This window comes from Nocardia sp. CWNU-33 (assembly GCF_046764895.1).
GTDB lineage: Bacteria > Actinomycetota > Actinomycetes > Mycobacteriales > Mycobacteriaceae > Nocardia.
The window spans coordinates 1-47,559 of record NZ_JBKOQN010000044.1; the positions used below are offsets into that span (position 1 = coordinate 1).

At 67.4% G+C, this 47,559-nt stretch carries 46 protein-coding genes and 2 pseudogenes; 11 read left to right on the forward strand and 37 right to left on the reverse strand.

Features of this window, described 5'->3' with window-relative positions:
- Window positions 1-135: 135 nt before the first annotated feature.
- Window positions 136-672, forward strand: a complete 537-nt coding sequence (locus tag ACLMAL_RS34885; RefSeq protein WP_412002971.1) for a nuclear transport factor 2 family protein — start codon at window positions 136-138, stop codon at window positions 670-672.
- Between the two features lie 200 nt (window positions 673-872).
- Here the strand turns inward: ACLMAL_RS34885 and hisH are convergent, their stop codons facing one another.
- From hisH to ACLMAL_RS34915, 6 genes are all read right to left on the reverse strand, one after another.
- Complete coding sequence (hisH, locus tag ACLMAL_RS34890) at window positions 873-1,508, reverse strand: imidazole glycerol phosphate synthase subunit HisH (RefSeq protein ID WP_412002972.1); 636 nt, start codon at window positions 1,506-1,508, stop codon at window positions 873-875.
- A complete protein-coding gene (gene hisB / locus ACLMAL_RS34895; RefSeq protein ID WP_406238014.1) occupies window positions 1,505-2,137 on the reverse strand; it encodes an imidazoleglycerol-phosphate dehydratase HisB in 633 nt (210 codons plus the stop codon). Before hisB ends, hisH begins: the two co-directional genes overlap by 4 nt.
- A 28-nt stretch (window positions 2,138-2,165) precedes the next feature.
- Window positions 2,166-3,299, reverse strand: coding sequence for a histidinol-phosphate transaminase (locus tag ACLMAL_RS34900; protein ID WP_412002973.1), 1,134 nt, complete (start codon window positions 3,297-3,299; stop codon window positions 2,166-2,168).
- Window positions 3,296-4,633 (reverse strand): histidinol dehydrogenase, encoded by a 1,338-nt coding sequence (gene hisD / locus ACLMAL_RS34905; RefSeq protein ID WP_412002974.1) that lies wholly within the window; start codon window positions 4,631-4,633, stop codon window positions 3,296-3,298. Before hisD ends, ACLMAL_RS34900 begins: the two co-directional genes overlap by 4 nt.
- 295 nt (window positions 4,634-4,928) lie before the next feature.
- The gene (locus ACLMAL_RS34910; protein WP_412002975.1) at window positions 4,929-5,216 is read right to left on the reverse strand and encodes a putative quinol monooxygenase; all 288 of its coding nucleotides are present in this window, start codon (window positions 5,214-5,216) and stop codon (window positions 4,929-4,931) included.
- 40 nt (window positions 5,217-5,256) lie between these two features.
- Window positions 5,257-6,297, reverse strand: a complete 1,041-nt coding sequence (locus ACLMAL_RS34915; RefSeq protein ID WP_412002976.1) for an aldo/keto reductase — start codon at window positions 6,295-6,297, stop codon at window positions 5,257-5,259.
- A gap of 141 nt (window positions 6,298-6,438) precedes the next feature.
- Between ACLMAL_RS34915 and ACLMAL_RS34920 the strand changes: the two genes are divergently transcribed.
- The gene (locus ACLMAL_RS34920) at window positions 6,439-7,293 is read left to right on the forward strand and encodes a helix-turn-helix transcriptional regulator (protein ID WP_412002977.1); all 855 of its coding nucleotides are present in this window, start codon (window positions 6,439-6,441) and stop codon (window positions 7,291-7,293) included.
- A 5-nt stretch (window positions 7,294-7,298) separates the two neighbouring features.
- Here ACLMAL_RS34920 and ACLMAL_RS34925 read toward each other — a convergent pair whose 3' ends face one another.
- The 5 genes from ACLMAL_RS34925 to ACLMAL_RS34945 form a co-directional block, all read right to left on the reverse strand.
- Entirely contained in the window at window positions 7,299-8,891 is a 1,593-nt protein-coding gene (locus ACLMAL_RS34925; protein ID WP_412002978.1) for a protein kinase domain-containing protein, read from the reverse strand.
- A gap of 153 nt (window positions 8,892-9,044) precedes the next feature.
- On the reverse strand, window positions 9,045-10,796 hold the full coding sequence (locus tag ACLMAL_RS34930) for a penicillin-binding transpeptidase domain-containing protein (RefSeq protein ID WP_412002979.1): 1,752 nt from the start codon (window positions 10,794-10,796) through the stop codon (window positions 9,045-9,047).
- A gap of 72 nt (window positions 10,797-10,868) precedes the next feature.
- On the reverse strand, window positions 10,869-11,735 hold the full coding sequence (locus ACLMAL_RS34935; protein WP_412002980.1) for an arylamine N-acetyltransferase family protein: 867 nt from the start codon (window positions 11,733-11,735) through the stop codon (window positions 10,869-10,871).
- Between the two features lie 83 nt (window positions 11,736-11,818).
- A complete protein-coding gene (locus tag ACLMAL_RS34940) occupies window positions 11,819-12,820 on the reverse strand; it encodes an alpha/beta hydrolase family protein (RefSeq protein WP_412002981.1) in 1,002 nt (333 codons plus the stop codon).
- Window positions 12,821-12,840: 20 nt separating this feature from the next.
- Window positions 12,841-14,055 (reverse strand): MFS transporter, encoded by a 1,215-nt coding sequence (locus ACLMAL_RS34945; RefSeq protein ID WP_412002982.1) that lies wholly within the window; start codon window positions 14,053-14,055, stop codon window positions 12,841-12,843.
- Window positions 14,056-14,159: 104 nt separating this feature from the next.
- Between ACLMAL_RS34945 and ACLMAL_RS34950 the strand changes: the two genes are divergently transcribed.
- Together ACLMAL_RS34950 and ACLMAL_RS34955 are read left to right on the forward strand one after the other, a co-directional pair.
- Window positions 14,160-14,510, forward strand: coding sequence for an ArsR/SmtB family transcription factor (locus tag ACLMAL_RS34950; protein ID WP_412002983.1), 351 nt, complete (start codon window positions 14,160-14,162; stop codon window positions 14,508-14,510).
- Window positions 14,511-14,606: 96 nt separating this feature from the next.
- A complete protein-coding gene (locus ACLMAL_RS34955) occupies window positions 14,607-15,785 on the forward strand; it encodes a winged helix DNA-binding domain-containing protein (protein ID WP_412002984.1) in 1,179 nt (392 codons plus the stop codon).
- Window positions 15,786-15,848: 63 nt separating this feature from the next.
- On the opposite strand, the gene nadC is transcribed toward ACLMAL_RS34955, so the two are convergent.
- The 3 genes from nadC to nadA form a co-directional block, all read right to left on the reverse strand.
- Complete coding sequence (gene nadC / locus ACLMAL_RS34960) at window positions 15,849-16,709, reverse strand: carboxylating nicotinate-nucleotide diphosphorylase (RefSeq protein ID WP_412002985.1); 861 nt, start codon at window positions 16,707-16,709, stop codon at window positions 15,849-15,851.
- 127 nt (window positions 16,710-16,836) lie between these two features.
- Window positions 16,837-18,693: an L-aspartate oxidase gene (locus ACLMAL_RS34965; RefSeq protein ID WP_412002986.1), complete on the reverse strand. Its 1,857-nt coding sequence runs from the start codon at window positions 18,691-18,693 to the stop codon at window positions 16,837-16,839.
- A gap of 109 nt (window positions 18,694-18,802) precedes the next feature.
- The gene (gene nadA / locus ACLMAL_RS34970; RefSeq protein ID WP_406237989.1) at window positions 18,803-19,858 is read right to left on the reverse strand and encodes a quinolinate synthase NadA; all 1,056 of its coding nucleotides are present in this window, start codon (window positions 19,856-19,858) and stop codon (window positions 18,803-18,805) included.
- A gap of 77 nt (window positions 19,859-19,935) precedes the next feature.
- Here nadA and ACLMAL_RS34975 point away from each other — a divergent pair, with 77 nt between their 5' ends.
- Window positions 19,936-20,694, forward strand: coding sequence for an NUDIX hydrolase (locus ACLMAL_RS34975; protein WP_412002987.1), 759 nt, complete (start codon window positions 19,936-19,938; stop codon window positions 20,692-20,694).
- Window positions 20,695-21,388: 694 nt separating this feature from the next.
- Here the strand turns inward: ACLMAL_RS34975 and ACLMAL_RS34980 are convergent.
- The 10 genes and pseudogenes from ACLMAL_RS34980 to bioB all read right to left on the reverse strand — a co-directional run bounded on the left by ACLMAL_RS34980 (window position 21,389) and on the right by bioB (window position 27,154).
- Window positions 21,389-21,823, reverse strand: coding sequence for a hypothetical protein (locus ACLMAL_RS34980; protein WP_412002988.1), 435 nt, complete (start codon window positions 21,821-21,823; stop codon window positions 21,389-21,391).
- Entirely contained in the window at window positions 21,820-22,215 is a 396-nt protein-coding gene (locus ACLMAL_RS34985; RefSeq protein WP_412002989.1) for a hypothetical protein, read from the reverse strand. The genes ACLMAL_RS34980 and ACLMAL_RS34985 overlap by 4 nt, the downstream gene beginning before the upstream one ends.
- Window positions 22,216-22,530: 315 nt before the next feature.
- Window positions 22,531-22,716: a hypothetical protein gene (locus tag ACLMAL_RS34990; protein ID WP_412002990.1), complete on the reverse strand. Its 186-nt coding sequence runs from the start codon at window positions 22,714-22,716 to the stop codon at window positions 22,531-22,533.
- 192 nt (window positions 22,717-22,908) lie between these two features.
- A pseudogene (locus ACLMAL_RS34995) lies at window positions 22,909-23,127 on the reverse strand (hypothetical protein); the annotation flags it as partial.
- Between the two features lie 97 nt (window positions 23,128-23,224).
- Window positions 23,225-23,869, reverse strand: a pseudogene (locus ACLMAL_RS35000) (hypothetical protein); the annotation flags it as partial.
- Complete coding sequence (locus tag ACLMAL_RS35005; RefSeq protein ID WP_412002991.1) at window positions 23,869-24,237, reverse strand: hypothetical protein; 369 nt, start codon at window positions 24,235-24,237, stop codon at window positions 23,869-23,871. The gene ACLMAL_RS35005 and the pseudogene ACLMAL_RS35000, both read right to left, overlap by 1 nt.
- A 325-nt stretch (window positions 24,238-24,562) precedes the next feature.
- Entirely contained in the window at window positions 24,563-25,099 is a 537-nt protein-coding gene (locus ACLMAL_RS35010; RefSeq protein ID WP_412002992.1) for a DUF1353 domain-containing protein, read from the reverse strand.
- Between the two features lie 94 nt (window positions 25,100-25,193).
- A complete protein-coding gene (locus ACLMAL_RS35015) occupies window positions 25,194-25,877 on the reverse strand; it encodes a DUF2567 domain-containing protein (RefSeq protein ID WP_412002993.1) in 684 nt (227 codons plus the stop codon).
- 2 nt (window positions 25,878-25,879) lie between these two features.
- On the reverse strand, window positions 25,880-26,107 hold the full coding sequence (locus ACLMAL_RS35020) for a hypothetical protein (RefSeq protein WP_328411524.1): 228 nt from the start codon (window positions 26,105-26,107) through the stop codon (window positions 25,880-25,882).
- 33 nt (window positions 26,108-26,140) lie between these two features.
- Window positions 26,141-27,154: a biotin synthase BioB gene (gene bioB / locus ACLMAL_RS35025; protein WP_328411522.1), complete on the reverse strand. Its 1,014-nt coding sequence runs from the start codon at window positions 27,152-27,154 to the stop codon at window positions 26,141-26,143.
- Window positions 27,155-27,289: 135 nt separating this feature from the next.
- Here bioB and ACLMAL_RS35030 point away from each other — a divergent pair, with 135 nt between their 5' ends.
- The gene (locus ACLMAL_RS35030) at window positions 27,290-27,874 is read left to right on the forward strand and encodes a TetR/AcrR family transcriptional regulator C-terminal domain-containing protein (RefSeq protein WP_412002994.1); all 585 of its coding nucleotides are present in this window, start codon (window positions 27,290-27,292) and stop codon (window positions 27,872-27,874) included.
- Between the two features lie 226 nt (window positions 27,875-28,100).
- Here ACLMAL_RS35030 and ACLMAL_RS35035 read toward each other — a convergent pair whose 3' ends face one another.
- The 7 genes from ACLMAL_RS35035 to ACLMAL_RS35065 form a co-directional block, all read right to left on the reverse strand.
- On the reverse strand, window positions 28,101-29,450 hold the full coding sequence (locus ACLMAL_RS35035) for an LLM class flavin-dependent oxidoreductase (RefSeq protein ID WP_412002995.1): 1,350 nt from the start codon (window positions 29,448-29,450) through the stop codon (window positions 28,101-28,103).
- Complete coding sequence (locus tag ACLMAL_RS35040; RefSeq protein WP_328411517.1) at window positions 29,447-30,202, reverse strand: ABC transporter ATP-binding protein; 756 nt, start codon at window positions 30,200-30,202, stop codon at window positions 29,447-29,449. The genes ACLMAL_RS35035 and ACLMAL_RS35040 overlap by 4 nt, the downstream gene beginning before the upstream one ends.
- A complete protein-coding gene (locus ACLMAL_RS35045) occupies window positions 30,178-31,041 on the reverse strand; it encodes an ABC transporter permease (protein WP_412002996.1) in 864 nt (287 codons plus the stop codon). The genes ACLMAL_RS35040 and ACLMAL_RS35045 overlap by 25 nt, the downstream gene beginning before the upstream one ends.
- Complete coding sequence (locus tag ACLMAL_RS35050; protein WP_412002997.1) at window positions 31,041-32,135, reverse strand: ABC transporter substrate-binding protein; 1,095 nt, start codon at window positions 32,133-32,135, stop codon at window positions 31,041-31,043. The genes ACLMAL_RS35045 and ACLMAL_RS35050 overlap by 1 nt, the downstream gene beginning before the upstream one ends.
- A 75-nt stretch (window positions 32,136-32,210) precedes the next feature.
- Window positions 32,211-33,377 carry an alpha/beta fold hydrolase gene (locus tag ACLMAL_RS35055; RefSeq protein WP_412002998.1) on the reverse strand — a complete coding sequence of 389 codons (1,167 nt, stop codon included), beginning with the start codon at window positions 33,375-33,377 and terminating at the stop codon, window positions 32,211-32,213.
- Between the two features lie 215 nt (window positions 33,378-33,592).
- A complete protein-coding gene (locus ACLMAL_RS35060) occupies window positions 33,593-33,790 on the reverse strand; it encodes a hypothetical protein (protein ID WP_412002999.1) in 198 nt (65 codons plus the stop codon).
- Window positions 33,791-33,966: 176 nt separating this feature from the next.
- Window positions 33,967-35,388: a DHA2 family efflux MFS transporter permease subunit gene (locus tag ACLMAL_RS35065; RefSeq protein WP_412003000.1), complete on the reverse strand. Its 1,422-nt coding sequence runs from the start codon at window positions 35,386-35,388 to the stop codon at window positions 33,967-33,969.
- 183 nt (window positions 35,389-35,571) lie between these two features.
- On the opposite strand from ACLMAL_RS35065, the gene ACLMAL_RS35070 reads away from it, so the two are divergent.
- The gene (locus ACLMAL_RS35070) at window positions 35,572-36,522 is read left to right on the forward strand and encodes a sigma-70 family RNA polymerase sigma factor (RefSeq protein ID WP_412003001.1); all 951 of its coding nucleotides are present in this window, start codon (window positions 35,572-35,574) and stop codon (window positions 36,520-36,522) included.
- Complete coding sequence (locus ACLMAL_RS35075; RefSeq protein WP_412003002.1) at window positions 36,519-37,106, forward strand: maleylpyruvate isomerase family mycothiol-dependent enzyme; 588 nt, start codon at window positions 36,519-36,521, stop codon at window positions 37,104-37,106. Before ACLMAL_RS35070 ends, ACLMAL_RS35075 begins: the two co-directional genes overlap by 4 nt.
- Before the next feature lie 375 nt (window positions 37,107-37,481).
- Here the strand turns inward: ACLMAL_RS35075 and bioD are convergent, their stop codons facing one another.
- The 4 genes from bioD to ACLMAL_RS35095 all read right to left on the reverse strand — a co-directional run bounded on the left by bioD (window position 37,482) and on the right by ACLMAL_RS35095 (window position 40,946).
- The gene (bioD, locus tag ACLMAL_RS35080; RefSeq protein ID WP_412003003.1) at window positions 37,482-38,144 is read right to left on the reverse strand and encodes a dethiobiotin synthase; all 663 of its coding nucleotides are present in this window, start codon (window positions 38,142-38,144) and stop codon (window positions 37,482-37,484) included.
- Window positions 38,141-38,275, reverse strand: a complete 135-nt coding sequence (locus ACLMAL_RS35085; protein WP_412003004.1) for a hypothetical protein — start codon at window positions 38,273-38,275, stop codon at window positions 38,141-38,143. Before ACLMAL_RS35085 ends, bioD begins: the two co-directional genes overlap by 4 nt.
- The gene (locus ACLMAL_RS35090) at window positions 38,272-39,426 is read right to left on the reverse strand and encodes an 8-amino-7-oxononanoate synthase (protein ID WP_412003005.1); all 1,155 of its coding nucleotides are present in this window, start codon (window positions 39,424-39,426) and stop codon (window positions 38,272-38,274) included. The genes ACLMAL_RS35085 and ACLMAL_RS35090 overlap by 4 nt, the downstream gene beginning before the upstream one ends.
- Window positions 39,427-39,674: 248 nt before the next feature.
- A complete protein-coding gene (locus ACLMAL_RS35095) occupies window positions 39,675-40,946 on the reverse strand; it encodes an adenosylmethionine--8-amino-7-oxononanoate transaminase (RefSeq protein ID WP_412003006.1) in 1,272 nt (423 codons plus the stop codon).
- Between the two features lie 249 nt (window positions 40,947-41,195).
- Here ACLMAL_RS35095 and ACLMAL_RS35100 point away from each other — a divergent pair, with 249 nt between their 5' ends.
- The 3 genes from ACLMAL_RS35100 to treY all read left to right on the forward strand — a co-directional run bounded on the left by ACLMAL_RS35100 (window position 41,196) and on the right by treY (window position 46,032).
- Entirely contained in the window at window positions 41,196-41,390 is a 195-nt protein-coding gene (locus ACLMAL_RS35100; protein WP_412003007.1) for a hypothetical protein, read from the forward strand.
- 86 nt (window positions 41,391-41,476) lie between these two features.
- Window positions 41,477-43,597: a glycogen debranching protein GlgX gene (glgX, locus tag ACLMAL_RS35105; protein ID WP_412003008.1), complete on the forward strand. Its 2,121-nt coding sequence runs from the start codon at window positions 41,477-41,479 to the stop codon at window positions 43,595-43,597.
- Window positions 43,594-46,032: a malto-oligosyltrehalose synthase gene (gene treY, locus ACLMAL_RS35110; RefSeq protein ID WP_412003009.1), complete on the forward strand. Its 2,439-nt coding sequence runs from the start codon at window positions 43,594-43,596 to the stop codon at window positions 46,030-46,032. Before glgX ends, treY begins: the two co-directional genes overlap by 4 nt.
- On the opposite strand, the gene ACLMAL_RS35115 is transcribed toward treY, so the two are convergent.
- Window positions 45,952-47,184 carry a DUF2235 domain-containing protein gene (locus ACLMAL_RS35115; RefSeq protein WP_412003010.1) on the reverse strand — a complete coding sequence of 411 codons (1,233 nt, stop codon included), beginning with the start codon at window positions 47,182-47,184 and terminating at the stop codon, window positions 45,952-45,954. The two genes, treY and ACLMAL_RS35115, sit on opposite strands and share 81 nt — an antisense overlap.
- Window positions 47,185-47,369: 185 nt before the next feature.
- Window positions 47,370-47,559, reverse strand: a 190-nt coding sequence (locus tag ACLMAL_RS35120) for an MspA family porin (RefSeq protein ID WP_412003011.1), incomplete at its 5' end; no start/stop codon positions are given.

The following is a 47,559-nucleotide window of genomic DNA, read 5'->3' on the forward strand; positions in this document are numbered from 1 at the left end:
AGCCGGAGCGTCCAGCGCGGTGGGGCAGCAAGTCCTTCCGAGCCTCGAAAGAGGCAAACACCCATCAGCTACACCCCACCGCTCTGGGCATCCAGGGCACCAACCCCAGACACCTACAAACTTAGGGTTCCACCCATGAACAAGATCCGTATCGCCTTGGCCGTTGCCGCCCTTCCGCTGGCCGTGCTCGCCGCCGCCTGCACGACGAAAGCCGACGCAACCGACGACAAGCCGACACAGCGTGAGCTGCGAGAACTGGTGGACCGCAACCAGATCACCGCCCTGGTCGACCAACTGGGCCGCGCCCTGGACGAGGGCCGCTTCGACGACTTCCGCAGGATCTACACCACCGAGGCCACCGCGAAGACTCCCGGCGGCAAGGCCGAAGGCCGGGACGCGCTGATCGCGCAGGCCAGCCGAAACCACTCCGACGACAAGCGGATTCAGCACTTCATCAGCAATGTGATGATCGACCTCGAGGGCGAGACCGCAGGCGTCCGAGCCAACCTCATCGCCACCTTCGCCCCGGCACCCACCGATGCGAAGACCCCACCGCAGCCGCAGTACACCCTCGGCGAGATCTATCGTTTCGACGCGGTCCGCACCAGCGAGGGCTGGCGGCTGTCACGGGTGGAGACCACGCCCATCTGGTCTACCGGCACCCGCCCGTAACCATCGAATTCAGTGCGCCGCGGCGCGCACCTTCGCGCAATAGCAGCAGAGCGCGGCGGCGATCGCAAACACCGCCGCCGCCGCGGCTATCCGGAACCCTCGCCGATCTGGAACTCCGTTGCGGCACGCTCGATTTCGGCCGGCGAGTAGCGGCCGCGCTCGTCGAACAGAATGGTCGCCCGGGGACACAGGTACAGGATCTACAGCGAGTCCACCCAGTTGCGCAGCAGTTGTGCACCCGCGTCGCCGGACTTCTCGGGGTGGAACTGGGTCGCCGCAAGTGGTCCGTTTTCGACGGCCGCCAGAAACGGCACGCCGTGCTCGGCCCAGGTGAGTTTGGGCGAGGCGAAATGTTCGCTCGGCGGGAGGTCCCAGGTTTGGGCGGCATAGGAGTGGACGAAGTAGAAGCGGGTGTCGGCGTCCATACCCGCAAAGAGGGTGCTGTCGCGCGGCGCGGAGACAGTGTTCCAGCCCATGTGCGGCAGGACCGGGGCCGACAGGCGTTCGACGACACCGGGCCATTCGGCGCAGCCCTCGGTTTCGACGCCGAATTCGACGCCGCGCTCGAACAGGATCTGCATGCCGACGCAGATGCCGAGCACCGGGCGACCGCCGGCGAGGCGCTGGCCGATAATGCGCTCGCCGCGCACCTCTCGCAGCCCCGCCATGCAGGCGGCGTAGGCGCCGACACCGGGGACGACCAGACCGTCCGCGGCGAGCGCGGCCTCCGGGTCCGCGGTGACCTCGACCTGCGCGCCCGCACGCACCAGGGCGCGCTCGGCGGAGTGCAGGTTGCCCGAACCGTAGTCGAGTAGGACAACGGATCTCTTGGTCACAGTGTCCCCTTCGTCGACGGCACACCGCTCACCCGCGGGTCCAGCTCGACGGCGGCGCGCAAAGCCCGTGCCACCGCCTTGAATTCGGCCTCGGTGATGTGATGCTGGTCGCGACCGTAGAGCACCCGCACATGCAGCGCGATGCGGGCGTTGAGGGCAATCGACTCGAAGACGTGCCGGTTGAGCACCGTGGAGTACGGTGCACCCGCAGTGCCACGGCTCGACACCGGCGAGCCGGGAATCACCGCGTGCAGCAGGTGATCCGGTTCCCCGGTGTGCACACAGTACGGCCGTCCCGACACATCGACCGCCGCGTGCGCGAGCGTCTCGTCCATCGGAATGAACGCATCACCGAAGCGCCGGATGCCGGATTTGTCGCCCAGCGCTTTGCCGAGGGCCTGGCCGAACACGATCGCGGTGTCCTCGACCGTGTGGTGCGCCTCGATCTCGATGTCGCCTTCGGCGCGCACGGTCAGGTCGAAGCTGGCATGTGCACCGAGGGCGGTCAGCATGTGGTCGTAAAACGGGACCCCGGTGGAGATCTCGGTCTTGCCGGTTCCGTCCAGATCCAGCTCGACGACAATGCTGGATTCCTTGGTGATCCGCTCCACCCGCGCTGTCCTACTCATGCTCACTTCCATTCGCTTCGGGGGCTGTTCATCGGGACGTCAGGTCGGTGCCGACCACCATGGCGCTGACGCGCAGCAGTTCGTCGTTCTCCGCGGCCAGACCGATCGTGGTGCGCAGATAGCCGGGGATGCCGACATCGCGGATCAGCACGCCCTCGTCCAAGTAGCGCTGCCAGGTCTTCGCGGCATCGGTGAACCGGCCGAACAGCAGGAAGTTGGCGTCGCTGGGGATCACGTCGAAACCGAGGTCGCGCAGGGCCGCCGCGACTCGGTCCCGCTGGGCCGCCAATTCGGCGACGCTGGCGAGGGTTTCGTCAGCATGCCGCAGTGCCGCGCACGCGGCGGCCTGGGTCACCACCGACAGGTGGTAGGGCAGCCGCACCAGCAGCATCGCGTCGATCACCGCGGGCGCGGCGACCAGGTAGCCGAGCCTGCCGCCCGCGAAAGCGAACGCCTTGCTCATCGTCCTGGTCACCACGAGTTTGGTGGGATACCGGTCGATCAGGCCGATCGCGCTGGGCGCGGCAGAGAACTCGCCGTACGCCTCGTCGACCACCACGATGCCGGGCGCCGCGTCGAGGATCCGCGCCAGATCGTCCTGCGGAATGCTGTGGCCGGTGGGGTTGTTCGGGCTGGTCACGAACACCACGTTCGGCGAGCGTTCGACGATGACGGTCAGCGCGTAGTCGATGTCGAGAGCGAAGTCCGCGTTGCGCTTGGCCTCGATCCATTCGGTGTCGATGCCCTCGGAGATGATCGGGTGCATCGAGTACGACGGCACGAAACCCAGTGCGCTGCGGCCCGGCCCGCCGAAGGCCTGCAGCAGCTGCTGCAGGATCTCATTGGAGCCGTTGGCCGCCCAGACGTTGGCCGTGTCCACCGCGACACCGGTCTGGCCGCGAAGATATGCGGCCAGATCCGACCGCAATGCCACCGCATCCCGGTCCGGGTAGCGGTGCAGGTCGGCGGCCGCGGCGCGAATGGATTCGGCGACGTCGTCGATGAGCGCCCGGCTCGGCGGGTGCGGGTTCTCATTGGTGTTCAGCTGCACGGGCACCGTCAACTGCGGTGCGCCGTAAGGCTTCTTGCCGCGCAGGTTCTCGCGCAGCGGCAGGTCCTCCAGGCTCACCCGGGAACCGGGCAGGGTGATGTCCGGTGTCATGCCAGCGCCTCGAATCGCGCCTGCACGGCCTGACCGTGTGCGGGCAGATTCTCGGCATTGGCCAGCGCGACCACATGACCGGCCACATCCTTCAACGCCGTCTCGGTGTATTCGACGACGTGGATGCCGCGCAGGAATGTCTGCACGCTCAAACCCGAAGAGTGCCTGGCACATCCGGCCGTCGGCAGCACGTGGTTGGAGCCCGCGCAATAGTCGCCGAGACTGACCGGCGCGTACGCGCCGACGAAAATCGCTCCGGCACTGCGCACGCGTGCCGCGACGGCGGCAGCGTCGGCGGTCTGGATCTCGAGGTGTTCTGCCGCATAGGCATTCACCACACGCAGGCCCTGCTCGATATCGTCGACGAGCACGGTGCCGGACTGCTTGCCCCGCAACGCCTCCGCGACGCGGTGCGCGTGCTTGACCACCGTCAGCTGCGTGCTGAGCGCGGCATCGACGGCGTCGGCCAGCTCGGCGCTGTCGGTGACGAGGACGCTGGCCGCCAGCACATCGTGCTCGGCCTGGCTGATCAGATCGGCGGCCACGTGCACCGGATCGGCGGTGGCGTCGGCCAGGATCGCAATCTCGGTCGGGCCCGCCTCGGCGTCGATCCCGACCAGGCCGCGGCACAACCGCTTGGCCGCGGTGACGTAGATATTGCCGGGGCCGGTGATCAGGTCGACCGGCTCCAACTGGGCACCGTCGGTGTCGTTGCCGCCATAGGTCAGCAGCGCGACGGCCTGTGCGCCGCCGACGGCCCACACTTCCTCGACACCGAGCAGCTTCGCGGCCGCCAGGATGGTCGGGTGCGGCAGTCCACCGAACTGTTCCTGCGGCGGTGAGGCGACGACAAGGGATTCGACCCCCGCCGCCTGCGCGGGCACCACGTTCATCACGACGCTGGACGGGTAAACGGCATTGCCGCCCGGCACATACAGGCCGACCCGCTCGACCGGCACCCAGCGCTCGGTCACGGTGCCGCCCGGCACGACCTCGGTGGTGGTGTCGGTGCGGCGCTGGTCCGCGTGCACCGTGCGGGTGCGTTCGATGGCGACCTCGAGCGCGGCCCGCACGGCCGGATCGAGGTTTTCGAGCGCGGCGTCGAGCTCGACGGCGGGCACCCGGACGCCGGGCGGGATCACGCCGTCGAATATCTCGCTGAATTCCAGTGCCGCCGAGACACCACGGTCACGGATGGCCTCGACCACCGGCCGCACCTGATGCAATACCGAGTCGACGTCGACCCCTCCGCGCGGCAGCGCGGTGCGCAGCTCGGCAGCGGAGGGAGTGCGACCGCGCAGATCAACGCGGGCGAGCTCGATGCGGCTTGTCATCTTGGTGTGCAGTCCTGTCTGTGCTGGTCATGCTTGGAGTTCGGCTACCAGCCTATCGGGCGGTCGCCACCGGTTAACCGCCGCATAGAGACAGATCACGCCACAGCGCGCGCCCCGATCACGTTATCCGGCGATCGCCGAGGTCGCCGCTGTCGATCGGTGGCGGCTTCGACAGACCGGCTGACCGGACGCGGACCTGCCTCGGGCACGTGACGAGATCGATGCGCTCGCAATCGGGAAGACACCACAGCCCCGCACCGCATCGGAGGAACCGGGGCGGGGCCGCTGGGGTCGATCAGGTGGTGACGAGGCGCTTGATGACCATCGGCTCGGCGAGGATTTCGGCGAGCACGTCGCGCACGTGGAAGAAATGCGGTGTGGTGAAGTGCTCGTCGAGGGCATCGGAGCCGGTCCATTCCTCGACGAGAACCATCCTGCCGGCATCGTTGGGGTCGGTGTAGGGCTGGTAACCGAGGCAGCCGGGTTCGGCGAGCGACGGCTCGATCATTGCTTCCAGGGCGGTGCGCAGCCGGTCCTCTAGTCCGGCTGCGGCGCGGAATTCGGCGACAACGTGCAGGTTCATCAGGATTCTCTTTCGGTATAGAGCGGGTGGGCGGTGTTCGTCAGGCCTGTGCGGGGCCGGTCCCCGCCCCGGTAGTGGTGATCGCGGTGGCGATTTCCTGGAGCTCTGCGGGGGTCAGCGTCAGCTCGCGCGCGCCGATCCAGCCGTCGATCTGGGCGATGTTGCGCGCACCGACGATCGCGCCGGTCACGCCCGGCCATGCGGTCGCCCAGGCGAGGGCCACCTCGGCCACGCCGACGCTGTGCCGTGCCGCGATCGGGCGCAGCGCCGCGACGAGATCGAGGTTGGCGGTGAGACCGGTGGTGAAGTCCGGGTGCGACGAACGCCAGTCGTCGGCGCCGAGGGTGCGGGCCCGCTCCGCAGTGAACGCGCCGGTGAGCAGCCCCGATTGCAGCGGCGAGTACACGATCACGCCGGTGCCGTGCTGCTGTGCCCAGGCGATTTCCGGTGCCGCCGAACGGTTGATCGCCGAGAACGGCGGCTGGATCGCATCGACGTGGGCAATGCTTTCGGCGACCTCGAGCTGCGCCGCGTCGTGGTTGGACAGCCCGATCGCGCGCACCTTGCCTTCCTTCTTCAGGTCGGCCATCACCTGCCAGTACTCCGCCAACGGTGTCGCCGGGCCCGCGGCCGCGCCCTCGGCGCCGTAGACGAACACCGCGCCGGTGTCGGGCCAGTGCACCTGATAGAGGTCGATGTGGTCGACGCGCAGCCGGCGCAGCGAGGCCTCCAGCTCCGCACGCACGGTGTCGGGCCGCATGATCCGGCGCGGCGGGCCGGTGCGATCGTCGCCTTCCGACCAGATCAGGCCGGTTTTGGTGAACAGGTAGGGCCGTTCGGCCTCGGGGATGTCCGCGAGCGCGCTGCCGACCAGGTCCTCGGCATGGCCGAGTCCGTACGCGGGTGCGGTGTCGATCCAATTGAGACCTGCGCCGATCGCATGCCGGATCGCGGCGATCGAGTCGGCGTCATCGGTGGCGCCCCACGAGTACTGCCAGCCGGAGCCTGCGATCACCCAGGTGCCGAAGCCGAGCGGAGTGAGGTTCATGCCCGTATCGCCGAAGGGACGAGTGGTGTTCATGGTGTCTGTCTCCAGTCCGTGCCGGAACCGTTCCGGCGGTGAAAACAACTTTCGGCGAACGCAACGGCGGTAACCAGCGCCGCGCGAGCCTGGGCACACCACGACCACCCTCGCGGGCAACGGCACGGTAATACTGGAATCGTGAGTCTGGATCGACGCGCCGAACTCGGCGAATTCCTGCGTTCCCGGCGGGCGCGCCTGCGTCCTGAGGAGGTCGGGATGCCCGGCTACGGTAGCCGCCGCCGGGTGCCCGGCCTGCGCCGCGAAGAACTGGCGATGCTGGCCGGCGTGAGTGTCGATCACTATGTGCGCCTGGAACAGGGCCGCACACTGCACTTTTCGGAGTCGGTACTGGACGCGGTAGCCCAGGCGCTGCGGCTGAACCAGGTGGAACGCGAACATCTGTACCGGCTGGCGCGGCCGTGGTCGGGCGAAGAACCACCCGGCGAGCAGCGGGTGCGCTCCGGTCTGCGCAGACTGCTCGACGCCGCGGGCGACGTGCCCGCGTATGTGGTCGGCCGCGGCACCAACGTGCTGGCCTGGAATCCGCTTGCCGCGGCACTCATCACCGACTTCGGCGCGCTACCGCCCCGCGAACGCAACCTGGCCCGACTGGTCTTCCTCGACGAGGGTATGCGCGAGCTCTACGAGGATTGGCCCGCCAAGGCCGCCGACGTCGTTGCCTACCTGCGGTTGGACGCGGCCCGCAATCCCGGCGACAAGGGCATCGGCACCCTGCTCGCGGAGCTCGGCGACATCCCTGAGTTCCGCAGACATTGGGACGAGCACGAGCTCCGGGACAAAACCCACGGCCGCTACGTCTATCTGCACCCGGTGGTCGGACGGCTGGATCTCGGTTTCGAAACGCTACGTCTGCCCGACGACCCGGATCAGGCCCTCGTCATGCACACCACCGAGGCGGAATCGGCCAGCGCGACAGCGTTGCAGCTGTTGGCGACGTGGCGGGAGAGCTCCACGCATTCCCGCCTGCGATGATCCGATCAGCCTGCTGTCTTGGTGTTGCTGTCGATGAGTGGGGTTCCGCTGCCAGGGTTGATCAACCGCAGCGTCACCGACCTGTTCTGGCCCGCATAGGTCACGCTGGCCACATTGACTTCCACCGAACCGTCTGGGTTGGTGCCTGTACCACCATCGGCCGCATCAACAGTGTTGAAGCCCGTGACCCGATTCTGCGTCCAGTAATCCTGGAAAGCTGGCTGACTGCCGTAGACCCGCTGGGCGGCGGGAGTTAACTGTTTCCATGCAGCCGCGAACCTCAGATAGGTGAGGTTGTTGTAGAAGTCCACCACTTGATCGATGGATTGCCGCGAGTCTGCCGGGCCGACGCTCTTCGTCTGCCCCGGCGTGCCAGCAGCAGTCGTGGAACTGGCGCCCGATGACACGGAGGACGACGGCGGGCTTGCCTGCCCCGACGGTGTGCCGCCACCGCCCTGGGACAGTGCACCGATCAGGAGCGCGACCACCGTGACCAACCCACCCACCGACGCGCCGATCAGCACCGCCTTGCGCTTGCCGCCCGACTTGCGCGGCACCGGTCTCGGCTGCGTTGTCGTGCGCGGATGTGACGCGGTGCGCGGATGCGCGGCAGTGTTGGGCTGCCTGGTGTTTCGTGGCGGCGGCGCCGGACGTGCTTGCCGTTCGGTGGGCGGATACTGCGTCGACGCGTTGACCGACGGGCGCAGCGCGCGGGTGGCCGATTCGGGCTCACCGACCCTCCGCCTGCCGAAAGCCTCACTGGCAGGAATGAATCCGGCGGGCACCGGCGTAGAACCGGAGTCCGCGAGCGCGGCGAGATGGTCGTGCGCGGCCCGCATGGTGGGCCGGTCCTCGGGTTCCGGACTCAGCAGCTGCAGCAGGAAATCGGTGGCCGGGCCAGCGTGCCGCGGCTCGCTCACCTGGCCGTTGGCGGCCGCGTACAGCACCGCGAGCGGGTTGGCGCTGGAACCGTAGGGCGGTTCACCCTCCAGCGCGTGGAAAAGGGTTGCGCCCAGGGCGAATACGTCCGAGGCCGGGGTGGGGTCGGCGCCGCGGGCGCATTCCGGGGCGAGATAGGCGGCGGTGCCGCAGATCAAGCCGGTCTCGGTGAGCGTGACGTCACCGGTGGCACGCGAGATGCCGAAATCGGTGATCTTCACCGTGCCGTGGTCGTCGAGCAGGATATTGCCCGGTTTGACATCGCGGTGCACGATGCCCGCCTGATGCGCCGCGATCAGCGCCGAGGCCACCTGCTCGCCCATCCGCGAGACCTGTGGGAGCGCCAGCATGCCCTGCGCGGAGATCACCGCGGCCAGGCTGCGCGAATTCATGTATTCCATCACCAGACACGGGTCGCCGTCGTGCTCGGTGATGTCGAACACCACGATGGCGTTCGGATGCTGGAATCGGGCCGCATTGCGCGCCTCGCGGATTGCTCGCTGTCGCATGACGTCGCGGTCCGCCGGAGGCAGGCTGGGCTGGATGTGGATCTGCTTGACCGCTACCGAGCGCTGCAGCCGTTCGTCCATGGCACGCCAGACGACACCTGTGCCGCCGCTACCAATCCGCTCGACCAGGCGGTAGTGTTCCGCGATCAATTGACCGGTATCGATGACGCCTACTCCGAACCTTCTCGAAATCGTGACATACCGCGTATTGACCACCCACGCGTTTCCGGGATGAGTGTAGCGGGCCGCAAACCAGGGCACGCGGCAGCGGGGACATATCCGCCGCCCACACCACGACAATGACTATCGCCGTGCCCGCAGCATACGTCCCGCAGCCTCCACCGCGGGGCCCGAACTACCCGCATCACTGACGAATACGGCGAATGCCAGGTCCCCGTCGATACCGACGAACCAGCCGTGCGCATGCTTGTCGTCGATGTACTCCGCGGTGCCGGTCTTGCCGATCAGGCCTGGAATGTCACGCAGCGCAGTGGCGGTGCCACCGGTGATGGTCTCGCGCATCATGGATTTCACCTGGTCATCGACGGTGGTCGGCAGCGTTTCCCCGGTCTTGTCCGCGACGCCGGGCTGCCCTCTCACCAGTACGGGCGCGGGCGCCGAACCGCGGGCGAGCGCGGCCGCGACCAACGCCATCCCGAACGGCGAGGCTGTCACCTGGCCCTGCCCGATACCGGATTCGACTCGTTGCGCGGGGGTTTCGGCGGGCGGCACCTTACCGGTAACGGTGGTCAGTCCCGGTGTGACGTAGTCGACACCGAGGCCGAGCTGTGCGGCTGCTTTCGTCAACGCGTCGGCTGGCAACTTCACCGCTAAGCCGCCCATGGTGGTATTGCAGGAGCGCGCGAAGGCGGTGTGCAGCGGCACCTGACCGAGATCGAAGTTGTCGTCGTTCGGAATCCGGCGGCCCTCGATATTCGCGACGCCAGGGCAGGGCAGCACGGAGTCGGGCGTGACCGACCCCGCTTGCAGCGCGGCCGAGACCGTGACGGTCTTGAAGGTCGAGCCCGGCGGGTACAGACCGGTGAGCGCGATCGAGCCCTGCGCGTCGGCGGCGGCGTTCTGGGCGACCGCGAGCACATTGCCGGTGGACGGTTGCAGCGCGACGATCGTGGCGGGCTGTGCGATCGGCGTGAGCGCGTCCTCGGCGGCGTGCTGGAGGTCGATATTCAGGGTGGTCGTGATGTCGGTGGTCGGCTGCGGATCCTGACCGGCGAGGCGCTTGCTGCCGTCGGGAATCTGGACGCGAACCGCCCAGCCCGTTGCCGCGTCGACCTGCTGCTGCCAGAGCTCGGCCAGGCCAGACAGCGTCGGCGACGCCAGCGACTTGTCGTTGGCCAGCAGCCGGGTCTGCGGGGCGAGGGTGACGCCGCGGGTAGTCTCGAGCGCGGCCTGGATCGGCGCGATGTCGGTGGCGCGCAGGGTGATTGCGGTGATCGACTTGCCTTGGGCCGCAGCGAGATCCGCCTGCATTGAGTGCGCGGTGAGGCCAGGAGCCAGCGGGCCGACCATGGCGGCGATCGCGGCGGTGTCCGCGCCGGGGCTCACGTTCACCAGCGTCACCACCTGCTGGGTCAGCAGTTCGCCGCCGGACGTATCGAGGATCCGGGCAGGCCGGGGGTACACCGGCTCGTAGGCCAGTGGACCGATGTCGAGGCCGGGCGCGACAGCGGTCGGGTCCCACTTGACCTTCCAGCCGTCGCCGGTGTCATTCGCGGCGCCGGTGGTGGTATAGGTCCACATGTTCTTGCCGTCCGGTCCGAACTTCCAGGTGGCGGCGAGGGTGAAGGAGTTCTTGTCCACCGAGCGGACGTCGAAGGTCACCTCTTTGCCGAGTCCGTCGTAGAGCCCGTTCAGCGCGTCCGCGGCCTTCGTCGGATCGTCGGTCATGGCCGCGGCGGCGGCGATATCGTCGCGGTTCAGCGCGTCGGCGAATTGTCCAGCGACGGTGTCGGGCTGGTCCGGGCCGGAACTGCAGCCGGTCAACGCCAAGGCGGGCGCGGCAAACAGGGTGAGGACCTTCCGGTGGGTGCGCACCCAGCCGACTGTATCGGGCGGCGGCGGCACGCCGGGGTAGCCACGTGGCATCGAGGCGCCGCCGGCCGCTGGTCAGTCGGCGAGCCAGGGCCCGTCGGCCAACGCCGCTGCGTCGACGTCGGCGAGGTCGATGTCGAAGATCTCCGACAGGATCTTGGGCAGTTCGCCGGGTGTCAGCTCCCGGACTTCGCCCGAGCCGTCCGGGCGTTCTACGGTCCAGGTGGTGCCGTCCAGGATGTGATGGGCATCCGGGAGGAACCGCTGCACGAACGGCCGCATGGTGAACGGCGAACGCGGCGAGGTCGACACGAAGTGATTGCCCACCGCGAAATCGATGCGGTACTGCGGGTTCGGGGTGAAGGTGTAGCGGGTGATCCAGCCGTCACGGCCGAACTGGTGCAGCACCCACAGATCGCTGTCCAGCTCGCCGCGGGTGCGCTCCAACCGGAATCGCCACTCGCCGAGGGCGAACTCACCACGACCTTCGGTCAGCTCGTAGGGCTGTAGCGGGCCGGAACCGAATCCGACATCGCAGAGCCACACCCGGTCGTCGTCGCTGGTCGTCACGTGCAGCAGCGCGTGGGTGGCGGGCCGTAGGCCGATATCGACGCCCATGGTCACGCGGCCGCTGAGACCGGTGACGCCGAACCCGAGCCGCTCCAGCACGGCCGCGAACAGCGCGACGTTCTCGTAGCAGTAGCCGCCGCGGCGCTGCCGGATCATCTTGTTCTGCAACGACTCCAGATCCAGCGGAATGTCACGGCCGAGGACGATCTCCAGGTTTTCGAAGGGGATCGTGGTGGTGTGCGTGTAGACCAGCGCCCGCAAGGTCGCGAGGGTCGGACTGCGGTCACCGTCGAATCCGATGCGCGCCAGATACGCGTCCAGGTCCAGTTCGTCGCCGTTCCACTGGTAGGCGGGATCGTCGGGCTTGCTCATCACACCTCTTCCTCGTGTCCGTCTCATCGAGGCAACCACACGGCTGCCGGAACTGTTCCTCCGCGGTGCCGCAATCACGTGACTCAGGCGGCGCACTTCGCGTTCGGCGGCGCGGCGGGGGCGGTGACAAGCCCGTGCGCGACGTCCACGATGTAGTCGCGGTCCGGGCCCGCGGTCGGCTCGGCTCCGGTGAGCAGGCGTTCGACCACGCAGCCGCCTTCGAAGAACGCCGGGCCGATGCTGTGGCCACCGGGCACCACGGCGCCGTTGAGGTCGCGGCCGGTGACAATGGTGTACATCGAGGTCGGCTTGCCCGCGGCGAGCAGGCCGGCCCGCATCTCCACGCTGGTGGCGTACGGCAGCACGTCGTCGCCGGTGCCGTGCACCAGGAACGCGCGCTCGATGTCCATCCGGCCTGCCAGCAGGGCGGGCGAGCGTTCGAAGTAGGCCTGCGGACAGGTGGTCGGCGGGCAGCCGCCCGCGTCGCGTTCGATCTGCGCGGGCAGCTTCGGGTCAATTCCCGCCGAGGCCAGCCACATCGTGAAATCGTCTGCCGGACCGTAATTGTCGACCCAGTAGTCGAACAGTCCACGCGGGCCGTTGGCCGCGGCAAGGCCGCTCATGATCCCGCCCTGGCTCCAGCCCCAGAGGACGGTGCGGGCAATCGAGGGATGCTCGTTCCGGTACCACTGGGTTGCCGCAACGATGTCGTGCCGGCCTGCCGAGAGGTTCCATTCGCCGGGCTTCCATACGCTGGTCGCGCTGCGCAGATCCATCGACACGATCGGGGTCGCGGTGCGCTGCGCGATCGAGGTCAGATAGCCCGCGTGGTCGGCGGCCGAACCGCGGTACCCGTGCACGGCGGTGACCAGGCCCCGCGGCGCGAGATCACCTGGCGCGCACCGGTACGGCTCGTAGACCAGCCCGGTCGCGTCCTCACCGTCCACGGTCAGCGTGATCGGCCGCACCGCAACTCGCACCTGGCATTCCGGCTCCGCCGACACCGGCGGAGCGACCGAAATGGTCGCCGCGAGCACACTCAGCACCGCACAACACACCGCAGCCAGTCCGTATCCGCGCGTCATCCTCGCATGATGCCATGCCGCTATCGGTGTCCGACGGCGCGAATACCGACAAGAATTCCACCCGCGACGGCGGCAGTGAGCACGACCATCGCGAAGGCTGCAGTCGCACCGGTCAAATCGATTGCGTCGCTGAGGAACCCCGCCGCGAGCGGCAGGACCGCCGCAGGCACATAGCCGCCGACATTCTGGGCGGCGTTCGCCTCGGCCAGCCGCGCGGCGGGCACGGCGGCACTGATCGCCGTCAGTCCGGCGAATTGCCCCATCCCCTGCCCGAGACCGGCCAGCACGGCGGCCATGCCGAACAACACGATGGACGCAGTGGACACCGACACCGTGAGCGCGATCATGCTCGCCGTGGTAGCGACGGCACTGCCGACCATGATGGTGCGAATCGGCAAGCGCCGCACGGCGAACTGGATGCCGGTCGCGCCGAGGAACATGACGAAGGCCAGCCCGCCCGCGACAACCCGGTTGGTGGCCCCGAGCAGGTTCGACAGCAGCGACGGGCCCAGTGACAGCACGAAGGACGTCGCGGTGATCCCGGGCGCGAAGACAGCGATCCCGAGCAATACCGCTGTCCGTCCGCCCGGCGCCACCGCGGGAATCCGGATCCACGCCCCGTGCCCGCCCGCGCCCTTCGACAACCGCAAGCGTGCGACCACCACCGATGCCGAGACCAGCAACGCGAACTCGACGGCGAAAATGGTGACGGTCGGGCCGGGCAAGGTCTCCGAAAACACCCCGGCCAGCAACGGCCCGAACCCGGCGCCGAGAACCATCGCCGCAGACGCCGCCAGTGCGGCAAGACGTTTGCGCTCCGGACCGCCGACATCGGTGACCGCCGCCATCCCGGCGGAGACGGCGGCACCCACCCCGATCCCGGTCAGCAGCCGGGCGAGCGCGAGCACGAATACCGAAGTCGCCGTGGCAAAGAGCACGCACGCGAGCATCGCGAGCGCGAGTGCAGGCAGCAGCACCGGCTTGCGGCCGAGGCGATCGGACACCACACCGGCCACCAGCAGTGCGCCGAGCAGGCCGACGATGTAGCAAGCGAATATCGCGGTCAAGGTGCCCGAGGAGAAGCCGAGTGAGCGCTGCCAGACGACATACAGCGGGGTCGGCGCGTTCGACAGGATGAATACCGCGAACACCGGCCAGGCCGCCAACCAGATCATGGCGCGGTGTGCCCGGTCTTTTCCGGCCGCCTCGTGTGGCCGAGTCACGACTGCCGTCATGCGATCTCCTAGTTCGACTCTTCTCGTACTGGTACGACAATAGTCGAACTTAACACCTAGTACGATAGAACTCGTACAAGACGTCCACGAACCGAGGAGACCCGATGCCATCGGCCACCCGCGCACCAGACACCACCGTCGCGCCGCTGCCCGAGCCTGCCCGCGCCGATCTCCGCCTCGAAGACGTGCTTGGAGTCCTCAGCGACCCGCTGCGACTACACATCGTGCAGAAGCTGCTGCTGGAATCGCCCGACACCGATCGCTCCTGCGGCTGGTTCGGCATCGATCGACCGAAATCGACACTCACCCATCACTTTCGCGTGCTGCGCGAGGCTGGCGTCACGCGCCAGCAGCAGTACGGGCTCGAACGGCGCAGCCGCGTGCGCATCGAGGACCTCGACGCGCGCTTCCCCGGCCTACTGGACCTCGTGCGCGCCTGGCGACCGGCGGACTGAGCGCAGGCGAGACCCGGCAATCCTCGACAAGGCACGGCAACAGCCCGACGTCATCGCCAGGTCGGCCACGGCATGCCCGGCGGTTAAGATTCGCCTATGCGTTCGATTGATGCGGCACAGCGGCGAGCCCGACTCGCGGTACGACACCGGCTGGCCACTGCCGCCCGCACCGATGAGGTCACCGATATCGCACGGTCGCTCGTCGTGCTGCACGCGACCGATCCGGCGACGGTGTTCCTGTCGGTCGGCGCGCGCAGCCACACCGCCACTCCGGCACACGTCGAGCAGGCACTGTACGACGACCGCACCCTGCTACGGCTGCTCGCGATGCGACGCACCATGTTCGTCGCGCCGGTGGAGCTGTTGCCGGTGCTGCAAGCTTCGTGCGCGGACGCGCTGGCCGAGAAGCAGCGCCGCACCTATGGCAAGTTCCTCGAGGTAGCCGGTGTGGTCGACGGCAGTGTCCGCGAATGGCTCGCCGATGTCGAAGACGAGACCCACAAGGCGCTACTTGCTCGCGGCGCGGCCACCGGCGCCCAGCTGAGCAAGGACGTGCCTCGCCTGCGCACGCAGGTGGATCCGGCACCAGGGAAGGCATATTCGAAGCCGACCAGCATCACCACCTGGGTGCTCGTGATCCTCGGTGTCGAAGGCCGCATCGTGCGCGGTCGCCCGAACGGCAGCTGGACGAGCAGCCAATACAGCTGGGCGCCGGTGGAATCGTGGCTGCCCGACGGTGTCGCGACGATGCCGGCAGACCACGCCCGCGCCGAACTGGTCCGAAAGTGGTTGTCGACCTTCGGCCCCGCCCCCATTGCAGATATCAAATGGTGGACCGGCTGGTCCCTCGGCGATGTCCGCAAGGCTCTCGCCCTGCTCGATACCGTCGAGGTCGACCTGGACGGCGTCACCGGCATCCTGCTCGCCGACGACCTGGAGCCCGTCCCCACCCCCGACCCCTGGGTCTCGCTGCTGCCCGCCCTCGACCCCACCCCGATGGGCTGGCAATCCCGCGACTGGTATCTGGGCCCGCACGCACCGGTCCTGTTCGACCGCAACGGCAATATCGGACCCACCATCTGGTGCGACGGCCGCATCGTCGGCGGCTGGGCGCAGCGCAAGGACGGCGAGATCGCCTACCGCCTGCTGGAAGACGTCGGCTCCGACGCCGCGGCCATGATCGACGCCGAAGTCGCCCGCACCACCGGCTGGTTCGGCGAGGTCCGCGCCATCCCCCGCTTCCGCACCCCGCTCGAGCGTGAACTCACGGCTTGAGCGGACGCGCATCGGCGATGTGATGCGAGCCGAAATCGAGCGGCTCGGCCACAGACGATTCGCTTACATGTCCAAGCCGAGGTCGAGCACTCGCACCGAGTGGGTGAGTGCGCCCACCGCGAGGTAATCGACGCCGGTGCGGGCGTAGTCGGCGGCGTCGTCGAGAGTCAGACCGCCGGAGGATTCGAGTCGGGTCTGCGGGGCCTCGGCATCGCGACGCTGGACGGCGGCCTGGGTCTGCCAGAGCGGGAAGTTGTCCAGCAGGACAAGTTCCACGTTTTCGGCCAGGACCGCGACCAGTTGTTCGAGGCTGTCGACCTCGACTTCGCAGGCGATGTCGGGGGCCATGGCGCGGACCGCGCGCAGCGCTTCGACCACCGAACCGGCAGCGACCACGTGGTTGTCCTTGATCAGCGCGGCGTCGCCGAGACCCATTCGGTGGTTCACTCCCCCGCCTACCCGCACCGCGTACTTTTGCAGGGCGCGCAGGCCGGGCAATGTCTTTCGGCTGTCGCGGATCCGGCATTTCGTGCCGGCGACCTCGTCGACCCACGCGGCGGTGGCCGTCGCGATGCCCGACAGGTGGCAGACCAGATTCAGCATGGTGCGTTCGGCGGTGAGCAGGCCACGCGTCGGTGCAACCAGTCCGAGCACCGATTGCCCCGGCGTCACCCGGGTGCCATCGGCCACCCGGTCGGTGACCTCGTAGTTCCCTGCCCCGATCACCTCGTCGAGGACGAGCAACCCGACATCGAGCCCGGCGACCGTCCCCGGCTGCCGCGATACCACCGACGCCTTCACCACCGCATCCGCGGGAACGGTTGCCGCAGTGGTGATGTCGGGCCCGTACCGCAGATCCTCGTTCAACGCCGTACGAATAAGCGCGAGCACCTCGCCCCGCTCGAGCCCACTATCCGAACTCATCACTGCACTCCTACTCTCCACGCCCGCAGCGGGCAGTATTCGAGGCCCCGCGCCGAGGTGAGTGGCACACCATCGCGGGCGCTTCCCGCGTTGTGCCGCAACCATGTGCCACTGATCGCCCCGGCGGTCACGATGCGCTCGGGAGGGAGTCTCGGGGCCAGGGGTCGGCGACGGCGAATCCGTCGGGGGCCGGGACCGGTTGGCCCTCGGAGCCCAGGCGGAATGCGACGCTGTGTTGCTGGCGTTCGGTCGGCTCCTGATGGTCGGAGCGGGTGTGGCAACCGCGGCTCTCGGTGCGGGCCGCGGCGGCCAGCAGCAGCACTCGGGCGGTCAAGGTGAGCGCGGCGTCCTCGAACTCGGCGATGCGTTGCGCCGCAATGCTGCTGGGCGAGCCGTGCGCAGGGCCGGGTAGCGGCACGACGCCATTCGGTGCGGACGCGTCTTTGTGCTCGGCCGCGCTATCGTGCACCGCCACGCCATTGCGCACCCCACGACCGTCTTGCACCGCCCGATCGGCGGGTATCGCCGCGACATCGTCCATCGACGGATCGATCGCCGCCGCACCGCTCGGGGCCGCACTGCTGTCACGCACCGCCGAACCGGCGGAACCATGGCCCGTCCGCGTCACTCGATGCAGCACCGCGTGCTCCAGCCTGCGTGTCGCATCGGACAGACCGGCGGCGTCGCGGACGACGGAGCCGTGGGCGGTCATCAACTGTTGCACCAGCATTCGATCGACGCGAGGTACGGCGCGGAGCGGGATTTCGGTGATGGGCACTTCCTCGCCGAGGCGTTCTGCCGCGGCCGCCCCGGCGCGTTCGCCCACGACGAGCCCCTCGAGCAGGCTGTTGGAGGCCAGCCGATTCGCGCCGTGCAGGCCGGTTCGCGCTACCTCACCCGCCGCGTACAAGCCGGGGACGGCGGTACGACCGTGTGTGTCGGTGACCACCCCGCCGCATTGGTAGTGCGCGGCAGGAGCGACCGGGATGAGGTCGGTGCGGGGATCGATGCCCGCGGCCAGGCAGGAGGCGGTGATCGTCGGAAACCGTTGCGGGAATCCGTCGATGGACCTGGCATCGAGATACACATGGTCGGCGCCGAGTGCCCGCATCCGCGCCGCGATAGCCCGCGACACCACGTCACGCGGTGCCAGATCACCACGGGGGTCCACCCCAGCGGTCACCGAATTGCCTTCGGAATCCACCAGTGTCGCGCCCTCGCCGCGGACGGCCTCGCTGATCAGCGGCCTGCGACCGGTCCCGCCCGGTGTGTACAGCACCGTCGGATGGAACTGGACGAATTCGAGATCGGCCACGGTCGCTCCGGCCCACAGCGCCAGCGCAATACCGTCCGCGGTCGCCCCGGGCGGGTTGGTACTGAGGGCGTACAGCTGGCCGAGCCCACCGGTGGCCAGCAGCACCGCCGGTGCGTGCACGACCCCGAATCCGCGCTCGGACACCGCGATCACGCCCTGCACACCGCCGGGACCGGTGACGATCTCCAGTGCGGCGGTGCCGAAGAGGACCGGAAGGCCGGCCGCGTTCAGTGCACGCTGCACCTCAGCGCCGGTGGCGTCGCCGCCGGCGTGGATGATCCGTCGAGTGCTGTGCCCACCCTCGCGGGTGCGTGAAATCTGGCCGTCGCGACCGAGATCGAATACCGCACCCAGGTCCGTCAGCGCGGCGATCGCGTCTTGACCGCCTTCGACGATCGACCGCACCGCATCGACATCACAGAGCCCGGCACCGGCCTCGACGGTGTCGTCCACATGCGACTGCACCGAATCCCCGTGCGGCGCGACGACAGCGATCCCGCCCTGGGCGTACTGGGTAGAGGTGTCGGTCGCTCCGCCCTTGCTCAGGATGAGCACCCGGAGGCCACGCAGCGACGCGGTACGCGCCGCGGTCAGACCGGCGACACCGCCGCCGATCACGATCAGGTCGGCGTCGGCCTCCCAGTCGATCCGGGGCGGCGCGACCGTCATTTGCTCCTGCCGCTCCGGACGAGCACGTGTGCCCGGTTACCGATCTCGGTCAGCCGACGCACCGGATCAGATTGCAGCGCAGCCGTTTCCAGCATCGCGCAGACGGCACTCATTCCCCACCGCCCGGGTTGCCGATCTCGATCATGCGCTGCACCGAGTTACGCGCCAGCGCAGCGGTTTCCAGATCGACGTGCACCTCGTCGCGGTTCTCCACCAAGGCCCGAAGCAGCGCGGCCGGGGTGATCATCTTCATGTACTTGCACGACGCTCGGTCGTTGACGGCCTGGAAGTCGATGCCGGGGGCGGCCTTGCGCAGCTGGTGCAACATGCCGACCTCGGTGGCGACGAGCACCTGGCTCGACTTGGCGGCCCTGGCCGCATCGATCATGCCGCCGGTGGACAGGATGTGCACCCGGTCGGCCGGGAACGAACCTGTACCCGCGAGGTACAACGCCGAAGTGGCGCAACCGCATTCGGGGTGCACGAACAGTTCGGCGTCCGGGTGGGTGCGGGCCTGCTCCTGCAGTTCCTCACCGTTGATGCCCGCGTGCACGTGGCATTCGCCCGCCCAGATCTGCATGTTCTCGCGTCCGGTGACACGCTTGACGTGTGCGCCGAGGAACTGGTCCGGCAGGAACAGCACCTCGCGGTCCGGGTCGATCGAGGCGACCACGTCCACCGCGTTCGAGGAGGTGCAGCAGATGTCGGTGAGTGCCTTCACCGCGGCCGTGGTGTTCACATACGACACGACGACGGCGTTCGGGAATTCGGCCTTCCATGCGCGCAATTCGTCCGCGGTGATGGAATCGGCGAGCGAGCAGCCTGCCCGCTGGTCCGGAATCAGCACGGTCTTCTCGGGGCTGAGGATTTTGGCCGTCTCCGCCATGAAATGCACGCCACAGAACACGATGGTGTCCTCGGGCGCCTCGGCCGCGATCCGAGACAGCGCCAGCGAGTCCCCGACATGATCGGCCACGTCCTGGATCTCGGGCAGCTGGTAGTTGTGCGCGAGAATCGTGGCGTTGCGCTCGCGCGCCAATCGCTTGATCTCCTGCGCCCACTCGGGCGTCCCCTCGACGCCGGTGAATCCCGAGGGCCCGTCGGTGACCTGCTCCATCAGCGTGGTGCCAGGCGCGGTTGCGAGCTCTGCTCCCATCGTCGCCATGGTGGCTCCTTCCTCCATGCGCTCGGCAATACCGCCGAATTCGCACCAAACCAGGTTTTCGACTTATAATCGAAAACGTGCCCCATAGTAACACCATCCACGAATCGCTCACCGCGGTGTTCCAGGTCCGGCGCTTCCCTTCCGATATCACCGCAGGTCCCGGCCCCGCAGAGCGCTCCGGCGAGGTCATCCGACGCTGCCCACCCGACCAGCGAACCGAACTCGCCGTGCTGCTGTGGCAGCGCGCACTCGACCCGCAGAAGGGCACCTGGTCGCTACCGGGCGGCCGACTGCGCGACGATGAAGACCTCGACGACTCGGCCAGGCGCCAACTCGCCGAAAAGGTCGACGTGCGCGAGCTGACCCACCTGGAGCAGCTGTCGGTCTTCAGCAAGCCCGACCGGGTCCCCCATCCGCGCCGCATCGCCTCGGCCTACCTCGGCCTCGTCCCGCTGACCGCGGATCCACAGCTGCCCTCCGACACCGCGTGGCACCCGGTCTCCGCCCTGCCCGATATGTCCTTCGACCACGGCACGGTCGTCGACCACGCCCGCACCCGACTCGCTGCGAAACTCTCCTACACCAACATTGCCTTCGCCCTGGCTCCCGGCCGCTTCACCATGTCCACCCTGCGCGAAATCTATTGCGCTGCACTCGGCTACGACGTCGACACCACGAACCTGCAACGAGTCCTGACCCGGCGCAGGGTCATCACTCCCACCGGTGCCACCGCAGCCCCCGGCCGCGCGGGTGGTCGGCCCGCCGCGGTGTACCGCTTCACCGACTCCGGCCTGCGCGTCACCGACGAATTCGCGGCGTTGCGCCCGCCGACCTGACCGCCGCATGTGGGTCGGGCGGTGGCCGACACCCCACTCACGTCGCTGCGTCGCAGGTGGTCCGACATCCGGCAGACCGGATGCCGGACCGTGGTTCGCGGCCGCTATCGCAAGATGCAGACGGGCCAAAGACACAGAACCACAGCATGTTCCGTGACAACCTGTTCCGCGACAACAGCGCCGCGGCCCGCAACCTCAGCTGTCGACTCCGCTCCAGCAACCGGCGCGCCAACGGCTACGGTCACCAGCAGCAGCATGGCCCCGACCGCCACGGATTTCCACAACACGATTCCCCCTCTGATTCGAAACGGATCTTCTTGTTACCGACCGAATCCGGATCACACCCCGCCCGATGTTCGATCAATCGTACGACTTCGACGCTAGGCGACCGGCACGGACGATGTCGCGAACGGCCACGCTAGAGCTGATAAATGCGCTGATCACGGCGATTTACTGAGAAATCCGGACCGGACGCATGAGAGCGAACCGCCAAGGCGCAGTTGTCCGGACCGGACAAGAATCGGCACAGCGACGACCTGGTGGTTGCCGGTCGACGCCGATCATCGCTCCGGAGAACGACTCACCGACTACGCGTCCCAGGCCGGCAGGCAAACCCCGCGGACAGCAGTCTCGGCGCACCCTGTCGGGCACCCGATACCGCGGACCGAATGGTCGTCTGGCTACCAGACGGCAATCAGCATGGCGGGACGGTGCACCGTCGGCTGGTTTCGTCGCCGCGATCCTCTGGTCCGAGAACGTGCAGCACCTCATCGCGGTCGAATTCGGGAAACAGGGCCTCGACGGCTTCGGTCATCGACCGGTCCGGCGCGCCACCGATCTGGTTCAACAGCAGATGTCCCACCTCGTGCCGAACGATATGGCCGACATCCGCATCCGAAGCCGCCGCGTCATAGGCGATGACGATCTCGGCCGTGCGTTCCAATACCAGCCCGCACGGCGCTGCCTCGGTGTACAGACCCGCCACCGGCAATAGCCGAATTCGCTTGCCTGTCACAGCTTCGGCCCGCTCTATGAATGCCGCCAGAGTCCACGGCAGTGGCACGGCAAGCAATTCCGCCATCCGCCACAGCTGCTCGATGATCGGATCCCTCCGCGGATCGGGACTCACAAGGCATCCAACGCCCGCACCAGGGCGGACAGGTCGGCATCCGCATGCAGGGCACCGCCACCACGCAGCGCCAACCGGGTGACACCGGCCGCACGAATGCTCCGCAACAGCTCCAAATTCCGATGCAGCACTACGACTTCTGGACCGGAATCCGTGAGATAGCATCCTGGAACACCGAAATAGCCCGCCAACGCGACCAGGACCGCGGGATCGCCATCGGAAACCCCGCGCCGCAACGCCTTCAATACCCCGGCCGATACCGGGAACCTCACCCGCCGCGTCAGCTCCCGAGCCACTTCGTCGCCGGACCGCTCCGGTTCCGTCCGCGCGTGAAACGTCGCGAACAGCTGATCGACCCGCTCGGCCACACTCGGGCACCAGTCATCACGCATTCTGCACCCCACCGGCGACACTACTTATCATCCGAGTCTGGGCCCGGCACGGCTGACTGTCCAGTCGCCCCCGAACAGCGGTCATGGCCGCGTTCCCCCGAACGCGGACCGCACCCGACTCGGCGACCTCTGCCGTCGGCGGTCAGCGGGCAGCGGGCACCAATCAGCCGTCAACGGTCACCTGACGACCGTCAGCAGTCGACCCGTCACCTCAGCAGTCACTGTCGGCCGTCACCGGACCAGCCGACACCGGTCAACAGTCACCCATCACCGGTGAGCCGTCAGCCGTCAGCCGTCCTACCGAATACCGCCGCGTCACGAATCCTGCGACCGATTCTTATGTTTCCGCGTCCGACGATACTGCCGCTTGCTGGGAACAGGTTGCGCAGCACTGGACCGGCGCAGCGCATTGCGCCGCCGCCACGCCACCAAATCCGGCCGCTCCCCACTCTGCTCCGGGTACATCCCCGCCAACACCAATGCCTGGTTACGTTCGTTCATTGCCAACACCTCCTTCCCACAGTCGCGCTGTCCGAACCGACTGCGGATCAACGGTATCCGCGCCGACAGCCGGCTCTCCACTCAATTATCGGCAGGTACGGCACCTTCGAGCTCCTACCTATTCACATGAGGGGTCGTAAGGGAGCTCCAGCATGTGGTCCTCCCACACCCGCCGGTTCATCAGCGACCGAGTCACCTCGCAAATCCGGGTGATCGTGTGCTGTGTGTCGAGGTCCACAGCCGGGCTCTGCCGCCCGTGTCGACGCCGATCAAATATTTGCCGTCACCATAGAAATCGACGAACCAGACCGACGACGAGTCTGCCGTGACGGCCGGGTATTTGATCGGCTGCGGATCTCTGATATCCGTGAAGTCCCACATTCGCACTTCCCTGCCGCCGGAAACCAGTAGACGTCCGTCCGGACTGAAGGCAAGCGATCTCGCCGACCATCACATGGGATACCAGCGGCAGGGCTCCCGGGTCGTAGCCTCGGCGGACCCCTCCACCGCCGAGGCCACACAGCTCACTGATGACGAGCTCATTCAAACCGGATTCCAGTTTGTAGCCTGCCAATTCGGCAGGGCGGCTGATTGCTTCCGCCAGTTCGTCCAGGCGCATCGGGCCGAGCAAGTAACTGCGATGCTCGAGAGCGTCCTCCAACACCGGAACATCCAGACATTGCGCATAGAAGTCGGCACGCACCGCCAGCACAACAGCGGCCGAGGCGTGCTCGCCGCGGATGGCCAGGTGTTCGAGCGCGGCCAGGAACACCTCGCGCTGTTGCGGGTCGTGGCACAGGGTGAACGGTTCCTCGAACTGGTCAACGATCAACAGGCGGCGCCGGCCGATGCCCCAATCGGCCAGCGCCGCAGTGGCGGATTCCACGGACTCCGGAGAACCCCCTGCGTTCTCGGAAGCGGCGGAGTTCGCCGTGTCGGGGCCGCGTTCGGAACCCGTGGCACCGTAGGCATATTCGGAGCGGACCGACTCCTGGCTGTGCACGACATCGATGGCGGCGTAAAGACTGCCGACCGGGGCTCGCCCAGGCGTCATGGTCGCGATCGCCCAGTCCTCGAGCGGATCGGCAAGAGCAGGTAACAAACCTGCCTCGAGCAGCGACGATTTACCCGCGCCGGAGGCGCCGACGAGCATCACGATCCCACCGTGAGGTCCCACTCGTTCGACGCCGTCCACAGTCGTCGCCACTCCTGCAGATCCAGCAGCGCAGGCGGCACGGGCTTACTGGACTTGCGCGCCTCGTCGACGAGCGTGAGGAATACGGGCAGCAGGGATTCGAAGCGGGCGGGCACATTGCGCCCCGCCTTCCAATCGCTGATGCGCTGGATCGATGCACCGCCCTTCTGCCCGGCCGCTCGGGTGGCCCGCATCCGCGCCTCGGCCGCGGCCGCAACCCGGCGCAGCGTCGGATTGCCTGCCGCATCGAAGAGCGCGGCGAACTGCTGGGAGAAGACCGTTCGCGGTGCTGGGCGCCAACGGGGTTCCGGTTCACTCGAATCCACCTGTCCTCCTCCACTTCTGGTGTCGGAGGCGACGCTCCCGACCTGTAGCGAGAGTAGGCAGCCGGTCGACGGTAGTGTCCGGTCGCGCCGATCCAATCCGGTAAACGTGCAGCTGGAAGCATCGGATCTTGGTTCCGGACCGGAACATTCAGTCAGTTCGCAGGCAGTGGTGCGACCAGGTTCGGCTGGTTCTCGACAACACTGCGCGCGCGTTCCCAGCACGCGGCGACTGCGGCGATCTCCTCGCCGTCATCGGCCATCGGCGACGGCATCGGGATGACCGGGCGCGCAGCCGCGGCGATATCGTCGGCCGCTATCGGATCGGTCAGGCCGTCTTCATCTGCGGCGTCGGCGGTGGCGGCGCAGTCGCCCGGCGTCCAATGTTCGCCACGCCCCAGAACACCAGCTCGACCAGCCAGAACAGCATGAGAAACAGCTGCACCACAGTCGCGGGAATAGCGAGGAACGGCACTGCCAGCGCGGCGATCAGCACGAAGCGAGCGATGTCCAACGGGCCTGCGCCGCGCAGACGGCTGCCCAAACGCACTGCGGCCCACATTATCCAGCGGCGCGGCACCGACACGCTTGCCTCGCGCAGTGCGCGCCTGAAGATGCCGTCTGCGTCGGCCGTGCCGACCACGCCGGAGCTGCGCAGGTAGTCGTGCAGAATGGCAGCCCTGGTGTAGACGCCGTAGCGGGGTATCAACCAGACGAACGCGCGCGGCACCGAGGCGAAATCGGTGCGAAAGCCTTCGGGGACAACGAATTCCTCATCGGCACCGTGATAGACCAGCGGCGCGGCCACCCGCCAGAACTTCGCGTCGAGCTCCTCGACGACCGGCCCGTTACCGACGAACGCCACGACCCGTTCCTCTCTGAACGCAGAGCGTATCCCACAATTCTAGGTGGTTGTGGTAGTTCCGCACGCCCCCGCAGGCAACGGTTCGGCCAACGCGTCAGTGGGTGGGTCGAGACTCCGGCATCGAATCGGATCCGGGTTCCGGGACCTGCTCGTACCCACCGTAGGGGGCGGCCCCATTGCCCGCATGCTCGACGACATACGGGCGGTAAACGCTTGCCCCGGTGAAGGATCGATCGTCGACCGGCCTGGACTTCCCGAACAGCCCACTGAATCCCGTGCCCAGATCGTCCGACGGGTAGAGCGCGGCAACGAACAGCACCACCAGCGACGCCAGCAGCGGCTGCACGATCAGTGCCAGCCAGCTGCTCACCTCGGTCGGCAGGACGACAATCTGCCCGACGGGCGGATCGTGTGGACGCGGATGTTGCCACCGGGTGAGCTGCTCGCCCACCCAGGACATCGCGAAAGCGCCCGCGAGAGACCCGGCTAGTAGCCCGACTTGCACGATCGGCCCACGTACCGCACGCCACCGCCACGCGCCCACCGCGGACAGCACGCCGGTCACCGCGCCGATGCACACGAAGATCGCGAGCGCGTCGAACTGATGCACGCTCTCCCCCGTCAGTGTGGAGCCACGGCCGGGCTGGACCACCAGCAGCTGCTCGGTCGGGGCGAGCCAACCCCACACGACACCACCGAGCACACTGAGCAGCAACACCGCGACACCGACGACCACTGCCGCGCGCACCTCACGCCGCATCCCCACAGCGCGCGCCACCACTAGCGGCGTTCCAGACTCGCCGAGTCGAGCACCCCGTGCCGTGAACACTTCGCCCACCAGCCGTCCGGGCTCACCTGCACGACCATCCGGCGACCGCACTCTGCACAGAAGCGCGGCGGTTCCAGCCCCAGCGCGGCAGCGGTCGGCACCGGGTCATCCAGACCCGGCACGATCCGCTTACCGGTGAACGGGTTGTAGCGCTCGTCCATATCCATGACAGTACTCATCGCGCCTGCCCCTTTCGTCGCAAGGCGGGCGGATCAGAGCGTTTCGTTGAGCGCTTTGATGGGCATCTTCAACTCGCCGAGCAGATCCAGGTCTGCTTCGGCAGGCCGTCCGAGGGTGGTCAGGTAGTTGCCGACGATAACGGCGTTGATGCCGCCGAGAATGCCCTGCTTGGCGCCGAGGTCGCCGAGGGTGATCTCGCGGCCACCCGCGAAGCGAAGCATGGTGCGCGGCAACGCAAGTCGGAACGCGGCGACAGCGCGCAGCGCATCGGAGGCGGGCAGCACTTCGAGGTCACCGAAAGGGGTGCCAGGGCGCGGGTTGAGGAAGTTCAGCGGGACCTCGTCGGGATCGAGCTTCGCGAGATCGGCGGCGAATTCGGCACGCTGCTCCAGGCTTTCGCCCATGCCGAGGATACCGCCGCAGCACACCTCCATGCCCGCTTCGCGCACCATGCGCAGGGTGTCCCAGCGCTCTTCCCAGCTGTGCGTGGTGACCACGTTCGGAAAGTGCGAACGGGAGGTCTCCAGGTTGTGGTTGTAGCGGTGCACGCCCATGGCGGCCAGCTGGTCGACCTGCTCCTGGGTGAGCATGCCCAGCGAACAGGCGACCTGGATGTCGACCTCGTTGCGGATGGCCTCGACACCCGCGGCGACCTGCGCCATCAGCCGCTCGTCCGGGCCGCGGACAGCGGCGACGATGCAGAACTCGGTGGCGCCGGACTTGGCGGTCTGCTTGGCCGCCTCGACGAGGCTGGGAATATCGAGCCAGGCGGCGCGCACCGGCGACTGGAACAGGCCGGACTGGGAACAGAAGTGGCAGTCTTCCGGGCAGCCGCCGGTCTTGAGGCTGATGATGCCCTCGACCTCCACCTCGGGGCCGCACCACTTCATGCGGACCTCGTGCGCGAGGGCCAGTAGGTCTTCGAGCCGATCGTCGCCGAGCCGCAGCACCTCTAAGGTCTGCTCCTGGGTCAGGCCGGCACCACGCTCGAGCACCTGCTCGCGGGCAATGGCCAAGATATCGGTCTGAACGGGTGCCTGGGTCACTGCACGAATCCCTTCGTCCGGTGCAGTACACGGTCGATCCGCTGGGGTTCACCCCAGGTGGCCGTGCAACTTGAACGGTGTTCAGGCTAGGGTAATGGTAAGAGTGAGTCAAAACACGATGGGGAAGGAATCCGGGTGCAACTACACAGGGCGGACGTGGTCGACGGCGCTGTCGCCATTCTCGACCAATACGGTCTCGCCGATCTGACCATGCGCAGGCTCGCGGGCTCACTACAGGTGCAGCCCGGGGCCCTGTACTGGCATTTCCCCAATAAACAGGCGTTGCTCGGCGCGGTCGCCGACAAGATTCTCGCGCCGATGGACGAGGCGATCGACGCGATCGAATGGTCGGGCCAGATCACCGAACTGGCGCATCGGCTGCGCAACTGCCTGCTGGCCTACCGCGACGGCGCCGAACTGGTCTCGGCCACCTACGCCTCCCGTCTCACCACGAACAAGGGCCGGGAACGCCTGGTGAGCGCGGCAATCCGCGCAGGCATGCCCCGGCACGAAGCCGAACTGGCCGCCTACACCCTGCTGTACTACGTCCTCGGCCAAACAGTCGACGAACAGTCCAGAGTGCAAATGGACTCGGTCGGCGCCCTCTCCGACGACGCCTCCCCGCTCGACGAAACCCCCGACGCCACCGCCCGTTTCGACTTCGGCCTGCAACTGTTCATCGGCGGCGTCCGCCACCTCCTCGGCACCCGCGTCCGCTGACCGAGAACACACCCGGTGGCGCCCGCCGAACCCCGGATTCGGCACGTTGCCCCCAGCGCGACGTAAGCGCCGACGGGCATGATCAGGCCGCGGCTCACGCCGAGGGCGAGGCCGAGGAGACTGCCACGCCAGCGAGTTCCAGTGCCGACGCAGCGGAGAATCACCCCAAGCTGCGCACCTGACCTGGTGCGAGCCGGCCTGCGACGGCCGAGTTCTCCGGGCCCGCTCACGGAGCCAAGGCCGGGCGGCGGGCGAATTGGCTTTCGGGGCGGGGCAGGCCGAAGTGGTCGCGGAGAGTGGTGCCGGCGTATTCGGTGCGGAAGAGGCCCCGCTGCTGCAGGATCGGGACCACTGTTTCCGCGAAGACCTCCAGACCGCCGGGATAGTAGGGCGGCATGACATTGAAGCCGTCGGCGGCGCCGTTGCGGAACCATTCCTCGATGGTGTCGGCCACCTGCTCCGGCGTGCCCGCGAATACGCGATGACCGCGGGCGCCTGCGAGGCGGTGCAGCAGGCCGCGGACGGTCGGGCGTTCGCGCTGCACGATGCCTGCGACCACTTGCAGACGGCTTCGGGCGTTGTCGGTGACATCGCCTGCGTCGCTGAATAATTCGACGGGCACCGGCTCGTCGAGCGCGAGGTGGCGCAGGCTCTTGCCCGCGATGCCCTCCAGCTGCTTCAGGCCGTACTCGGGGACGGTGAGCTCGTTGAACTCCCGTTCCAGCTTCTTGGCGGCCGACTCGGTGTCGGCGATGAAAGGGCTGATGCCGGGGAGGATCTTGATGTGGTCGGCGTCGCGACCGAATTCCCTGGCCTTCGCCTTGATATCGGAATAGAAAGCCTGCGCGTCTTCGAGGCGCTGATGCGCGGTGAAGATCGCTTCGGCGTACTTGCCCGCGAACGCGCGGCCGTCATTGGACGCCCCGGCCTGCACCAGCACCGGATACCCCTGCGGCGTGCGCGGCGCATTGAACGGCCCACGCACCTTCAGATATTCGCCGACGAAGTCGATCGGATGGATCTTGTCCGGGTCGGCGTAGATCCCTGCCGCCTGGTCGAGCACGATCGCGTCGTCTTCCCAGCTGTCCCACAGCGCGACGACCGCATCCACGAACTCTCTGGCTCGGGCGTAGCGCTCGGCGTGCGACGGATGCTCGGCGAGACCGAAATTGGCTGCGGCGAGGTCGGTTCCGGTGGTGACGATATTCCACCCGGCCCGGCCACCGGAGATGTGGTCCAGGGTGGAGAACAGCCTGGCCAGATTGTAGGGCTCGTAGTAGGTGGTCGAGGCGGTCGCGATCAGGCCGAGATGGGTTGTCGCCGTGGCGATGGCGGTGAGCAGCGTGATCGGCTCCAGCCCCGAGCTTGCATTGTGTTTGACATTGGTACGCAACGCCGGCCCGTCGGCGAAGAACACCGCGTCGAGTTTCGCGGCTTCGGCGGTGCGGCCGATCTCCTGGTAATAGGCAACGTCGTAGATCCGGCCCGGCTGACTGTCGGTGTGCCGCCACGCTGCCTCGTGATGCCCGGAGGGGTAGATGAACGCATTGAGGCTGAGTTGACGCGGTGAGCTCATGACGCCTTCTTCTCTTCGTCGATGTGAGGTGGCGTGGTGTCGACGCCGAGGCTGGCCAGCAGCGATTCCCGCAGCCGAGTGAAGCCGGGATCGCTGTGGCGGCGTGGCCGTGCCAGGTCGATGCGCTGATCCAGCGCGATCCGCCCTTCGTCCAGGACCAGCACGCGGTCGGCGAGCAGCACGGCTTCGTCGACATCGTGGGTCACCAGCAGCACCGCAGGCTTGTGCTCGGCGCACAGGTCCTGCAGCAGCGCATGCATTTTGATGCGGGTGAGTGCGTCGAGCGCACCGAACGGTTCGTCGGCCAGCAGCAGTTGCGGCTCCCTGACCAGCGAGCGCGCCAGCGCGACCCGCTGCTGCTCGCCGCCGGAAAGCTCCTTGGGCCATGCCTTTTCCCGACCGGCAAGGCCGACCTCGGCCAGCGCGGTGCGCCCGCGATCGGCGGCTCCGGCACCGGAGAGGCCGAGAGTCACGTTGTCCAGCAACCGGATCCATGGCAGCAGCCGCGAGTCCTGGAAGACCACGGCGCGTTCGGTCGGCACGGTCAGCTCGCCGGATCCCGGCACGTCGTAGTCCAATTCGGCCAGCGCCCGCAGCAGGGTGCTCTTGCCCGAACCGCTGCGGCCGAGCAACGCGACGAATTCACCGCGCGCGATATCGAGGTCGATGCCGCGCAAGACCGCCCGGTCACCGAACCCGCGATACAGGTCGCGGGTTCGCACCACGTTCAGTCGGCCAGTGTCTGCCGCCATGACAGTGCCCTCCGTTCCACCGCGCGCACCGCGATATCGCCGAACAAACCGAGCAGGCCGTAGATCACCAGTCCGACGACGATCACGTCGATCTGGCCGTAGGTGCGGGCCTGCGTCATCAGATAGCCGATGCCGCTAGTGGCATTGACCTGCTCCACGACAACGAGCGCCAGCCAGGCGATGGTCACCGCGAGCCGCAGGCCGGTGAAGAACCCGGGCAGCGATCCGGGCAGCGCGATCCGCTGGATGAATCCCCAGCGCGAAAGCCCTACCGTCGCCGCGAGTTCCACATACCTGGAGTCGACGCTGCGCAGCTGCGCATGCGTGTTGAGGTAGATCGGAATCGCCACACTGGTGGTGATGACGAGCAGTTTCATCTCCTCGCCGATGCCGAACCACACGATGAACAGCGGAATCAACGCCAGCGTCGGGATCGCCCGCTTGATCTGAATCGGCCCGTCCACCAAGGCTTCACCGATCCGGCTCAGTCCCGCGATCACTGCGAGCACCACCCCGATGACGACACCGAGGCCGAGCCCGACGCCGGCACGCTTGACGGAGGTGAGCAGGTTCGACTGCAGTCTGCCATCGGAAATAAGGTCACCCGCGGTCTCGGCGACCGTCCACGGTGCGGGCAGTGTCTCCGGATCCAGCGTGCCGGAGGCGGATCCGATCACCCAGGCGGCCACCAGCAGCACCGGTCCGACGGCGATGCCGAACGGGATCGGTCGACCGGGACCGAGCCTGGGCCGACGCGGCTTGCGCCGGGCGAGCACCGGTGCCGGGGCCGTGCGGGCACGGGCGAACCGGCCGAGTACACCGGCATCCACGGTGGCCATTACCGTGCCTTCGGTTCGAACGCGGCGCCGCTTTCGGTGACGGCCTGGGTGACGGGAGCGTCGAAGCGCAGGTCGAAACCACCTGCGGCGCGTACCTTCTTCGGCAGCTCACCGGCACCGTCGATGACATCTATGGTGGCTTGCTGGCGGTCGATGAGCGCTTGGTCCAGGTGCGGGAAGGTGTACGTACCGAGCGATTCGACGATGCGTTGGGCGTCCTCGGCGCTGACCTTCTGGATGTCGACGTAATACCGACGCGCCCACTCATCCTGGTGGGTATTGGCCCATTGGTGCGCCCGCACGTAGGCGCCGACCAATGCGCGGGTGGCCGCGGCCTTCGCCGGGTCCTGCACGACGGCACGGCGCGCGTAGAGGTAGGCCAATCCGCCGTAGATACCGGTGGTCTCGGAGTCCGGGATCAGTGAGGTGCCCGGCGTGCGCAGCAGCCGGGTGACGTTCGGCTCGATCAGCGGTGCGATGTCGACCTGCCCGGTGCGCACCGCGTCGAGGAACTCGGCCAGTTGCAGCCGAATCAGTTGCACGTCGCCGGTTTTCAGCCCGGCCTTGGCCAACGCGCGCAACACCGCAGCCTGCTGGGCGGTGCCTTCGGCGTAGGCGATCTTCTTGCCCTTAAGATCGGCCAGCGTGGTTGCGGTCTTGCCCGGAGCCACCGCGAGCTTCAGTGCGCTGGCGCTGGTCTGGTACGCCGCCACGATCGGCACGTCCTGCCCGGCCGCCAGCGCGTGGATCGGCGGGACATCGCCCACCGGCGCGACGTCGGCGGCGCCGCCACGGAAGGCCTCGAGAATCGCAGGCCCGCCGATGAAGTTGGCGAATTCGACCTTGAACGGCAGCTTGTCCAGTTCACCGGACAACCGCAGCACCGATTGCAGCCGCTCCTGCTGGTCGGCGACAACGAGTTTGGTGCCCGAGGGAATCTCGGTCGGCAGCGGGACATCGGCGACGGTAGTGGCCGAGGTCTTGTCACTGTTCGCACAGCCGGCCAGACCGAGCGTCGCAGCGGTCGCCGCGACGAGCACTGCGGCGATAGTGCGGCCACGGAGGCCGGTCAAGAACGTGCGTGGTTGGTGCATTCTGGCATTGAAGCAAGACAAATCCGGCGCGGATACGGTTACTTTCAGGCTGATTCGAGCCCTATCCCGGCTTGGTCAGCGCGGCCCGGCCGCACTGGCCGTCGCACGGACCTGCTGCTGAAAGCGCTGTACGAACGGCAGAATCTGCTGCTCGATCACCGTGTTGTATTCGCGGGGCCGCTGCATCGGGTTGGCGTGGCCGGTGTTTCGCGTCATCACCACCAGCAGCGTGCCGTCGATACCGCCGGCGCGCTCGATCAGCACCTGGTGGGAGTATTCGACGTCGACCACCCGGTCGTTGTCGGGATTGCGCGGACGGATGAAGACGATGGCCGGGCGCGGTTTGCCGTCCACGGGGCGCGACAGTGCACGCAGATCGTTGAGCGCGCCGCCTGCCACGATCGCCAGGAATTGCGACTCGATGAGGCCGTTGCTCGCCGCGTCGCGGGAAAAGATCTTCTCGCGCAGCACATCCGACACCACCCCGCCCAATTTCGCGACCCTGATGCCCGGCATCCCTGCGCCACCCCGGTCGAAGAAGCGGTCGCGGCGCGCGTAGGTTTCCACGGTCAGGCGCAGCCCGCGACTCTCCCGCGCGCCGGGCAGCCACGCCATCCAACGCAGCATGTCCTCGCCCCGGCCGCGGCTTTCCGGGCGCACCGCGTTCAGGTCCATCGGCGTGCAATCGAGGATCACCGACACCAGGCGGCGGTCGCTGTCGGTGTGGATGTGCCTGGCGACCTCCAGCGCGATCACCCCGCCCATGCTGTGCCCGACCAGCACGATGTTCTTCAGTCCCGACATCTGCGCGGCGCGGATGATCAGCTCGGCGATCACCCGGGTGTCGATGCCGCTGTTGTCGTATTTGATGGCCCACACCACGCCCATTCGGCTCAGCGCTGGCAGTGCCGCGGCGGTATTGCCGGCATTGAGGCCGCCGAGGCCGACCATGTCGACCACGACAGTGTCCCAGTTCTCGGCGTCGGCCGGGGGCGCGACCGGCAGGATGGCAGGCTCGGTACGCGCCAGCCTGGCCTGCTCCGGCGCGACGTCGTGCACCCAGTACTGGGCGAACAGCACAAGTCCCGCGAGCAGCAGTGCGGCGACCCGCAACAGCGCCAGCCGGGTGCGGCGCAACGACTTCCACCCATGCCCTAGGCCGGTATCCCGCAGGCGGGCTTTGCGTCGCTCGTCGTCCCAGTCCGTGACGGTGGACGGGTGCCGTTCCTCCAACGGCGACATCTCTTCACTGTAGGCACGTTTCCGGGCGGCCTGCCAGGCAAACACGGAACACCTGCCGCGCCCGAAAACCCTACCGACCGGTAGAGTCCGAGCCGCCATCCCAGGTGGGTGCGGGAATCCGGTGCAATTCCGGAACGGTCACCCTCGCGGCTAAGTCACTCTCCCGTCTCAGCCGAACCGGTCGGTTTCGCCGCTCGGGGTCCAGAAACAACCGTTCATTGGGTAACCCGCCCCAACCTGCTCGTGTCGCCAGGGATCACGTTCACAGCGTCGACGTAATGGCGTGATCGGTGCTCTTCCATGAAACACAGTGCGGCAGTCAGGCACGCGGCGAAGTCCATCCGCACGCCGTGCACGAACACGCTCAGATGGACATCCGCCTCGTCCGGCATCGGAGAAGGGTTGGCGCTCATCATGTCTCCGAGTCTCGAACGCTAGCGAGCGTGTACCGGGATTGCTTCCAGCTTGTCGAGGTTGTCGTACGCCTCGGGCCACCCAACCCCGACACGCCCAATACTCGGCTTCCGTATTCGGTTTTACGCGGCCGGCAAACCCGTCGATCGTATCCGCGACCGAGCTGGTGATCTCGTCACACCGGGGCCACCACCTCGGGCGACGCGGCTGCGGCGACAGCCGACCGGCGGCCGGGCAGGGCAAGCGCGACGGCCGCGCCGAATAGCGACAATCCCGCTCCGACCGCTATCGCCGGACCGAAACCGCCCACGAATTCCGCAGCGGATCCGTAACCGCCCGCGCCGGTGAACACCGCAACCACGACGGCGATCCCGAATACCCCACCGAGCTCGCGCATCATGCTGTTCGCGCCCGCCGCCTTGCCGAGCATCGCGTGCTCGACCGCGCCGACCACCGCTGTCTGGGCGGACGGCAGCGCCATCGATACACCGATTCCCGAGATGACCAATGGAATCACCAAGGAGCCGTACGCCATTGCCGGCTCAGCGATGCGCGCGATCCAGAACATGCCGCCTGCCTGCATAGCCAATCCACCTGCCATCAGCGGTCGTTCGCCGATGCGGTCGGCCACCACACCGGCGACCGGTGCGCAGAAGAACAGGGTGAGCGTCCACGGCAACAGTCGCAGCCCGGCCCCTAGCGGCCCGTAGCCGAAGACGATCTGCAGAAACTGCGCGTAGAAGAACACCGAACCGAACAGCCCGGCGAACAGCAGGAAGATTGCGGTGTTACCGGCCGCGAACCCGCGCGAGGCGAACAGCCGCATCGGGATCATCGGCTCGGGCCCGCGCGCCTCCCACACGGTGAAGGCAACGATCAGTACGACACCACCGACCAGCGCGACCAGGATTTCCGCGCTGGCCCACCCTGCGGCATTGCCGCGGACCAAGCCCCACACCACACCGAACGCACCACCGGTGAGCAAGGCCAATCCTCCGACATCCGCCGTCGAATCGGGACCGTAGGTCTCCGGAATCCGGTTCAGCACCAACGGAATCGCGATGAGCCCGATCGGGACGTTGAGCCAGAAGATCCACTGCCAGGACAACCCCTCCGATACGGCGCCACCGACCAACGGACCGCACGCGACCGCCAAGCCCGTAATACCCTGCAGGATTCCCATGGCCATGCCACGCCGCTGTGGCGGGAACACCGCGCTGACCAAGGCCAGCGCCAGTGTCATGATCAACGCCGCGCCGACGCCCTGCACCACGCGCGCCGCGATCAGCGCGGCGACCGTGGTCGACATCGCACACGCCGCCGACGCCGCGACGAAGATCGCCAGCCCCACCGCGAACATCCGCCGCCGACCGAATCGGTCGCCGACGACCGCAGCAGTCATCAGCAGTACGGCAAAACTCAGGTTGTATCCGTTGACCGTCCATTCGAGCGTCTGGACCGACGCCCCGAGATTCTCGCGAATAGTACCGAGCGCCGTCGCGACGACCAGCGTGTCCAGTGCCGCCATCAACGAGGCGATCGCGCCGAGCGCGAGCACCCAGCGCTGCGTCACCGCCGAAACCATTGGTGTACTCACCGTGCTCCTTCCTGTGCAGCGTGCCTGCACAGATATCGACCGGCGCGACGACGGAACTCATCGGTCGGGGGTGCCGGAATTTCCGGTACCGATGAGTTCCGAGCACATGGACGGTCTGCATGTTCGAGGACTTCCATGCCGAGGCCGGGGTCCGACACGAAATGGGCCGACAAAGGGGCACCGATGGTCGACATCGACGAGTTCGCCGTACATACGACGCAATACCGGCGGGAATTGCTCGCGCACTGCTATCGCATGGTCGGCTCGGTGGACGACGCCGAGGATCTGGTGCAGGAGACGATGCTGCGGGCCTGGCGCGCCTATGGCGATTTCGAGGGGCGGGCGTCGATGCGGACGTGGCTGTATCGGATTGCCACCAACGTCTGCCTCAACGCGCTGCAGCACAGCAGTAGGCGCGTGCTGCCGTCGGGGTTGTCGGGGCCGTCGGATGATCCGGAGACCGCGCCGTTCCTCTCGAACGAGATCCCGTGGCTACAGCCGATGCCGGATGTCCGCATCGAATCCGAGTCGTCGGATCCGGCCGCGATCGTTGCCGCGCGCGAAGGCATGCGGCTGGCGTTGATCGCCGTGTGGCAGTATCTGCCGCCACGTCAGCGCGCGGTGCTGATCCTGCGGGATGTGCTGCGCTGGAAAGCATCCGAGGTGGCGGAACTGCTGGAGGTGAGTGTCACCGCGGTCAACAGCACGTTGCAGCGCGCGCACGCCACCCTGCGGCAACTGCCTTTGGCAACAGCCGATATCGCCGAGCCCGACGATCCGGCAGTGCGTGGGGTGCTCGACCGGTACGCGGCCGCGTTCGAGAACGCCGATATGGCGGCACTCACCGAGCTTTTGAAAACCGATGCGGTGATGGAGATGCCACCGATCCGCGAATGGTTCCGCGGCAACCTCCGCATCGTGCGGCTGATCGCGACGCGATGCCCGACCCGCGCAGGCGAGGTACAGATGGTGCGCACCGCCGCCAACGGGCAGCCCGCCTTCGGGTTCTACGTGCGTGGCGAGGCTCACTCGATCCATGTCCTCACCGCGACCCCAACGGGGATCGAGCGCATCGTTTCCTTCCACGACAGCGGACTCTTCGAAGGCTTCGACCTGCCGAAGTCACTGCTATGAACCGTGACCTGTTCGACCGATCGGTGCTGTATCTCCTGTGCGCCCTGCGGGGACTCGGCTCCGACCTCACCAGACCGACCCCGTGCCACGGCTGGGACGTGCGCATGCTGCTCGCGCACGTCGAGGAATCTATCGCCGCCCTGCGCGAAGGAGTTGCGGGTGGCCGAATTTACGCCACCCCCGCCACTCGGCATCCCGATGCCACCGCCGTCGCGCATGTCCAGGCCGCCGCCACCGGCCTGCTCGGCGACCTGACCCACTACTCCCCGAATCCGGTGCTGGTGTCCGACACCCCGTTGCCCGCCGAAATCCTCGGTGCGGCCGGCGCTCTCGAATTGACCGTGCACGCTTGGGATATCGCTGTGGCGCACACACCATCGGTACAGATACCGGACGCGCTCGCAGGCGATCTACTGACCATCGCGCCGCAGCTCGTCCCGATCACCGGTCGAGATCCGCTGTTCGGGCCACCGGTCCCCACCTACACCACCAGACCAGGCGAACAACTGCTCGCCTACCTCGGCCGCAAGAGCCCAGCGCGTGTGGGGGCCGCTGATCCCGTAGCGCTGCCCAGCGCATGGTGACCAACCGCCACAGTCGGTTTCGGCGCCGGCCATCTGTGCCCTCCACCGCATGCCCCACAACCCCAGCTTGGTCGATCCCTCTTTCTCAACGGCTCCGAGGCGGCTCGCGGTACCGTAACAGCTTGGGCGACAGCAGCTTCGGCGGTGTGAGTGTGGCGAATCGAGTCGACCACGACGAAGTCGTGAGTGAGTCCCCCGTTGCGGCCTGGACCACCGGGACGCCCGCCTGCGCAGCTTGCCCACGAGCACGCCCGCGTGCCCAGAATGTGCGCTGAACGAACTCACCGGCTCGTGCCCAAGCGCAACTATGTGCGAGGGCTCGGACTTTTGTGTGTAATCAACGCAAATTCCGCTCGAGCCGAACAGGTTCAGCCTTCACCAGGTGCGCGTGAACCACCCTGGGGCGGCGGCAGTAAAGCGGTCGCGCCCCCAAGCACCCGCGCCCGCGGGGATGGCGCCGACCACGTCGACGCCGGTGACCGCCGGCAGATCGGCGCGGTTGCACTCGGCGGCCAGGTCGGGGTCGGCGGGCCAGGAGCCGATCACCAGCCCTGCACAGCGCACGCCCGCCGATTGCAGTGCGCGGGTGGTCAATTCGCTGTGATTGAGAGTGCCGAGCCCGGCCGCGACGACCACCAGAACCGGTGCATCGAGTTTCTGCGCGAGATCGAGCAGCGTGAATTCGCCCATCCGAACGAGCAGTCCGCCCGCACCTTCGACCAGGGTGAGGTCCGCGTCGGTGAGACCCTCTATCGCAGACACGGTTTCGGCCATGGTCAGCATCGGTTGGCCGCAGCGGCGGGCCGCGGTGTCGGGCGCCAACGGATCCGGGTAGCGGGCGAGTTCGAGGGTTCGGGTGACACCTGCCAGGCGCTCGACCTCAGCGAGATCGCCGGGTTCGCCCGGAGCGACACCGCTTTGAGCGGGCTTGCACACCGCGACCGATCGGCCGGCCGCGCAGGCCGCCGCCGCGATTGCCGCTGTCACCACGGTCTTGCCGACCTCGGTGGAGGTTCCGGTGATCAACAGTGGACTCATGGCCACACCTCGCTGAATACGCGGGCCCGCGATGACTCGGACGCGACCGGGCCGGAGCGCATGCCGACCGACGGCGCGGCGCCCGGCACGGTGCCGCCGCCCGAAGCTGCGGCGCTGAACTGTCGGCTCATGCCGGCACCACGCTCAATCCGCGAGCTTCGGCCAAGACCTCGGTGAGGACGGTGGCAATGGTGTCGAGCTCGGCGGGAGTGAGGTTGGCGCGGGCGGTCAGGCGCAGGCGGGAGGTGCCCTCCGGGACCGACGGCGGACGGAAGCAGCCGACGTCGAGGCCACGGGACCGGCAGGCGCGTGCGGCGTCGTAGGCGACCTGCGCCTCGCCGAGCACGACCGAGACCACCGCCGAATCCGGTGCAGGCACACCCGCGATACGGGCGATGTCGGCGGCCCGCTCGAGCACGCGGGCGGCCATCCCGGGTTCACGGCGCAGCAATCGCAGAGCTGCACGCGCCGCGCCGACGGCGGCAGGCGCGAGGCCGGTATCGAAGATGAAGGTGCGTGCGGCATCGATCAGGTGTGCGCGGACCCGCGCACTGGCCAGTACGGCACCACCTTGGGCGGCAAAAGCTTTCGAGAGGGTCGCGGTGATGACCAGGTCCGGCTCCCCGGCCAGGCCGACCTCGTGTACCAGCCCGCGCCCACCGGTGCCGCGCACGCCGAGACCATGCGCCTCGTCCACGATCAGCACCGCGCCATTGGCGCGGGTCACCCGGTGCAGTTCGGCCAGCGCAGCCAGGTCACCGTCGGCGCTGAACACCGAATCGGTCAGCACGAGCGCGCGTTCCTCGGTGCGGGCGGCCAACAACCGGTCGACGGCGTCGACATCGCGATGCGCGGCGATCTCCACCCGCGCCCGCGACAGTCGGCAGGCGTCCACCAGTGAGGCGTGACTGCCCGCGTCGGAGACGACAAGCGCGCCGCGTCCGGCCAGCGCGGTCACCGCGCCCAGGTTGGCGGCGTACCCGGAGGCGAACACCAAACCGGCTTCGGCGCCGACGAATTCGGCAAGCTCGGCCTCGAGTTGTTCATGCGCGGCCGTAGTGCCGGTGACCAACCGGGACCCGGTCGAACCAGCCCCCCATTGCCGCACGGCGTCGATCGCACCCTCGACCACCTCGGGATGCCGAACCAGACCTAGGTAGTCGTTGGAGGCGAGATCGATCGACGGCGATTGCGCCGCCCGTGCCCGCAGCTCGCGCCGCAACCCAGCGGTCACCCGCTCTGCTGCACGCTCGTCCAACCAGCTCAACGGATCGGTAGTCACAGCTCCGAAGCATACTTGAACACCGTTCAGGTCGCCTAGTGGACCTGACTTCCGCCACCCGCCGCGGGTGGGATCTCCCCGATCGGCAGCACCCGTTTCCACAACTCTTCCCGCCGCACCTGATCCCCATCCGGCGACCTCGCCGACCGAGCCGCGAGGGCGACCACACATTCTCCGTGCACCCACGACACCGAAGCAGCACCCCGCCCGGCGGCCACCACCGCCAGTCGGCTCGTGAATATTTCCGGCTAAGCCGACTGCGCTTCGACCGCGGCCCGCATGCCCGCCGTGATCGCCGCGACATCGTCCGACGTGCTGATGAACGGCGGCATCGTGTAGATGAGGTTGCGGAAGGGGCGCAGCCAGACGCCCGCGGACACAGCAGCCTCGGTTGCTGTGCGCATGTCGACCGGACCGTCGAGTTCGATGACACCGATCGCGCCGAGCACCCTGACCTCGACGACCCCGCGCAGGTCGCGGACCGGGGCGAGACCGGCATTCAGCTCGGATTCGATACGGGCGACCTCGCCGCGCCAGTCGCGTTGCAGCAGCAGCTCCATCGACGCCACGGCAACAGCGCAGGCCAGCGGGTTGCCCATGAAGGTGGGCCCGTGCATCAGACCGCCGTGCGCCGCGCTGAGGGTTTCTGCGATCTGCGCGGTGCACAACGCCGCGGCCAATGTGAGGTAGCCACCCGTCAGCGCCTTGCCGACGCAGAGGACATCGGGACGCACACCCGCATGGTCGGCGGCGAAAAGCGCTCCGGTGCGGCCGAATCCGGTGGCGATCTCGTCGAAGATCAGCAGCACGCCGTGTTCGTCGCACAGGCGGCGCAGGTCGGCGAGATAGCGCGGGTCGTGCCAGCGCATGCCGCCCGCACCCTGGACGACCGGCTCGACAATGACGGCCGCGAGTTCATCGGCGTGCGCGGCCAGCGCACGGTCGAGTTCGGCGACGTAGCCGGATTCATAGTCGCGGGGCGGCGTCGGCACGAAGACGTGCTCGACCAGTACGTCGGTCCACAGCGAGTGCATCCCGCCGTCCGGGTCGCACACGCCCATCGGCGTGAACGTGTCACCGTGATATCCGCCGCGCCAGGTGAGCAGCCGCCGCTTGCCCGGCAGCCCGAGCGCGCGCCAATACTGCAGGCACATCTTGACCGCGACCTCGATGGACACCGATCCCGAGTCGCACAGGAACACCTTGTCCAGGCCGTCGGGGGTGTGCTCGACGAGCAGTTCGGATAGCCGGGCCGCGGGCTCGTGGGTGAGCCCACCGAACATCACATGACTCATCCGCTGCGACTGGGCGACCAGTGCCGCGTCCAGCACCGGATGCCGGTAGCCGTGGATCGCGGCCCACCAGGAGCTCATACCGTCGACGAGTTCGCGCCCGTCGGACAGGGTCAGCCGGGTCCCGGACGCGCCCGCCACCACGAGCAGCTCGGTCGTCGCAGGGAAACCACCGTAGGGATGCCAAACATGCTCGGCGTCGATAGCGGCGATCTCGTCGGGGGTCATTGCCACAGGAATCCTCGCGGTCGTGCGACTGCCCCGGCCTCCCCGGAGCTGGCTTGAACGGCGTTCAAGTTACCACTCGAGCTGGGTAGGCACGACCTCGCCGGAGGGCACTCCACTCCAACACCTGACCGCACAACCACACCCGGCGACGCCTCACGGCTCCCCGCGCAGCCGTGCACGCGTTCTGGAGCGAGGCAGCAGATACCCGCGTTCGACCACGAAATCCGCCCGCCCCTGCGGCATTGGCAGATGCTCCTGCTGTGGCACAACCTGGACGCCGCGGGCCGCAGCACCCGCACCCGAGTGCCACGCGACCCGCTTGCCCTGGCATTGCTGTGGGATTACCAGGACGGCTACCCAGCGGGCATTCCCCCATGGCTTCAACGCGCCGTCCTCGGCGGGCTCGCCGCCATCGCCGAGCGCGCGGGTTACTGGCGTCGCTAGTAGAAAATCAGCCCCGACCAGCACTGACGCGCCCGGCCACAACCACCCACATGGACGGCTGCCCGGCTGCCGCTAGTGTCGTTGACATGGCTCAGCCCGACGCAGCGCCCGGTGACGTGACCCCACTCGGTGTTTGGCCCGGCACCGCCTACCCTCTGGGCGCTACCTACGATGGCGCAGGCACCAATTTTTCGGTGTTCTCCGAGGTCGCCGATGCAGTCGAGCTGAGCCTGATCGCCAGGGACGGCACCGAGACCAGGATCCCGCTGGAGGAGGTCGACACCTACGTCTGGCACGCGTATCTACCGACGATCGGACCGGGACAGCGCTACGGCTTCCGAGTGCACGGGCCTTACGACCCGGATCACGGATTACGCTGCGATCCCAGCAAATTGCTGCTCGATCCCTACGGGAAAGCTTTCGACGGCGACTTCGACAACGATCCGTCGCTCTACACCCACGGCCTGGATTCCCTGGGGCACACCATGACCGGCGTGGTGATCAACCCGTTCTTCGACTGGGGCTCCGATCGGAGGCCGAATCGGCCCTATCACGAGACGGTGCTCTACGAGGCGCACGTCAAGGGCATGACGATGACACACCCCGACATTCCCGAGGAGTTGCGCGGCACCTACGCGGGCATCGCGCACCCGGCGATCGTCGGATATCTGAAGAGCCTCGGCATCACCGCTATCGAACTGATGCCGGTGCACCAATTCCTGCACGACCGTGTCCTGCTGGATCAGCGCCTGCGAAATTACTGGGGTTACAACAGTTTCGGCTACCTGGCCCCGCACAACGAGTACGCCGCGAGCCCGCGTGGCGGCGCCGCTGTCACCGAGTTCAAAGCGATGGTGCGCGCCCTGCACGCGGAGGGCATCGAGGTGATCCTCGACGTCGTCTACAACCACACCGGTGAGGGCAATCACCTCGGACCGACCCTCGCCTTCCGCGGTATCGACAACGCCGCCTACTACCGCCTGACGGACGACGACCCGTCGCGTTACATGGATTACACCGGCACCGGCAACAGTCTCAATGTGCGACACCCGCACACACTGCAGCTGATCATGGACTCGCTGCGCTACTGGATCCTGGACATGCACGTCGATGGCTTCCGCTTCGATCTGGCCGCGACGCTGGCCCGCGAACTGCACGACGTGGACCGGCTTTCCACGTTTTTCGATCTGGTGCAACAAGATCCGGTGGTCAGTCAGGTGAAGCTGATCGCGGAACCGTGGGATGTCGGCGAAGGCGGCTATCAGGTCGGCAACTTCCCCGGCCTGTGGACCGAGTGGAACGGCAAGTACCGCGACACCGTCCGCGACTATTGGCGCGGCGAGCCCGCGACGCTCGGTGAGTTCGCCTCCCGGCTCACCGGCTCCTCGGACCTGTACGAGGACACCGGCCGCAGACCGAGCGCGAGCATCAACTTCATCACCGCGCACGACGGGTTCACGCTGCGGGATCTGGTGTCCTACAACGAGAAACACAACGAGGCCAACGGCGAGGACAACCGCGACGGCGAAAGCTGGAACCGGTCCTGGAACTGTGGGGTGGAGGGCCCCACCGACGACCCGGATATCCTCGCCCTGCGCGCCAAGCAAAGCCGCAACCTGCTGGCCACGCTCGTGCTCAGCCAGGGGACGCCGATGCTCTCACACGGCGACGAAATCGGGCGGACGCAAGGGGGGAACAACAATGTGTATTGCCAGGACTCACCGCTGGCCTGGATGGACTGGTCACTGATGCAGACGAATTCGGACCTGCTCGACTTCACCCGCACGGTGATCGCGCTGCGCACCGCGCACCCCATCTTCCGCCGCCGACGCTTCCTGAAGGGCAGGCCGATCCGGTCCAAGGAGCATGCCCGCGACATCGCGTGGCTCACCCCGGCGGGCGATCAGATGACCCCTGCGGACTGGGACAGCGGATTCGGCAAGTCGCTGACGGTGTATCTCAACGGACGCGGCATACCCGAACCCGGCCCCCGTGGCGAACACATCACCGACGATTCGTTCCTGCTGTGCTTCAACGCGCACGATTCCGCCCTCGATTTCGCCCTGCCCGGCACCGATTACGGTCCAGAGTGGTCGGTCGCGCTCGACTGCTCGATACCCGACGGCCGCTGCGAAACCGTCTATCCGGCGGCCGCATCCGTCACCCTCCCCGCCCGGTGCCTGCTCGTCCTCCGTTGCACCGCATGACCGAAACGCCCATGACCGAGACGCAGATACACTTCACCGATCCCATTCTCCGTGGCCGCCGACCGGCTCGGCAGACCACGGTCCGCAGCACCTACCGACTCCAGCTGCGCCCGGATGTGCTGACTTTTACCGAGGCCCGCTCGATCGCGGAATACCTACAGCAGCTCGGTATCTCGCACCTGTACCTCTCGCCGATCCTGACCGCGGTGCAGGGCTCGCCGCACGGCTACGACGTCACCGACCCCACCACCGTGTCGGCGGCGCTCGGCGGCCCGGCCGGCCTGAAGGCGCTCGCCGACGAAGTACGCAGTCGCGGTATGGGTTTGATCGTGGACCTGGTGCCCAACCATCTCGGTGTCGCCGACCCGCAGCAGAACCCATGGTGGTGGGACGTGCTGCGCAACGGACGCGAATCGAAGTTCGCGCACTTCTTCGACATCGACTGGAGCCCGGCCAACGGCGCGGGCGGGCGGCTGGCGCTGCCGGTGTTGCAGAGCGAAAACGATCCGGCGGCCCTGACTGTCGACCGGTCCGGTTCGGAACCGATGCTGGCACTGCACGACCTGCGTTTCCCCATCGCGGCGGGCACCGACGGCGACAACGCGCTGCGCATCCACGACAAACAGCACTATCGGCTGGTCAGCTGGAAGGCTGGACTGTGCACCTATCGCCGGTTCTTCGCCGTCAGCAGCCTGGCTTCGTTGCGTCAGGAAGATCCCGAGGTCTTCGATATCACCCATCGCGAGCTCGCCGCCTGGTGCGAGCACGATCTCATCGATGGCGTCCGGGTCGACCATCCGGACGGATTGTCCTACCCCGCCGCCTATCTGACGAAGCTGCGCAGGCTGATCGGACCGCAGCGGCTGCTGCTGGTGGAGAAGATCCTGGCCAACCGCGAGCCGCTCGATGCGACGCTGCCGATCGACGGCACCACCGGCTATGACGCGCTCGCCGATATCGGCGGCGTGCTCATCGACCCGGAGGGTGAGCCCCCGCTCACCGAACTGTCCCGGCGCATCGCCGGGCACGGCAGCGACCGGGCCTGGATCGGCGAGACCGAGCACCGGATCAAACGCGCGGTCGCGGAAAGCATCCTGGCCCCGGAGGTTCGACGGTTGGTCACCGCTGTCAAACGCGACGCGCGCGCGGAAAGCTTCGACACCATGGCGCTGACCAACGCGACCATCGAAGTGCTGGCGTTCATGCCGGTGTATCGCGTCGACTATGCGCCGCTGGCCGGGATGACCGGCGCGGTGGTCGCCGAAGTCGAGAAGCGCAACACCGAGCTGACCGCACCGTTGAACATCCTGGTGTCTGCCTTGGCTATCGAAGGCGAAGCCAGCGTGCGCTTCAGTCAGGTCTGCGGCGCGCTGACCGCCAAATCCGTCGAAGACACCATGTTCTATCAGGCGGCCCGGCTGGTCTCCTTGCAAGAGGTGGGCGGCAATCCGGCTCGATTCGGCCACTCGCTCAACGAGTTCCACCTGTCCAACAGCGAACGCGCGCAACGCTGGCCTGCCACCATGACCACGCTGTCCACCCACGACACCAAACGTGGTGAGGACGTGCGGGCACGGATCGGGGTGCTGTCGCAGGTCGCCGAGACCTGGGCGCAGTCGGTCAAGTCATGGGAGGAGCAGACGCCGGGTCCCGACGGCGCGACGACACTGTTCCTGCTGCAGAACATGTTCGGTGTGTGGCCTGCCGACGGCCGCCCGGCCTCCTCGGTGGCGGGCCTGCGCGAGCGACTGCATCTGTTCGCGGAGAAGTCGATTCGCGAAGCGGGCGTGCACACCTCGTGGGAGGAGCCGGATGCCGAGTTCGAGGCATCGGTGCACGGCTGGCTGGATGCGGTGATCGACGGACCGGTCGGCTCCGAAATCGGCGACCTGGTGCACGAGCTCGCGCCACACGCCTGGTCGGATTCGTTGTCGCAGAAGCTGCTCCAGCTGTGCGGGCCCGGCATCCCGGACATCTACCAGGGCTGTGAGCTGTGGGAGGACACCCTGGTCGACCCGGACAACCGGCGGCCGGTGGACTTCGCGGCACGCGCCGGGTTACTGCAATCGCTCACCGGCACACCGGCATTGAACACCAATGGGGCGGCAAAGATGTGGATCGTCGCCTACGCGCTGTGGCTGCGCAGGGAGCGGCCGGACTGCTTCGTCGGCGGCACCTATCTGCCGCTGTTCGCCACCGGCGACCACGCAGGCAGGCTGGTGAGCTATGCCCGTGGCCGGGCGGGCGAGGCGCCCGAGGTGATCGTCGCCACCACCCGGCACAGCATCGGTCTCGCCGAAACCGGGTGGGGCGACACTACGCTCGATTTGCCGCAGGGCAGCTGGACCGACCGGTTAACCGGCCACACTTTCCAGGGCCGGGCTCGACTGGAAAAGCTCTTCGCCCGCCTGCCTGTCGCCCTGCTCGTCCGCTAGCAGGGTGGACACCCCACCGGTCTGCTCGACCAGGTCCGCCGGGAACATGCCGCCGAGTTCCGCGCGCCAGCGCCGCAGATTCACCGGCCGGTAGTCCGGCTCGGCCTTGGCGCTGGAGGCTATCCGGACACACTGGTCGATCGGGGTGGCCAACCGCCGCCAGGAATCCCAATGGAAGCGCCGGTTGCGTGGGTTACGCAGCGTCCGAAGCACATTGAGGATGCGGTAGCCGATGCCGAGGGACTTGTGCAGTTCCAGGTGCTTCACGCCCTCGGCGTGGCAGCGCTTGGAAAGCCCCGCCAACCGCTCCCGATCGAAGGCGAGGCCAACCGATTCGGCCTCGGTCACCATCCACTGCAGGGTGATGTCGGACAGGCCGCATTCTTTGTAGCCGCCGCCGATATCGCTGTGCACGCCCTCGAACCAGACCTGCTTCACTCGATCGAAGTGCTTGCGGTACTTCACGTTCGGCTCGACCGGCACCTCCCAGAGGCACGGCTCGAAGTTGCGGCGCCGCTCGTCGATCGCCAGCGCCTGGCGCGCGCAGTGCACGTTGGATGAGAGCTTCACATCGTGGAACTTGTGCCGCAGCGAGGTCAGCCCCGGCACGCCGAGCGCGCCGACGGTGTCGAACACACCGAGGAAGTCGATCTTGGCGGGGTACCTGCAGTGCTCGCCGCGGAAGTCGATCCACTCCTGCGGCTCCGGCGGGTCCGGATTCTGCACCGTCCGGTTGGGGGCGGCCTGCCGATGAATGCGCAGCGCGTGTGGATACTGACCGTCGATCATCGCCTCGGGCGTCAGGATCCCGATTCGGCCGATCAATCCGGCCAGGCTGCGGGCGGTGAAGGCGCCGCGACTGAAGCCGAAGATGTAGATCTCGTCGCCGGGCTCCCAGTTCAGTGCGAGATGCCAATACGCCGACGACAGGTTCGCCTCCAGCCCGAGTCCGAAAGCACCGCCCATCAGCCGGTCGGTGAGGAACCCGCGCGCCCCGGGCCCCGACACATAGCTCACCCACTGCTGAATCGACTCTCCGGCCGGTCCCGGCGCGGAGAAGCTGATGGTCTGAGCGATCTTGATGATGTTGGATACCGTGCTGCTCGATTCGGCCTTCCAGGTGCCGTCACAACAAACTACCAGGCGTTTCATGGGCAAATTCTCCCGCCGCATCCCCGTGCAGACCTGCGTACTGGACTACTCGAATCATCGGGGCTCGGGTACGGAATGTTAATAAAACAATGCATTTCAGTAGACGAATACCCCGCGATGTCAATGGGGGAACGCATGAAGAACCAGAAAAGCCCCGGCATACCGGGGCTTTTTCGGGGAAGCTCTCACAACCAGGTAGGGTCGCCGAACACCGCGCCCATGTCGTCGACCTCGGGTGAGGTGGCAATCACATACGTGAATTGCCGGATACTGACCGGACCGGTGCAGGTGTTGATCTTGAGATGGAAGTCCCGAATCACCGTCTGAATAAGCTTTCCCGGAATCATGTCCTTCTCGGTCATCGCGACCTCGGCG

Excerpts from the sequence above, each read along its gene's own strand:
- ACLMAL_RS34885 (WP_412002971.1), top strand. The coding sequence starts at position 136 with ATGAACAAGATCCGTATCGCCTTGGCCGTTGCCGCCCTTCCGCTGGCC.
- hisB (WP_406238014.1), bottom strand. The coding sequence starts at position 2,137 with ATGAGTAGGACAGCGCGGGTGGAGCGGATCACCAAGGAATCCAGCATT.
- ACLMAL_RS34900 (WP_412002973.1), bottom strand. The coding sequence starts at position 3,299 with ATGACACCGGACATCACCCTGCCCGGTTCCCGGGTGAGCCTGGAGGAC.
- hisD (WP_412002974.1), bottom strand. The coding sequence starts at position 4,633 with ATGACAAGCCGCATCGAGCTCGCCCGCGTTGATCTGCGCGGTCGCACT.
- ACLMAL_RS34910 (WP_412002975.1), bottom strand. The coding sequence starts at position 5,216 with ATGAACCTGCACGTTGTCGCCGAATTCCGCGCCGCAGCCGGACTAGAG.
- ACLMAL_RS34915 (WP_412002976.1), bottom strand. The coding sequence starts at position 6,297 with ATGAACACCACTCGTCCCTTCGGCGATACGGGCATGAACCTCACTCCG.
- ACLMAL_RS34935 (WP_412002980.1), bottom strand. The coding sequence starts at position 11,735 with ATGAGCAAGCCCGACGATCCCGCCTACCAGTGGAACGGCGACGAACTG.
- ACLMAL_RS34940 (WP_412002981.1), bottom strand. The coding sequence starts at position 12,820 with ATGACGCGCGGATACGGACTGGCTGCGGTGTGTTGTGCGGTGCTGAGT.
- ACLMAL_RS34945 (WP_412002982.1), bottom strand. The coding sequence starts at position 14,055 with ATGACGGCAGTCGTGACTCGGCCACACGAGGCGGCCGGAAAAGACCGG.
- ACLMAL_RS34950 (WP_412002983.1), top strand. The coding sequence starts at position 14,160 with ATGCCATCGGCCACCCGCGCACCAGACACCACCGTCGCGCCGCTGCCC.
- ACLMAL_RS34955 (WP_412002984.1), top strand. The coding sequence starts at position 14,607 with ATGCGTTCGATTGATGCGGCACAGCGGCGAGCCCGACTCGCGGTACGA.
- nadC (WP_412002985.1), bottom strand. The coding sequence starts at position 16,709 with ATGAGTTCGGATAGTGGGCTCGAGCGGGGCGAGGTGCTCGCGCTTATT.
- ACLMAL_RS34965 (WP_412002986.1), bottom strand. The coding sequence starts at position 18,693 with ATGACGGTCGCGCCGCCCCGGATCGACTGGGAGGCCGACGCCGACCTG.
- nadA (WP_406237989.1), bottom strand. The coding sequence starts at position 19,858 with ATGGCGACGATGGGAGCAGAGCTCGCAACCGCGCCTGGCACCACGCTG.
- ACLMAL_RS34985 (WP_412002989.1), bottom strand. The coding sequence starts at position 22,215 with ATGCGTGATGACTGGTGCCCGAGTGTGGCCGAGCGGGTCGATCAGCTG.
- ACLMAL_RS34990 (WP_412002990.1), bottom strand. The coding sequence starts at position 22,716 with ATGAACGAACGTAACCAGGCATTGGTGTTGGCGGGGATGTACCCGGAG.
- ACLMAL_RS35020 (WP_328411524.1), bottom strand. The coding sequence starts at position 26,107 with ATGAGTACTGTCATGGATATGGACGAGCGCTACAACCCGTTCACCGGT.
- ACLMAL_RS35035 (WP_412002995.1), bottom strand. The coding sequence starts at position 29,450 with ATGAGCTCACCGCGTCAACTCAGCCTCAATGCGTTCATCTACCCCTCC.
- ACLMAL_RS35040 (WP_328411517.1), bottom strand. The coding sequence starts at position 30,202 with ATGGCGGCAGACACTGGCCGACTGAACGTGGTGCGAACCCGCGACCTG.
- ACLMAL_RS35045 (WP_412002996.1), bottom strand. The coding sequence starts at position 31,041 with ATGGCCACCGTGGATGCCGGTGTACTCGGCCGGTTCGCCCGTGCCCGC.
- ACLMAL_RS35050 (WP_412002997.1), bottom strand. The coding sequence starts at position 32,135 with ATGCACCAACCACGCACGTTCTTGACCGGCCTCCGTGGCCGCACTATC.
- ACLMAL_RS35055 (WP_412002998.1), bottom strand. The coding sequence starts at position 33,377 with ATGTCGCCGTTGGAGGAACGGCACCCGTCCACCGTCACGGACTGGGAC.
- ACLMAL_RS35060 (WP_412002999.1), bottom strand. The coding sequence starts at position 33,790 with ATGAGCGCCAACCCTTCTCCGATGCCGGACGAGGCGGATGTCCATCTG.
- ACLMAL_RS35070 (WP_412003001.1), top strand. The coding sequence starts at position 35,572 with ATGGTCGACATCGACGAGTTCGCCGTACATACGACGCAATACCGGCGG.
- ACLMAL_RS35075 (WP_412003002.1), top strand. The coding sequence starts at position 36,519 with ATGAACCGTGACCTGTTCGACCGATCGGTGCTGTATCTCCTGTGCGCC.
- bioD (WP_412003003.1), bottom strand. The coding sequence starts at position 38,144 with ATGAGTCCACTGTTGATCACCGGAACCTCCACCGAGGTCGGCAAGACC.
- ACLMAL_RS35085 (WP_412003004.1), bottom strand. The coding sequence starts at position 38,275 with ATGAGCCGACAGTTCAGCGCCGCAGCTTCGGGCGGCGGCACCGTGCCG.
- ACLMAL_RS35095 (WP_412003006.1), bottom strand. The coding sequence starts at position 40,946 with ATGACCCCCGACGAGATCGCCGCTATCGACGCCGAGCATGTTTGGCAT.
- ACLMAL_RS35100 (WP_412003007.1), top strand. The coding sequence starts at position 41,196 with ATGCTCCTGCTGTGGCACAACCTGGACGCCGCGGGCCGCAGCACCCGC.
- glgX (WP_412003008.1), top strand. The coding sequence starts at position 41,477 with ATGGCTCAGCCCGACGCAGCGCCCGGTGACGTGACCCCACTCGGTGTT.
- treY (WP_412003009.1), top strand. The coding sequence starts at position 43,594 with ATGACCGAAACGCCCATGACCGAGACGCAGATACACTTCACCGATCCC.
- ACLMAL_RS35115 (WP_412003010.1), bottom strand. The coding sequence starts at position 47,184 with ATGAAACGCCTGGTAGTTTGTTGTGACGGCACCTGGAAGGCCGAATCG.